This is a genomic window from Bradyrhizobium lablabi (assembly GCF_018129385.1).
Lineage (GTDB): Bacteria > Pseudomonadota > Alphaproteobacteria > Rhizobiales > Xanthobacteraceae > Bradyrhizobium > Bradyrhizobium lablabi_C.
This window is the reverse complement of record NZ_JAFCLN010000008.1, coordinates 1-57,118: the sequence shown is the minus strand read 5'-3', so window position 1 is coordinate 57,118 and position 57,118 is coordinate 1. Positions and strand designations below refer to the sequence as shown.

The 57,118-nt window shown below is 62.9% G+C and carries 51 protein-coding genes and 2 pseudogenes (1 of these 53 cut by a window edge); 28 read left to right on the top strand and 25 right to left on the bottom strand.

Annotated features, from left to right (window positions below; translation table 11 throughout):
- The 7 genes from urtB to JQ628_RS17175 form a co-directional block, all read left to right on the top strand.
- Window positions 1-873, top strand: the 3' portion of a protein-coding gene (urtB, locus tag JQ628_RS17205) for an urea ABC transporter permease subunit UrtB (protein ID WP_212223984.1). 54 nt of this gene lie to the left of the window's left edge; the window shows 873 of its 927 coding nt (coding positions 55-927); its start codon lies off the left edge, out of view; it ends in the stop codon at window positions 871-873.
- Window positions 874-890: 17 nt separating this feature from the next.
- Complete coding sequence (gene urtC, locus JQ628_RS17200) at window positions 891-2,036, top strand: urea ABC transporter permease subunit UrtC (protein WP_249128020.1); 1,146 nt, start codon at window positions 891-893, stop codon at window positions 2,034-2,036.
- An 11-nt stretch (window positions 2,037-2,047) separates the two neighbouring features.
- Window positions 2,048-2,803 (top strand): urea ABC transporter ATP-binding protein UrtD, encoded by a 756-nt coding sequence (gene urtD / locus JQ628_RS17195; RefSeq protein ID WP_212223982.1) that lies wholly within the window; start codon window positions 2,048-2,050, stop codon window positions 2,801-2,803.
- Between the two features lie 11 nt (window positions 2,804-2,814).
- The gene (urtE, locus tag JQ628_RS17190; protein WP_212223980.1) at window positions 2,815-3,504 is read left to right on the top strand and encodes an urea ABC transporter ATP-binding subunit UrtE; all 690 of its coding nucleotides are present in this window, start codon (window positions 2,815-2,817) and stop codon (window positions 3,502-3,504) included.
- Between the two features lie 50 nt (window positions 3,505-3,554).
- Window positions 3,555-4,784 carry a formamidase gene (gene fmdA, locus JQ628_RS17185; RefSeq protein WP_212223979.1) on the top strand — a complete coding sequence of 410 codons (1,230 nt, stop codon included), beginning with the start codon at window positions 3,555-3,557 and terminating at the stop codon, window positions 4,782-4,784.
- 81 nt (window positions 4,785-4,865) lie between these two features.
- The gene (locus JQ628_RS17180) at window positions 4,866-5,213 is read left to right on the top strand and encodes an FmdB family zinc ribbon protein (protein WP_212223978.1); all 348 of its coding nucleotides are present in this window, start codon (window positions 4,866-4,868) and stop codon (window positions 5,211-5,213) included.
- Window positions 5,214-5,241: 28 nt separating this feature from the next.
- Window positions 5,242-6,282: an aliphatic amidase gene (locus tag JQ628_RS17175; RefSeq protein WP_212223977.1), complete on the top strand. Its 1,041-nt coding sequence runs from the start codon at window positions 5,242-5,244 to the stop codon at window positions 6,280-6,282.
- A gap of 219 nt (window positions 6,283-6,501) precedes the next feature.
- Here the strand turns inward: JQ628_RS17175 and JQ628_RS17170 are convergent, their stop codons facing one another.
- From JQ628_RS17170 to JQ628_RS17160, 3 genes are all read right to left on the bottom strand, one after another.
- Window positions 6,502-7,686, bottom strand: coding sequence for a TAXI family TRAP transporter solute-binding subunit (locus tag JQ628_RS17170; protein ID WP_212223976.1), 1,185 nt, complete (start codon window positions 7,684-7,686; stop codon window positions 6,502-6,504).
- Window positions 7,687-7,766: 80 nt separating this feature from the next.
- Window positions 7,767-8,723: a sel1 repeat family protein gene (locus JQ628_RS17165; RefSeq protein WP_212223975.1), complete on the bottom strand. Its 957-nt coding sequence runs from the start codon at window positions 8,721-8,723 to the stop codon at window positions 7,767-7,769.
- A gap of 305 nt (window positions 8,724-9,028) precedes the next feature.
- A complete protein-coding gene (locus JQ628_RS17160; protein WP_212223974.1) occupies window positions 9,029-10,003 on the bottom strand; it encodes an NADPH:quinone oxidoreductase family protein in 975 nt (324 codons plus the stop codon).
- A 90-nt stretch (window positions 10,004-10,093) separates the two neighbouring features.
- Between JQ628_RS17160 and JQ628_RS17155 the strand changes: the two genes are divergently transcribed.
- From JQ628_RS17155 to JQ628_RS17125, 7 genes are all read left to right on the top strand, one after another.
- The gene (locus JQ628_RS17155; RefSeq protein WP_212223972.1) at window positions 10,094-10,933 is read left to right on the top strand and encodes an SDR family oxidoreductase; all 840 of its coding nucleotides are present in this window, start codon (window positions 10,094-10,096) and stop codon (window positions 10,931-10,933) included.
- Between the two features lie 156 nt (window positions 10,934-11,089).
- Entirely contained in the window at window positions 11,090-11,695 is a 606-nt protein-coding gene (locus JQ628_RS17150) for an invasion associated locus B family protein (RefSeq protein ID WP_212223970.1), read from the top strand.
- Between the two features lie 175 nt (window positions 11,696-11,870).
- Window positions 11,871-13,082 carry a 23S rRNA (adenine(2503)-C(2))-methyltransferase RlmN gene (rlmN, locus tag JQ628_RS17145; RefSeq protein WP_212224225.1) on the top strand — a complete coding sequence of 404 codons (1,212 nt, stop codon included), beginning with the start codon at window positions 11,871-11,873 and terminating at the stop codon, window positions 13,080-13,082.
- Between the two features lie 127 nt (window positions 13,083-13,209).
- A complete protein-coding gene (locus JQ628_RS17140) occupies window positions 13,210-13,701 on the top strand; it encodes a hypothetical protein (protein WP_212223968.1) in 492 nt (163 codons plus the stop codon).
- Window positions 13,702-13,811: 110 nt separating this feature from the next.
- Window positions 13,812-14,612 carry a phosphatase PAP2 family protein gene (locus JQ628_RS17135; protein WP_212223966.1) on the top strand — a complete coding sequence of 267 codons (801 nt, stop codon included), beginning with the start codon at window positions 13,812-13,814 and terminating at the stop codon, window positions 14,610-14,612.
- Window positions 14,613-14,728: 116 nt separating this feature from the next.
- The gene (gene argG / locus JQ628_RS17130) at window positions 14,729-16,066 is read left to right on the top strand and encodes an argininosuccinate synthase (protein WP_212223964.1); all 1,338 of its coding nucleotides are present in this window, start codon (window positions 14,729-14,731) and stop codon (window positions 16,064-16,066) included.
- 196 nt (window positions 16,067-16,262) lie between these two features.
- Window positions 16,263-18,020 carry an alkaline phosphatase gene (locus JQ628_RS17125; RefSeq protein WP_212223962.1) on the top strand — a complete coding sequence of 586 codons (1,758 nt, stop codon included), beginning with the start codon at window positions 16,263-16,265 and terminating at the stop codon, window positions 18,018-18,020.
- Between the two features lie 124 nt (window positions 18,021-18,144).
- On the opposite strand, the gene JQ628_RS17120 is transcribed toward JQ628_RS17125, so the two are convergent.
- A complete protein-coding gene (locus tag JQ628_RS17120) occupies window positions 18,145-18,546 on the bottom strand; it encodes a nuclear transport factor 2 family protein (RefSeq protein WP_249128018.1) in 402 nt (133 codons plus the stop codon).
- Between the two features lie 143 nt (window positions 18,547-18,689).
- Here JQ628_RS17120 and JQ628_RS17115 point away from each other — a divergent pair, with 143 nt between their 5' ends.
- Window positions 18,690-19,055 carry a nuclear transport factor 2 family protein gene (locus JQ628_RS17115; RefSeq protein ID WP_212223960.1) on the top strand — a complete coding sequence of 122 codons (366 nt, stop codon included), beginning with the start codon at window positions 18,690-18,692 and terminating at the stop codon, window positions 19,053-19,055.
- 271 nt (window positions 19,056-19,326) lie between these two features.
- Here the strand turns inward: JQ628_RS17115 and JQ628_RS17110 are convergent, their stop codons facing one another.
- From JQ628_RS17110 to JQ628_RS17100, 4 genes and pseudogenes are all read right to left on the bottom strand, one after another.
- Window positions 19,327-21,204, bottom strand: a complete 1,878-nt coding sequence (locus JQ628_RS17110) for an OmpA family protein (protein ID WP_212223959.1) — start codon at window positions 21,202-21,204, stop codon at window positions 19,327-19,329.
- A 247-nt stretch (window positions 21,205-21,451) separates the two neighbouring features.
- Window positions 21,452-21,670, bottom strand: a pseudogene (locus tag JQ628_RS34525) (hypothetical protein); the annotation flags it as partial.
- Window positions 21,671-21,724: 54 nt separating this feature from the next.
- Complete coding sequence (locus JQ628_RS17105) at window positions 21,725-22,111, bottom strand: VOC family protein (protein WP_212223958.1); 387 nt, start codon at window positions 22,109-22,111, stop codon at window positions 21,725-21,727.
- Between the two features lie 58 nt (window positions 22,112-22,169).
- The gene (locus JQ628_RS17100) at window positions 22,170-22,997 is read right to left on the bottom strand and encodes an FkbM family methyltransferase (RefSeq protein WP_212223957.1); all 828 of its coding nucleotides are present in this window, start codon (window positions 22,995-22,997) and stop codon (window positions 22,170-22,172) included.
- 391 nt (window positions 22,998-23,388) lie between these two features.
- Between JQ628_RS17100 and JQ628_RS17095 the strand changes: the two genes are divergently transcribed.
- From JQ628_RS17095 to JQ628_RS17080, 4 genes are read left to right on the top strand one after another with little or no spacing between them, the layout of a single operon-like run.
- Complete coding sequence (locus tag JQ628_RS17095) at window positions 23,389-25,680, top strand: TonB-dependent receptor (protein WP_249128016.1); 2,292 nt, start codon at window positions 23,389-23,391, stop codon at window positions 25,678-25,680.
- Between the two features lie 12 nt (window positions 25,681-25,692).
- The gene (locus JQ628_RS17090; protein ID WP_212223955.1) at window positions 25,693-25,995 is read left to right on the top strand and encodes a hypothetical protein; all 303 of its coding nucleotides are present in this window, start codon (window positions 25,693-25,695) and stop codon (window positions 25,993-25,995) included.
- Window positions 25,996-26,021: 26 nt separating this feature from the next.
- Entirely contained in the window at window positions 26,022-27,605 is a 1,584-nt protein-coding gene (locus tag JQ628_RS17085; protein WP_212223953.1) for a PepSY-associated TM helix domain-containing protein, read from the top strand.
- A complete protein-coding gene (locus tag JQ628_RS17080) occupies window positions 27,602-27,877 on the top strand; it encodes a hypothetical protein (protein WP_212223951.1) in 276 nt (91 codons plus the stop codon). Before JQ628_RS17085 ends, JQ628_RS17080 begins: the two co-directional genes overlap by 4 nt.
- Here JQ628_RS17080 and JQ628_RS17075 read toward each other — a convergent pair.
- Both JQ628_RS17075 and JQ628_RS17070 read right to left on the bottom strand, forming a co-directional pair.
- Entirely contained in the window at window positions 27,874-29,856 is a 1,983-nt protein-coding gene (locus JQ628_RS17075; protein WP_212223949.1) for an ABC transporter ATP-binding protein/permease, read from the bottom strand. The two genes, JQ628_RS17080 and JQ628_RS17075, sit on opposite strands and share 4 nt — an antisense overlap.
- Before the next feature lie 56 nt (window positions 29,857-29,912).
- The gene (locus tag JQ628_RS17070) at window positions 29,913-30,677 is read right to left on the bottom strand and encodes an IclR family transcriptional regulator (protein WP_212223947.1); all 765 of its coding nucleotides are present in this window, start codon (window positions 30,675-30,677) and stop codon (window positions 29,913-29,915) included.
- A gap of 289 nt (window positions 30,678-30,966) precedes the next feature.
- On the opposite strand from JQ628_RS17070, the gene JQ628_RS17065 reads away from it, so the two are divergent.
- From JQ628_RS17065 to JQ628_RS17050, 4 genes are all read left to right on the top strand, one after another.
- Window positions 30,967-31,941, top strand: coding sequence for a Bug family tripartite tricarboxylate transporter substrate binding protein (locus tag JQ628_RS17065; RefSeq protein ID WP_212223945.1), 975 nt, complete (start codon window positions 30,967-30,969; stop codon window positions 31,939-31,941).
- 24 nt (window positions 31,942-31,965) lie between these two features.
- A complete protein-coding gene (locus tag JQ628_RS17060) occupies window positions 31,966-32,883 on the top strand; it encodes a polysaccharide deacetylase family protein (RefSeq protein WP_212223943.1) in 918 nt (305 codons plus the stop codon).
- A gap of 73 nt (window positions 32,884-32,956) precedes the next feature.
- Window positions 32,957-34,180: an MFS transporter gene (locus JQ628_RS17055; RefSeq protein WP_212223942.1), complete on the top strand. Its 1,224-nt coding sequence runs from the start codon at window positions 32,957-32,959 to the stop codon at window positions 34,178-34,180.
- 48 nt (window positions 34,181-34,228) lie between these two features.
- Complete coding sequence (locus tag JQ628_RS17050; protein WP_212223941.1) at window positions 34,229-35,761, top strand: LVIVD repeat-containing protein; 1,533 nt, start codon at window positions 34,229-34,231, stop codon at window positions 35,759-35,761.
- Between the two features lie 304 nt (window positions 35,762-36,065).
- On the opposite strand, the gene JQ628_RS17045 is transcribed toward JQ628_RS17050, so the two are convergent.
- From JQ628_RS17045 to coxB, 7 genes and pseudogenes are all read right to left on the bottom strand, one after another.
- Window positions 36,066-36,974 (bottom strand): heme o synthase, encoded by a 909-nt coding sequence (locus JQ628_RS17045; RefSeq protein ID WP_212224223.1) that lies wholly within the window; start codon window positions 36,972-36,974, stop codon window positions 36,066-36,068.
- Between the two features lie 132 nt (window positions 36,975-37,106).
- A pseudogene (locus JQ628_RS17040) lies at window positions 37,107-37,528 on the bottom strand (c-type cytochrome).
- Between the two features lie 18 nt (window positions 37,529-37,546).
- The gene (locus JQ628_RS17035) at window positions 37,547-37,948 is read right to left on the bottom strand and encodes a cytochrome C oxidase subunit IV family protein (RefSeq protein WP_212223939.1); all 402 of its coding nucleotides are present in this window, start codon (window positions 37,946-37,948) and stop codon (window positions 37,547-37,549) included.
- Between the two features lie 9 nt (window positions 37,949-37,957).
- Window positions 37,958-38,680, bottom strand: coding sequence for a heme-copper oxidase subunit III family protein (locus JQ628_RS17030; RefSeq protein ID WP_212223938.1), 723 nt, complete (start codon window positions 38,678-38,680; stop codon window positions 37,958-37,960).
- Between the two features lie 16 nt (window positions 38,681-38,696).
- Entirely contained in the window at window positions 38,697-39,392 is a 696-nt protein-coding gene (locus JQ628_RS17025; protein ID WP_212223936.1) for a cytochrome c oxidase subunit 3, read from the bottom strand.
- Entirely contained in the window at window positions 39,389-41,164 is a 1,776-nt protein-coding gene (gene ctaD, locus JQ628_RS17020; RefSeq protein WP_212223934.1) for a cytochrome c oxidase subunit I, read from the bottom strand. The genes JQ628_RS17025 and ctaD overlap by 4 nt, the downstream gene beginning before the upstream one ends.
- 67 nt (window positions 41,165-41,231) lie before the next feature.
- Entirely contained in the window at window positions 41,232-42,062 is an 831-nt protein-coding gene (coxB, locus tag JQ628_RS17015) for a cytochrome c oxidase subunit II (RefSeq protein WP_212223933.1), read from the bottom strand.
- Window positions 42,063-42,521: 459 nt separating this feature from the next.
- Between coxB and JQ628_RS17010 the strand changes: the two genes are divergently transcribed.
- Complete coding sequence (locus JQ628_RS17010; protein WP_212223932.1) at window positions 42,522-43,421, top strand: DUF2189 domain-containing protein; 900 nt, start codon at window positions 42,522-42,524, stop codon at window positions 43,419-43,421.
- Window positions 43,422-43,593: 172 nt separating this feature from the next.
- Here JQ628_RS17010 and JQ628_RS17005 read toward each other — a convergent pair whose 3' ends face one another.
- The 7 genes from JQ628_RS17005 to sdhC form a co-directional block, all read right to left on the bottom strand.
- On the bottom strand, window positions 43,594-45,738 hold the full coding sequence (locus JQ628_RS17005; protein WP_212223931.1) for a hybrid sensor histidine kinase/response regulator: 2,145 nt from the start codon (window positions 45,736-45,738) through the stop codon (window positions 43,594-43,596).
- 97 nt (window positions 45,739-45,835) lie between these two features.
- Complete coding sequence (locus JQ628_RS17000; RefSeq protein ID WP_212223930.1) at window positions 45,836-46,396, bottom strand: cytochrome b/b6 domain-containing protein; 561 nt, start codon at window positions 46,394-46,396, stop codon at window positions 45,836-45,838.
- Between the two features lie 52 nt (window positions 46,397-46,448).
- Window positions 46,449-46,697 carry a PepSY domain-containing protein gene (locus tag JQ628_RS16995; protein WP_433996141.1) on the bottom strand — a complete coding sequence of 83 codons (249 nt, stop codon included), beginning with the start codon at window positions 46,695-46,697 and terminating at the stop codon, window positions 46,449-46,451.
- A 198-nt stretch (window positions 46,698-46,895) separates the two neighbouring features.
- Window positions 46,896-47,681, bottom strand: a complete 786-nt coding sequence (locus JQ628_RS16990; protein ID WP_212223928.1) for a succinate dehydrogenase iron-sulfur subunit — start codon at window positions 47,679-47,681, stop codon at window positions 46,896-46,898.
- 110 nt (window positions 47,682-47,791) lie between these two features.
- Window positions 47,792-49,633 carry a succinate dehydrogenase flavoprotein subunit gene (gene sdhA, locus JQ628_RS16985; RefSeq protein WP_212223926.1) on the bottom strand — a complete coding sequence of 614 codons (1,842 nt, stop codon included), beginning with the start codon at window positions 49,631-49,633 and terminating at the stop codon, window positions 47,792-47,794.
- Between the two features lie 3 nt (window positions 49,634-49,636).
- Window positions 49,637-50,011 carry a succinate dehydrogenase, hydrophobic membrane anchor protein gene (gene sdhD, locus JQ628_RS16980; protein ID WP_212224222.1) on the bottom strand — a complete coding sequence of 125 codons (375 nt, stop codon included), beginning with the start codon at window positions 50,009-50,011 and terminating at the stop codon, window positions 49,637-49,639.
- Window positions 50,012-50,025: 14 nt separating this feature from the next.
- Complete coding sequence (sdhC, locus tag JQ628_RS16975; protein WP_212223925.1) at window positions 50,026-50,424, bottom strand: succinate dehydrogenase, cytochrome b556 subunit; 399 nt, start codon at window positions 50,422-50,424, stop codon at window positions 50,026-50,028.
- A 250-nt stretch (window positions 50,425-50,674) separates the two neighbouring features.
- On the opposite strand from sdhC, the gene JQ628_RS16970 reads away from it, so the two are divergent.
- The 3 genes from JQ628_RS16970 (at window position 50,675) to JQ628_RS16960 (ending at window position 53,694) form a co-directional block, all read left to right on the top strand.
- Window positions 50,675-51,538, top strand: a complete 864-nt coding sequence (locus JQ628_RS16970) for a sulfite exporter TauE/SafE family protein (RefSeq protein ID WP_212223924.1) — start codon at window positions 50,675-50,677, stop codon at window positions 51,536-51,538.
- Between the two features lie 64 nt (window positions 51,539-51,602).
- Window positions 51,603-52,613, top strand: a complete 1,011-nt coding sequence (locus tag JQ628_RS16965) for an ABC transporter substrate-binding protein (RefSeq protein WP_212223923.1) — start codon at window positions 51,603-51,605, stop codon at window positions 52,611-52,613.
- Window positions 52,614-52,668: 55 nt separating this feature from the next.
- Window positions 52,669-53,694: an ABC transporter substrate-binding protein gene (locus tag JQ628_RS16960; protein ID WP_212223922.1), complete on the top strand. Its 1,026-nt coding sequence runs from the start codon at window positions 52,669-52,671 to the stop codon at window positions 53,692-53,694.
- An 862-nt stretch (window positions 53,695-54,556) separates the two neighbouring features.
- On the opposite strand, the gene JQ628_RS16955 is transcribed toward JQ628_RS16960, so the two are convergent.
- Window positions 54,557-56,083 carry a malonate--CoA ligase gene (locus JQ628_RS16955; protein WP_212223921.1) on the bottom strand — a complete coding sequence of 509 codons (1,527 nt, stop codon included), beginning with the start codon at window positions 56,081-56,083 and terminating at the stop codon, window positions 54,557-54,559.
- Between the two features lie 93 nt (window positions 56,084-56,176).
- Between JQ628_RS16955 and JQ628_RS16950 the strand changes: the two genes are divergently transcribed.
- Window positions 56,177-56,938: an SDR family oxidoreductase gene (locus tag JQ628_RS16950; protein WP_212223920.1), complete on the top strand. Its 762-nt coding sequence runs from the start codon at window positions 56,177-56,179 to the stop codon at window positions 56,936-56,938.
- The last annotated feature ends 180 nt before the right edge of the window (window positions 56,939-57,118 follow it).

The window sequence follows — 57,118 nt, the reverse complement described above, 5'->3', positions numbered from 1 at the left end:
TTTGCGGGCCTGATCCTGTTCTCCGTCTACGTGCTGATGGCGCTGGGACTTGCGATCATCTTCGGCCAGATGGGCGTCATCAACATGGCCCATGGCGAGTTCATGATCCTCGGCGCCTACGTCACCTGGCTGACGTCGAACGCGTTCCAGGAATATCTGCCGTCGTTGTTTCCCGGCTACTTCTTTCTGGCGATGGTGCTCGCCTTCCTCGCTTCCGGTGCGCTCGGCATGCTGGTCGAATGGGGGCTGATCCGCCACCTCTATAAACGCCCGCTCGATACGTTGCTTGCAACCTGGGGCCTCAGCCTTATCCTGCAACAGGCCTATCGCTCGATCTTCGGCGCGCGCGAAGTCGGCGTCGAGTTGCCGCAGTGGATGCTGGGTTCGCTCAAGGTCACCGACACTATCGAAGTTCCGATCAACGGCGTGTTCGTGATGTGCCTGACGGTGCTGATCACCGTCGTCGTTGCCTACGTCCTCTATCTGTCGCGCTGGGGCCGCCAGGTCCGCGCCGTCGTGCAGAACCGCATCATGGCCGGCGCCGTCGGCATCAATACCGAGAAGGTCGATCGCTACACCTTCGGTCTCGGCTGCGGCATCGCCGGTGTTGCCGGTAGCGCCTTCACCATGATCGGCTCGACCGGGCCGACCTCCGGCCAGCTCTACATCGTCGATACCTTCCTTGTGGTCGTGTTCGGCGGCGCCGCCAGCCTGCTCGGCACCATCGCCTCTGCCTTCTCGATCTCGCAGACCCAGTCGACGCTCGAGTTCTTCATGTCGGGCTCGATGGCCAAGGTGCTGACGCTGCTTGCGGTCGTCGGAATCCTGATGCTGCGTCCGCAGGGTCTGTTCGCCCTCAAGGTCCGCAAATAACAAGAACAGGCACAGTCATGATCATCAACTCGCGCTTCTTCAATCGATCCGAGCTCATTGGCTTCATCGCGCTGGCTGCGCTGCTGTTCGTGATCCTGCCGCTGTCGCTGGATGTGTTCCGCCTCAACCTCGTCGCAAAATATCTCACCTACGCCTTCGTCGCGATCGGCCTCGTGCTGTGTTGGGGCTATGGCGGCATTCTGAGCCTGGGGCAGGGCGTGTTCTTCGGCCTCGGCGGCTACTGCATGGCGATGTTCCTCAAGCTCGAGGCCTCCAGTGTCGAGAACACCAAGATCCAGTCGACGCCGGGCATCCCTGACTTCATGGACTGGAATCAGATCACGGCGCTGCCGTTCTTCTGGCAGCCGTTCCACAGTCTCACCTTGACCATCCTCCTCATCATCCTGGTGCCCGGCCTGTTCGCCCTCATCATCGGCACCGCGATGTTCAAGCGGCGCGTCGGCGGCACCTACTTTGCAATCATCACGCAAGCCGTCGCGGCCATTCTGACCATCCTGATCGTCGGGCAGCAGGGCTATACCGGCGGCATCAACGGCATGACCGACCTGCGCACGCTGAAGGGATGGGACATCCGTCCCGACCACGCCAAGGTCATTCTCTACTTCTTTGAAGTATTCCTGCTGTTCGGCTGCATCCTCCTGGCGCAGTTCATCCGCCTGACCAAACTCGGCCGCATCCTGGTGGCGATGCGCGAGCAGGAAGACCGCGTCCGCTTCTCCGGCTATAGCGTCGCCAACTTCAAGATCTTTGCCTTCTGCATGGCCGCGGTGTTCGCCGCGATCGGCGGCGCCATGTTCGCGCTCAATGTCGGTTTCATGTCGCCGTCCTTTGTCGGAATCGTGCCATCGATCGAGATGGTGATCTACACCGCGGTCGGCGGACGGATGTCGATCTTCGGCGCGGTGTGGGGGGCGATGCTGGTGAATTTTGCCAAGACCAGCCTGTCGGAATCCTTCCCGCAGCTCTGGCTGTTCGGCCTCGGCGCGCTGTTCATCGCTGTCGTGCTCGCCTTCCCGAACGGGCTGTCCGGACTGTGGGCTGACTATGTGCAGCCGCGCATCGACCGCCTGCTGGCATCGCGCAAATCGAAGATGAGCAATGGGGCGGATAGTTCCGTCGCCGCCGGCGCTCCCGCGGAGTAAGGAGACAGGTCATGTTAATCGGACACCAGCCCAAGGAATTCCTGCTCGCGGTCGAAGCGCTCACGGTGTCTTTTGACGGCTTCAAGGCAGTCAACAATCTCTCCTTCTACGTCGAGGAGAACGAGATCCGCGTCATTATCGGCCCGAACGGCGCCGGCAAGACCACCGTGCTCGACCTGATCTGCGGCAAGACGAAAGCGACATCAGGCTCGATCCAGTTCCGCGGCAAGGAGCTGACCAAGCTGAAGGAGAACGAGATCGTCCAGACCGGCGTCGGCCGCAAATTCCAGACGCCGTCGGTGTTCGAGGACCTCACCGTGTTCGAGAATCTCGAAATCTCCTTTCCGCGCGGTCGCACGGTGTTCGGTTCGCTCACGTTCCAGCGTGACGCCGCCGTGAAGGCGCGGGTGGAAGAAGTCGCAGAGATGATTTTCCTGAAAGATCGCCTTCACACCTATGCCGATCAGCTCAGCCACGGCCAGAAGCAATGGCTGGAGATCGGCATGCTGCTGATCCAGGACCCGGACCTGCTGATGCTCGACGAGCCGGTCGCGGGCATGAGCGTGAGCGAGCGCGCCAAGACCGCCGAACTGCTCAACCGCATCATCAAGGACCGCTCGGTGCTGGTGATCGAGCACGACATGAAATTCGTCGAGGACATCGCCCATAAGGTCACCGTGCTGCACCAGGGCCAGATCCTCTCCGAAGGGACGATGGAGAAGGTGAAAAACGATCCGAAGGTGATCGAAGTCTATCTGGGGCACTGAGGGGAGCCACCATGCTTGCTATTTCCGATCTTCATGTTGCCTACGGCCAGAGCGAAGTGCTGCACGGCCTCAACGTGTCCGTCGCACCCAACGAGATCGTGGCCATCATGGGCCGCAACGGCATGGGCAAGACCACGCTGATGAAATCGCTGATGGGCATTCTGCCCACCAAGAGCGGCTCGGTGAAAATGGACGGCGCCGAGCTCAGTGCGATGCAGAGCTTTCAGCGCGTCGCCAAAGGGCTCGCTTACGTGCCGCAGGGCCGCATGATCTTCTCCACCATGACGGTGAAGGAGAACATCGAGACCGGGCTGGTCGTGAACGGTGAATCCGAGGTACCCGGCAGCATCTATGAACTGTTCCCGGTGCTTCTTGAAATGAAGAATCGCCGCGGCGGCAATCTTTCCGGCGGCCAGCAACAGCAGCTCGCGATTGCACGCGCGCTCGCCACCAAGCCGAAGGTGCTGCTGCTGGATGAGCCGACCGAAGGCATCCAGCCATCCATCATCAAGGACATGGCGCGCACGCTCAAGCGCATCCGCGACGAGCGCGGCCTGTCCATCGTCGTTTCCGAACAGGTGCTGAGTTTTGCGCTCGACGTCGCCGACCGCGTGCTCGTGATCGAGAACGGCGAGATCGTTCGCGACGATCCACGCGACGGCGTCGATGCCGCACAGATATCGAAATACCTGTCGGTTTAGGAGTCCGGGGAAGTGAAACGTAACGTAGCTGGTAAAAAGGGGAGCTTCTGATGCCAGAGACACTGATCAAGGTCGATCTCAGCAAATCGGCCTATGATAACGACATGATCCATAACCGCTGGCATCCGGACGTTCCGATCGTGGCCTGGGTCAAGCCGGGCGATGACTTCATCATCGAGACCTATGACTGGACCGGCGGCTTCATCAAGAACAACGATTCCGCCGACGACGTGCGCGACATCGATCTGTCGATCGTGCATTTCCTGTCCGGCCCGATCGGCGTCAAGGGCGCCGAGCCCGGCGACTTGCTCGTGGTGGATCTGCTCGACGTCGGCCCGCTGAAGGAGAGCCTGTGGGGCTTCAACGGCTTCTTCTCCAAGAAGAACGGCGGCGGCTTCCTCACCGATCATTTCCCGCTGGCGCAAAAGTCGATCTGGGACATTCACGGCCTCTACACGTCCTCGCGCCATGTGCCCGGTGTCAGCTTTGCCGGCCTGATCCATCCCGGCCTGATCGGCTGTCTGCCCGATCCAAAGCTGCTGTCCAAATGGAATGAGCGCGAGACCGCGCTGATTGCGACCAACCCGACGCGCGTGCCGGGCCTTGCCAATCCGCCCTTCGCGCCGACCGCGCATGCCGGCCAGGCCAAGGGCGATATCAAGGCCAAGATCGGCGCTGAAGGTGCGCGCACCGTGCCGCCGCGCGAGCACGGCGGCAATTGCGACATCAAGGATCTGTCGCGCGGATCGAAAATCTACTTCCCGGTCTACGTGCCGGGCGGCGGGCTCTCGATGGGCGACCTGCATTTCAGCCAGGGCGACGGCGAGATCACCTTCTGCGGCGCCATCGAGATGGCGGGCTGGCTGCATCTCAAGGTCGACGTCATCAAGGACGGCGTTGCCAAATACGGCATCAAGAATCCCGTGTTCAAGCCGTCGCCGATCACGCCGAACTACAAGGACTATTTGATATTCGAGGGCATCTCGGTCGACGAGGAGGGCAAGCAGCACTATCTCGACGTCCACATTGCCTACCGCCAGGCCTGCCTGAACGCGATCGAATATCTCAAGAAGTTCGGCTATTCCGGCGCGCAGGCTTATTCGATCCTCGGCACTGCGCCGTGCCAGGGCCACATCTCCGGTGTCGTCGACGTGCCCAATGCCTGCGCCACGCTGTGGCTGCCGACGGAGATCTTTGACTTCGACATCATGCCGTCGGCGGCCGGACCCATCAAACATATCAAGGGCGACATCCAGATGCCGCTCTCGCCGGACAAGTGATCCCTGCGCGAAGGATGCGGGACGGTGCGTATCTGCCGCCCCGCATCCACCGCTGCTCACTATCACTCGCGTGAGGAAACGATGCCCGTCTACGAATATCTCTGCAACGATTGCGGTCCGTTCACCGACCTGCGGCCGATGGCGGAATGCGACCTGCCGCAAGACTGTCCGCAATGTGAAGAGTCCTCGCCGCGCGTCATCCTGACCGCGCCGAATTTCTTCTGCATGCCGTCGGACAAGCGCAAGGCCCACGCCACCAACGAGCAAAGCAGCCACGCGCCAAAAACGCTCGATCAGTACAAGGCCTCGCACGGCCCGGGCTGCGGCTGCTGCTCCGGCACAGCCAGGAAGCCGGCGCGCTTGATGACGAAGACAAAAGGCGGCGCGAAAGGTTTTCCGACCGCGCGCCCCTGGATGATCAGCCACTAAGGCAACCAAGACAACAGGAGACGACCCAATGCTTCACGGTGACATTTCCTCGAGCAACGACGCGGTCGGCGTGGCCGTCGTCAATTACAAGATGCCGCGCCTGCACACCAAGGCCGAGGTGCTTGCCAACGCGCGCAACATCGCGGAGATGATCATCGGGATGAAGGCCGGCTTGCCCGGCATGGATCTCGTGATCTTCCCGGAATATTCCACGCAAGGGATCATGTACGACTCCAAGGAGATGTACGAGACCGCCTCGGTCGTTCCGGGCGAAGAGACGGCGATCTTCGCGGAAGCCTGCCGCAAGGCAAAGGTCTGGGGCGTGTTCTCGCTGACCGGCGAACGCCACGAGGATCATCCGAACAAGGCGCCCTACAACACGCTGATCCTGATGAACGACAAGGGCGAGATCGTGCAGAAATATCGCAAGATCATGCCATGGGTGCCGATCGAAGGCTGGTATCCCGGCAATTGCACGTACGTTTCCGAGGGCCCGAAGGGCCTCAAGATCAGCCTGATTATCTGCGACGACGGCAACTATCCGGAAATCTGGCGCGACTGCGCCATGAAGGGCGCCGAGCTGATCGTGCGCTGCCAGGGCTACATGTATCCCGCCAAGGAACAGCAGGTCTTGATCTCCAAGGCGATGGCCTGGGCCAACAACGTCTATGTCGCGGTCGCCAATGCCGCCGGTTTCGACGGCGTCTATTCCTATTTCGGCCATTCCGCCATCATCGGGTTCGACGGCCGCACGCTGGGCGAGACCGGCGAGGAGGAGAACGGCATCCAGTACGCGGCGCTGTCAAAGCACATGATCCGCGACTTCCGTAAGCATGGCCAGTCGCAGAACCACCTCTACAAGCTGCTGCATCGCGGCTACACCGGCAAGATCAATTCCGGCGAGAGCCCGAAGGGCGTTGCGGCCTGTCCTTACGATTTCTATTCGAAGTGGATCGCCGATCCCGAAGGGACGCGCGAAATGGTTGAAGCCATGACCCGCTCAACGGCCGGCACCGACGAATGCCCGATCGACGGCATCCCGAACGAACTGACGTCGACGAATTATTAGGCCAGCGCTCGCGCCTCAAACACAGCCGTCGTCCCGGCCTTGAGCCGGGACCCATACGCCGCGGCCTTTGTTATTTTGCGATGGCGTCTGCGCCCTCGCTTCAACCGAGGGCACAACGCGGTATGGGTCCCTGCGTTCGCAGGGACGACGGATAAAGGCAGAAATGAAAATGTCCGCTTCGGTTGAAGCGGACATTTTTGCTTTGGCCGGCGATGTGGTTCAGCGCTGCGGCTTGGGCTGTGCCGGCGCCTGCGCCCGCGCGTTGCGATCCGCTTCCCAGGCCTGGAATTGCCTGAACAGGGCTTCGCGGTCGCCGTCGTTCTGCACCTTGGCAGCCGTGGTCGGGCTCTGCTTCAGGAATTCGTCGAACCGGGCGCGCGTCACGGCCTCGATGTTGTTGTTCTTCAGCCACTGCTCGGCGGCAGGCAGGCGGATCCAGTCCTGTAGCGGCGCCGACAGCGAAACTTCCTTCCACTTCGGATGGAACGGCGGATTCTGGAACGTCGGGAATTTCGTGAAGAACGCATCCACGAACTGCGACAGCTTGCGATAGCGGTCGGTGTTGGGCGCCCAGTTATAGGCCGCGAGCACCGCCGGCACCGCGATGGTGTCGACCTTCTCGCCTTCCGCAATCAGGTTCGGATAGTCCTTCGACGAAAGGGTTGCGGGCAAATAGTCCTTCTGGAGCGGCTTCTCGTAGGCAACGTTCACCAGATGGAACCGGTCGTCCTTGAAGTTGCTGACGGAGCGGTACGGCTTGCCGCCGGCGACGATGACGGCGTCGATCTGGCCGGCTTTCATCTTCTCCATGGCGATGCGCTGCTCGATGTAGACGACCTTCGGCTTCATGCCGAGCCGCTCGAACACGGTCAGCGCGGTGACGAAGGTGCCGCCATTGGGCAGGTCGACGCTGACGGTCTTGCCGTCGAGGTCGCGCAGGCTGCGGACCGACTTCGAAGCGATGACGTGCATCTCTTCGTTGTAGAGCTTGGTCACATAGGTGAACTGCTTCTTGATGTCCTTCGCAAAGCCCTTGCGCTCGAGATAGTCGAGCGTGTCGGCGCGGACGATGCCGAGGTCGACACCCTGGAGGAACAGGATGTCGGCCACGCTCTGGACGGAACCGCGCCCGACGATGGGCAGTACGCGCAACTTGTTGCCATCGTCGAGCACGGAAGCGAGGTCAGCGCCGAACTGAACATAGGTGCCGCCGATCGTCCCCGAGATCAGCGTCACCGTGTTCGCGTTCAGTGCCTGTTTTGTGGAAGTGGACCCAAACTGAAAAATGGCCTTGAGGCTGTCGCTCACCTTGGCCGGATCGAGTTCGGTTTCATCGGCGGCGCGGGCCGTCAGGCCGCAAGCCATCGCCATGGCAAGAACTGCCAATCCAATCAGACGTCGCATGTTGTCCCCTGCGCTGGTTCTTTGGTGATGTCTGGTCGTAACGTGTGATGCGTCGTTTGTGATGCGTTGTTGCGTGAGGTCTATTGAAGCTGGCTGAGACGTCGTTTGGCGTCGGCCGAACCGAGTTGCGCCGCCTTTTGGTACCAGGCGCGTGCCATCGCCGGGTCGGGCGTGATGCTGCGTTGGTCCTGAGTGCCGAGCACCTGCGGATCGTAGGTGCCTGCCAGCATCATCGCGGCTTCCACTTCCTGCGCATCGGCGGCACGCTCGAGCAGCAGGCGGGCGGAGGTGATGTCGCCGATCGCAAGCAGGCCCTTCGCCCGCTTCAGGAGCAGGGCAAGTTCATCCGCATCGATGCGGCGGGCCGCCGGAACGGCGGGGGCGGGCGGCGCGGCCGGAGCCTCGCGCACCGCCGGCTCGAGCGCCACGACCCGGTTCTTGACCGCGCTTTGATAGGCCGCGGTGATCTCCTCGCGGCTCGGGGAGGCCGATGTGCTCGCGCCGGGCTGCGAGCGGCGCGCTACCTGCACTTCGGGCGCGGGCGCCGCGGCTGCCGCCGCAGGCTCGGCGGGCGTCACCGGCGAGACCGCGGCCACGCGCGGCTGCTGCGCGGCTTCGGGCGGCGTCACCGCAATGGAAACGGGCGCGACGCCGGCCAGCGAAGCCTTGGTGTTGACGACGGCGTTATTGACTGAATCCATGGAGAACAATGCGGCGCCGCCGGCGGCAGCGGCCAGCGCAACCACGCCGGCGACGATGCGCGACATGCGCAAGCCGCTGCGCAGCGGCGGCTTTTGCTTGCCGAAGGCATAGTCGGGGCCTTCCTCGTAGCGCCGATCGTCATAGTCGGAGAGAAAGAGCGGCACCGGTTCCTGCTCGACCGTTGCCAGCTGATTGTGCTCGTTCCGTTCATAGGGAGCGAGGTTGGTCCGCAGATCGGCTCGCTCGTAAGTTTCATACAACCGTGGATCGTTGATGGCCTCGTTAAACCGATCGAACGGATCTCTCGATTGGACCTGCCTTGTGCTCTCCACCATGACGATGCTTCCCCATTACCCAACGCAACATGGGCTGCCCCGGCATCGTGTTTCTTGCTTTTTGCTGACGGCCAGGAACCCGTTTACTCGCCCTTAAATCGCATGGCGAATGGGATGAAAAAACGACGCGTTTCGGCGCGAATCAGGAGATATTTTGTTTTGATTGAGGCAAAGACGCTTGTTTAAAAGATTTGTGAAATGAGTCGGTTAGCCGGCAAGTGCCATGAAAGCACTGCAATAAATAGCCGGAACGCGCGTGCGCGTCACCCGACATCGCCGGAATGATGACGCGCCGCGCATTAACCTTAAGGATGTAATATCACCTTGCCCATCGCCTTTCGTCCGGCGAGCACCTTCAGTGCGTCGGCCGTTTGCGCAAGCGGGAAGGTACGATCGACATGCGATGAGATCTTGCCTTCGGCCGTCCACTTCACGAGCTTTTCGAGATTGGCCCTGTTCTTCTCCGGGTTGAGCCGCGTCCATGCGCCCCAGAACACGCCTCTGATGTCGCAGCCTTTCAGCAGCGCCAGATTGAGCGGCATCTTTGGAATGTCGCCGGCGGCAAATCCGATCACGAGGAAACGTCCTTCCCAGGCGATCGCGCGCAGCGCTGCTTCCGCATAGCTGCCGCCGACAGGATCGAAGATGATGTCGACGCCCTTGCCGCCGGTGAGCTTGCGAAGACCTTCCTTCAAATCCTCCTTCGCATAGTTCAGCGTCAATTCCGCGCCATGCGCCTTGGCGAATTCGAGCTTCTCGTCCGATGAGGCGCAGGCGATCACCTTCAGGCCCAGCAGCTTGCCGAGCTCGCAGGCAGCGAGGCCGGTGCCGCCGGCCGCGCCCAGCACCGCGAGCGTCTCGCCGGGCTTGGGGCTGGCGCGGTCTTCCAGCGCATGCAGCGCGGTGCCGTAGATGATGATGATGCCGGCGGCGCGGTCGAAATCCAGATTGTCGGGGATATTCACGATGGAAGCCGCCGGCAGCGCGATCTTCTCGCGCGCGCCGTTATGGCCGCAGGAGGCCACCACGCGGTCGCCGACCTTCACGTTGGTCACGCCTTCGCCGACACTCTCGATGATGCCGGCGACTTCCGCGGCCGGCGAGAACGGGAACGGTGGCTTGATCTGGTACTTGCCCTGGATCATCAGGATGTCGAAAAAATTCAGCGCCGCCGCCTTGATTGCGATCACGGCTTCGCCGGGACCCGCGACCGGATCGGGAATGTCGGCCAGCACGAGATCGTCGGGCTGGCAATATTGCGAGCAGAGAATGGCTTTCATGGACACACCTGATTTTCGGACGCAGAAAGAGGGTCGAACGCTTTTGCCGGATTTGGGCGTGGGCGACAATACGCCGGGAGGAATGGGACAATGTTCGAAAAAGGCCTGCTAGCGGGTAAACGCATCCTGGTCACCGGCGGCGGCTCCGGGCTTGGCGCGGCAATGGGCCGCCGCTTTGTCGAGCTCGGCGCCGAGCTGATCATCTGCGGCCGCCGGCTCGAACTGTTGGAAGTGACCGCGGAAAAAATGCGCAGCGATCTCGGCGGCAAGGTTGCGACCGTCAGATGCGACATCCGCGACGGCGCCGCGGTCGATGCCATGATGGACGCGATCTTTCGTAACGCGCCGATCGATGTGCTGGTCAACAATGCGGCCGCAACCTTCATCGCGCAGACCGAGCATCTGTCGTTCCGCGCCGCGGATGCGATCCTCAGCCCCACGCTGCACGGCACGATGTATTGCACGTTAGCTGCGGGCAAGCGCTGGATCGAGCGCAAGCACCGGGGCGTGGTGCTCAGCATCCTCTCGACCTCGACCATCACCGGCCGCGCCTTCACCGTGCCCTCGGCGATGGCGAAATCGGCGGTGCTGGCGATGACCAGGAGTCTGGCGGTGGAGTGGGGACCGAAGGGCATCCGCACCGTCGCGATCGCGCCCGGCGCGTTCCCGACTCCCGGCGCCACCGGCCAGCTCCGGCCCGCGGGGCGCGACGACAATTGGTCGTCCCGCAATCCGCTCGGCCGGGTAGGCGAGCACAGCGAGCTGGCCAATCTCGCGAGCTTCCTGATTTCGGATCAGGCCGGCTATATCAATGGCGAGATGGTGGTGCAGGACGGCGGTGCGCACCTGCGCAGTTCCGGCGCCGAGGACCTCCTGCAATGGACCGAGGCGCAGTGGGAGAAGCAGCGCGCCGCGCGCGCCAAAAGCTGAGACCCAAAGGCGGAGGCCGCGCTGTGACGTCAAGCCGCCGGCACCGCGGCAGGCATCCTAACTGCCTTTCCAAAAAAGCGTTTCCCGGTTATCCATCTGGCGTGACAGGGAACGGGGCCATCTTCCAGTCACAATGATGGGGGAACCAACCGGATCATGGTGCGGCAGATTCTTTCATCTCTGATTGCGGGAGCGTTTTTCTGCGGGACTCTGGGTCTCGCGCAGGCGCAGCAGCCTGCGGCCAAGAAAGATGCGAAAGACGCAAAGGGTGCGGCCAAGAATGCGCCTGCGGCTCCGGCCGCGGTGGGCGGCGCCGAGCCGACGCTGATCGGCCAGTACGGCACCTGGGGCGCCTACACGGCGACGCCGAACGGCAAGAAGGTGTGCTTTGCGCTGGCCAAGCCGTCCTCGTCGAAGACCAATCCGCCGAACCGGCCGCGCGATCCGGCCTATGCCTTCGTCTCGACCCGGCCGTCCGAAAAGGTCGTGAACGAAGTCTCGATCATGATCGGCTACACGCTCAAGCCGGGCTCGGAATCCAGCCTCGAGGTCGGCGGCGCATCCTATGCGATGTACACCCAGGGCGACGGGCTCTGGATCAAGAACGCCGCCGAGGAAGAACGGATGGTGGAAGCCATGCGCAAGGCGGCCGATGTCACGGTCAAGGGCATCTCCGCCAAGGGCACCGAGACGACCGATACGTTTTCACTGAAAGGCCTGTCGCAGGCGCTTGACCGGTTGGCGCAGGACTGCCGGCGCTAGAGCATGATCCGGACCCGAAGGGCCGCGTCAGCGCAAAGTGGACACCGGTTTTCCCTGCGACAAACGCGGAGCGTTTGCGCGGAGATCATGCTCAAATAAGAAATAGCCCCAAACTGACCCATTTCTTGCCTTTCCAGTGCAGGCTGGAAGGCCTATTTGATGCTCCATGACCGACATGACGACCACCCCGGCCGAGGCTCCCTCCGGCGCAGGCGCGCCATTGGAGAAAGTGCCGCTCGAGACCTACGTGCCGCCGGCCAAGCCGTCGCTGATCGGGCTGTCGCGCGCGGAGATTTCCGACCGCCTCGGCGAGATCGGTGTCGCGCCCGCGCAGCGCAAGATGCGCACGCAGCAGCTCTGGCACTGGATGTATTTTCGCGGTGCCAGGACCTTTGCCGAGATGACCAACGTCTCGAAGGAGATGCGCGCCGAGCTGGAGAATCATTTCACCGTCGACCGTCCCGAAGTGGTGGCCGAGCAGATCTCCAACGACGGCACGCGCAAATGGCTGTTGCGGCTGCCGAGCGGCGACCAGTTCCAGAAGGCGCATGAGGTCGAGTGCGTCTACATTCCCGAGACCGACCGCGGCACGCTCTGCGTCTCCTCGCAGGTCGGCTGCACGCTCAACTGTTCGTTCTGCCACACCGGCACCCAGCGTCTCGTGCGCAACCTCACCGCCGGCGAGATCGTCGGCCAGGTGATGGTGGCGCGCGATCGTCTGAATGATTGGGCCGATCGCGAGAACGGCAGCCGCCTCGTCACCAACATCGTGATGATGGGCATGGGCGAGCCGCTCTACAATTTCGACGCGGTGCGCGATGCGCTCCTGATCGTCGCCGACAATGAAGGCATCGGTATCTCCCGCCGCCGCATCACGCTGTCGACCTCGGGCGTGGTGCCGAACATCATGCGTACCGGCGAAGAGATCGGCGTCATGCTGGCGATCTCGCTGCATGCGGTGCGCGACGAGCTGCGCAACGAGCTGGTGCCGCTGAACCGGAAATACCCGATCGCCGAACTCTTGCAAGCCTGCCGCGACTATCCCGGCGCGTCGAACGCGCGCCGCATCACCTTCGAATACGTGATGCTCAAGGGCGTCAACGATTCGCTCGACGATGCAAAGCTGCTGATAAAGCTGCTCAAGGGCATTCCGGCAAAGATCAATCTCATTCCGTTCAATCCGTGGCCGGGCACGGCGTACGAATGCTCGGACTGGGACCAGATCGAAAAATTCTCCGAATACATCTTCAACGCCGGCTATTCCTCGCCGGTGCGCACCCCGCGCGGCCGCGACATCCTTGCCGCCTGCGGCCAGTTGAAATCGGAGACCGAAAAACTGTCGGCCCGCGAGCGGCAGGCGCTGCGCGCGATGGCGATGACGGATTGAGTGTTTATGAAGCGGTGCCTCACTCTCACCGTCATTGCGAGCGAAGCGAAGCAATCCATCCATCCCCGAGCGGTGAGGTGGATTGCTGCGCTCCGCTCGCAATGATGGCAAAAGCGAGCCCAGCACCATGGCCCTGATCGGCCGCCTCTTCGTCATCCTGTTCGCCTTCCTGTTCGCATGCATTGCCGCAGGCATGATCGTGGTCGGCGCGGTGCTGTTCCCGGAGTTCACCGATCTCGGCACCGGGCCTATTGATCCCAGTGCCCTGAACGTCGTGCTCGGCTTCGGCTTCATCTTCATCTCCGGCTTTGCGCTGCTGCCGGCGCTGATCGTGGTGTTGATCACCGAGGCATTTTACATCAGGGGCATCCTGGCCTATGCGGTCGGCGGCGGCCTCGTCGGGCTCGCCTGCTATCTCGGCCTGATCCCGTTCGATCCGCAGACCATGCATTTCGACGGCATCGTGCGGCGGCACCTCGAAATCATGACCGGGGCGGGCATCGTCGCCGGTTTGATTTATTGGTTAATTGCCGGCCGCAACGCCGGCGCATGGCGCACGCCGCCGCGCCCGCGCAAGCCGCCGCCCGTGCCGTCGAACCTGCGGCCGCCCTCGCTGTAGAGCATGACCCGGAAAAGTGGGCACCGGTTTTCCGAAAAGGTCATGCTCAAACAAAGGCGAGGCATTTCGCAGCCTTTCCATCCCCGCTTCCCTCGGCTAAACCGCGCGCCATGAATCGAACCGGACTTTTCATCGCACTCGGCCTGTCGCTTTTCGTCGGACTGCTGTTCGGAGTCTGGCCCGAACTCGATCTGAAGCTGGCGGCGTTGTTTTACGATGCCGCGAACAAGACCTTTCCGCTGAAGGTCAACGCGGTCGCGGGCTTTTTCCGCGATGCCGCGATGTGGATCGCGTGGGGATTTGTGCTGCCGTCGATCGTCGCCCTCGTGGTCAAGATGATCTGGCCGAACAAGCCGCTGCTGGTGAAGGGGCGCACGATCGTCTTCCTGCTGGTGACGATGATTCTGTCGGCGGGCGTGCTCACCAATCTCGGCTTCAAGAGCTATTGGGGCCGGCCGCGCCCGGTGGTGGTGACGGAGTTCAATGGACAGCAGGCATTTGTGCCGTGGTGGGATCCGCGCGGCACCTGCGGACGCAACTGCTCCTTCTTCTCCGGCGAGGGCGCCACCGCGTTCTGGACCTACGCTCCGGCCGCGCTGGCGCCGCCGCCATGGCGGCCGCTCGCCTATGCGGCGGCGACCGTGTTCGGGGTGCTGACGAGCGGGCTGAGAATGGCGTTCGGCGGTCACTTCTTCACGGACGTTGCAGCCGCCGGGCTGGTGACGTTCCTGGTGATCTGGATCGCCTACGGCTACATCTACCGCTGGCCGTCCACCCGGCTGTCCGACGAAGGCATCGACGCCGCGCTGACGAGGTTTGCCTGGCCGGGCTATCTGTGGCGGCGGCGCTTCGCAAGCTCGCGCAAGTCCACCTTCGTGGACCGGATCATCGGGCACCATCCGGACGACTGAAGGCGTTCGACGGCTTGCGCGAGCGACCCTTCCGCCTATAGTCCGCCCGTGCCCGCGGCTGCTATTTGCGCCCTCAAGCAACACGAAATCAGCCATTTCGACCGATTGGAAGTTTGATGAGTACGATCCTCAAGAGCCTGCCCAAGGGCGACAAAGTCGGTATCGCCTTCTCGGGCGGCCTCGACACCAGCGCAGCACTGCTGTGGATGAAGCAGAAGGGCGCGAAGGTTTTTGCCTACACCGCCAATCTCGGCCAGCCTGACGAGAGCGACTACGACGCGATCCCGCGCAAGGCGATGGAGTTCGGCGCCGAAAAGGCCCGGCTGGTGGATTGCCGCACCCAGTTGGTGCACGAGGGCATTGCCGCGATCCAGGCCGGCGCATTCCACGTCTCGACCGGCGGCCTCACCTATTTCAACACCACGCCGCTCGGCCGCGCGGTGACCGGCACGATGCTGGTCGCAGCCATGAAGGAGGACGGCGTCAACATCTGGGGCGACGGCTCCACCTACAAGGGCAACGATATCGAGCGGTTCTATCGCTACGGTCTGCTGACGAATCCGAACCTGCGGATCTACAAGCCGTGGCTCGACCAGCAGTTCATCGACGAGCTTGGCGGGCGCGCCGAAATGTCGGCCTTCATGACCGCCCATGGCTTTGCCTACAAGATGAGCGCCGAAAAGGCGTATTCGACCGACAGCAATCTGCTGGGCGCGACGCACGAGGCAAAGGATCTCGAGCAGTTGAGCAGCGGCATCAGGATCGTCAATCCCATCATGGGGGTGCCGTTCTGGCGCGACGACTGCAAGGTGAAGTTCGAAGAGGTCACCGTGCGTTTCGAGGAAGGCCAGCCCGTCGCGCTGAACGGCCAGGATTTTGACGATCCGGTCGCGCTGTTTCTCGAAGCCAACGCCATCGGCGGCCGCCACGGTCTCGGCATGAGCGATCAGATCGAGAACCGGATCATCGAGGCCAAGAGCCGCGGCATCTATGAAGCGCCCGGCATGGCGCTGCTGCACATCGCCTATGAGCGCCTCGTCACCGGCATTCACAACGAGGACACCATCGAGCAATACCGCATCAACGGCATGAAGCTTGGCCGGCTGCTCTATCAGGGGCGGTGGTTCGATTCGCAGGCGCTGATGCTGCGCGAGACCGCCCAGCGCTGGGTGGCGCGCGCCGTCACCGGCGAGGTGACGCTGGAATTGCGCCGCGGCAACGACTACTCGCTCCTCAATACCGAGAGCCCGAACCTGACCTATGCGCCCGAGCGGCTGAGCATGGAAAAGGTGGAGGACGCCGCGTTCACGCCGGCGGACCGCATCGGCCAGCTCACCATGCGCAACCTCGACATATCGGACACCCGCGCGAAATTGAGCCTCTATGCGGAGACCGGCTTGCTGTCGATGGGCGAGGGCTCCGACATCCTCAAGCTGGAAAACGACAAGGATTGACCCGAAGGCTCGTAGGGTGGGTTAGCGTAGCGTAACCCACCATTCCTCCGCGGCAACCATAACGGTGGGTTACGCTTTCGCTAACCCACCTACGGCTCCGGGCGCGTTACCGGGACGTCATCCGGGGCGGATAGGTTTGCTTTCTGCAAATTTTGCGACGACCATCGCCACGCCTGCCTGACGCGGAGCCCGATCAATGACTCGACTTGCCGCTGCACTGTCCATCGCAATTCTGTTCCCGGCTTCATCCGCTTTCGCCCAGACCGTCTACCCGATCGACCGCGCCGAAATCCTGTCGAGCGCAAAGTTCGACTTCAAGGTCGAATTTTCCGAGAAGGTCGACCCGGCGAACATGAAGGTGACGGTCAATGGCCAGGACTATGCGAGCGCATTCGGCCGGGCGGGAACGTTTGTCGAGCGCGAGGAGGGCAAGGATCAATCGGCCTTGACGCTGCGCGACGTCACGCTGAGCGCGCCGGGGGCGGTCGTGGTCGAGGCCAGTGACGGCACGCGCAGCCGCAAGGTGGCATGGAACGTCTACGACACCGGCCCGCGCAAGGCGAAGAACGTCATCCTGTTCATCGGCGACGGCATGTCGCTCTCCCATCGCGTAGCAGCGCGGCTGCTTTCCAAGGGCATCGCGGAGGGCAAGAGCCGCGGCAAGCTCGCGATGGATGACATGCCGCATATGGCGCTGGTGGCGACCGCGGGCTCGGATTCGATCATCACTGACTCCGCCAACTCGGCCAGCGCCTATGCCACCGGCCACAAGAGCGCCGTCAACGCGATGGGCGTCTATGCCGACCGCACCAAAGACCCGTTCGACGATCCCCGCGTCGAGACCATCACGAGCCTTGCAAAGCGCAAACTCAACATGGCGATTGGCGTCGTCAGCAACACCGAAATCGAGGACGCCACACCCGCCGCGATGGTGGCGCACACGCGCCGCCGCGCCGCCTATGACGAGATCGTCGAGCAGTATTTTGCGGCAAGGCCTGACGTGTTGCTGGGCGGCGGCAGCGCGAACTTCCTGCCGAAGGGCGCCCCGGGATCGAAGCGCAAGGATGAAACCGATTACATCGCCCGCTTCCGCGAGGCCGGCTATCCGGTCGCGACCACCGCGGGCGAACTCAATGCGCTTTCGGCAAAACCCGGCACGCGGCAGTTGCTCGGCCTGTTCGCCACCGGAAACATGGATGGCGTGCTCGACCGCAAGTTCCTCAAGGGCGGCGGCGTCAAGAAATTTCCCGATCAGCCTGACCTGACCGAACAGGTGCAGGCCGCCTTGAACGTGTTGTCGAGGAACGAAGCGGGCTTCTTCCTGATGGTGGAATCGGGATTGATCGACAAATACGCCCATGCCCTCGACATGGAGCGTGCGGTCTACGACACCATCATGCTCGACAACGCGGTGCGCCTTGCCCGCGACTGGGCGGCCAAGCGCGGCGACGATACGCTGATCCTCGTCGTGTCCGACCACAACCATCCCAACGGCCTGGTCGGCACCGTCAACGACGACATGAGCACGACGCCGAACGTGCCCATGCGCGAGCGTGTCGGCGTCTACGAGAAGGCCGGCTTCCCCAACTACCCCGCGCCCGATGCCGAGGGCTATCCCTCGCGCGTCGACGTCAGCCGCCGTATCGCGATTTTCTCGGCCAGCCTGCCCGACCACTACGAGACCTTCCGCCCGAAACTCGACAATCCGAATGAACCGACCGTGAAGGCGGACGATTCCGGAACGTTCAAGCCGAACGAGAAATTCAAGGACGTCCCCGGCGCCGTGCTGCGGCCCGGCAATCTGCCGGCGATGATGGGCGCCAGTGTGCATTCCGGTGAAGACGTCATCCTCACCGCGACCGGCCCCGGCAGCGAACGCGTCAAGGGCTCGATGGACAATACCGAAGTGTTTCGCGTGATGGCGGACGCGCTCGGGCTGGTGGCGGGACAGTAAGCGGTGGTCGTCCCTGCGAAAGCAGGGACCCATACGCCGCGGCCCATCTTTTGGCACGCGGCTGGCCATCTTTGCTATTCATCGGCTTCGGTGGTTATGGGTCCCTGCTTTCGCAGGGACGACGTTAAATCGGATTCTCATCGAACAACCGCTGTACCATCGCGGAATCCAGATACGCGCGCACCTCGACGATCTTGCCGCCATCAAACCGAACCACCCAGCAATAGCGGTTGTCGAAGCGCAGGCCGTTCTTCCCAGTCGCCATCGATTGCAGTTCGACCACCGCCCAGTCGCCGCTGGTGAGCACGTTCGTGACGCGGAGCTGCGCGCCGCCAGGCAAGACCTTGTGCAGCTTCGCAAACGTATGTCCGATGAATTCCGTCTTGCTGCGGTAGTGCCCGGCCAGCGGATGCGTGCCTTCCACGATCCAGTCGACGTCGTCGGCGACATGGGCGAAGAACGCCTCGCCATCGCCGCGCTCGAGCCCCCGGAACAGGCTGCGCACTTCGTCGGACGAAATGGCCATCGGCTTTTCCTCGGATTGCGACGGCAATCTGCAATCTCTTAGCTTCATTTCACGCTTAATGCATCAAGCAGATGACGGACGGCGTGGCGGTGACTTTCCGAAGATCGGTCGGTAAACATCGATATCGAGTAAAGGAGATTGCGATGCCCTCTCTTGCGACATTGCAGGCGTTCGCCGCGGCGATCGAATCCAACGATCATGTCGGCGCGATCGAAAAGTTCTATGCGCCGGACGCGCAGACCCGGGAAAACAACAATCCGCCGCTCGCAGGCCGTGACGCGCTGGCGGAAAAGGAACGCCGCGTGCTGGCGTCGATGGCGGGCGTCGAGACCACGCGGCTGGCGCCATTGTTTCTCGACGGCGACCATTCGGCGATCTGCTGGCGGTTCGAATTCACCCGCAAGGACGGCAGCAAATGGGCGATGGAGGAGATGGCGCTACAGACCTGGCGCGGCGAAGAGGTGGTCGAGGAACGCTTCTTCTACGATCCGAAGCAAATGGGGCGGTGACTATTGATTTTCGTCATGCCCGGGCTTGTCCCGGGCATCCACGTCTTGACCGTATTGCCGCAAGGAAGACGTGGATGGCCGGGCCGAGCCCACGCCATGACGGCAAACACAACCCTTCTCCGGCACAGCGGTCAAGGTACTAAATTACCTTTGCCTTTACTGTGCATGGGGTTGTTTTCGCAATTTTGGTTTCGGACTCGATGGGACCGTTACCGAACCCAACAAAAATGGCCGGGATCGCTCCCGGCCATTTTCATTTTCGTCGTTCCGCTCAGCGCGGCGGCGCGGTGCCGGGCGGTGGGGGCGGCAGCGAGGCCTGGCCGCCGTTGAGCAGCGGGGTGATGTTGCGGATGGTGACGCGCCGGTTGATCTCGCTCGGTCCGTCCGTCTGCTCCTTCAGATACTGTTCGCCATAGCCCTGCGAGGTCAGGTTCTCCGGCGGCACGTTGAACTGCTGGGTCAGCAGGGTCGCGGCCGACTCGGCCCGGCGATCCGACAGCGACAGATTGTCGACGTCGTTGCCGGTCGCGTCGGTGTGGCCTTCGATCAGGAATACCGCGCGCGGATTGGCCTGGATCGCCTGGTTGAGTCCGTCGGCGATCGCCTGGAGCTTGGCCGCCTGATCGGGCGGAATCTCCCACGAACCCGTTTCGAAGTTGATGGTGTCGAGATCGATGCTGGGCATGCGCTGACGCACACTCGCGCTGTAGCGGATCTCGTCCAGCGAATAGCGCCGCTCGATCCGCTCCACCGGCGGCGCCATCATGGTTTCGTAGATCAGCGCCGGCGCAGCGGTCGCCGCCGCGACGATGTAGCGGTCGCGCGGAATCCGCAGGACCGGCGGCGGCAGGTCGACATAGAAGCCGCCGATCGAACGGCGATCGCGGAAGCTGTTGTCGATGATGATGACTTCGCGGCCGCGGTCGTCGCGCCTGATTCGGCGCAGCAATCCGCCGTCGCGGCCGGTGACCGTGATGATCTGCGTGCCGTCGGGACGGACCACGATGGTGCGGTTCTCGCCGCCCACCGTTTGCGTGCGAATATCACGCGCGCCGTAGCGGAAGCGGTCCACCTCGTTGTGGCGGACGAAGGACTGCCCGCTGGGATCGCGGATGATGACGCGGCCCGGCTCGGTGATGACGGTGCGGCCGCCCTGCTGCTCCTCGCGGCGCTGGCCGCGGAAGGCATCGATCCTGGTCGGCTGCTGCGAAGCCGCGCCCGGCGCGATCGGCCTGAGGTCGGCGGCCGCCGGTGGCGGAGCGGCGGGTAGCGGGGCAGTGACCTGCGGCGGCGGACGGCGCACGAGCTGCGGCGCGGCGCCGGGCGGTGCCGTCTGGGCACCCTGGCCCGGAGTTGGCGTCGCGGCCGGAGCCGCAGGCGCAACACCGGGTGCCGGTGTCGCCGCGCCCGGCGTGGCAGCGCCTGGTGCCGGTGGTGGTGCGCCCGGCGTACGGCCCGGTGGCGGGGTGGTTGCGCCGCCTGCCGCCGGAGGCGGCGGTGTGGTCGGCGTGGCTTGCGGTGCCGGCGTGGGTGTTGCGGGGGCAGCGCCCGGCGTCGGCCTACCGGCACCGGGAGGCGGAGCCTTTTGACCTGCCGGCGGTGCTGCCGCCGGCGGCGCGGCAGGTGTCTGCGTCGCCGCCGGAGGCGGCGGAAGCGGCGTGCGGCCGGGGGCTGGCGCTTGCGGAGCGGCTGCCGGAGGCGGCGTGGTTGCCGGTGCCGTTCGCGGCGCGGGCGACGGAGCGGGCGTGGTCGGGCGTGCAGGCGCAGCCGCCGGGGGCGGTGGTGGCGGAGCCTTTGGCGCAGCCGCGGGTGGCGGCGGAGGCGCGGTGGGTCTTGCCGGAGGAGGCGGCGCTGCTGCGGGCGGCGGCGCTTGCGGACGCGCCGGAGGAGGTGCTGCGGCAGGCGGCGGCGCCTGCGGGCGTGGAGCTGCTGCCGGTGGCGGCGCGGCTGCGGGCGGCGGTCCTGGACGTGCGGGCGCGGCAGCGGGCGGAGCGCCCTTGGCCGGCGGCTGCTTCGACTTGTCTTGCTCCGGCGCTGTCTGTGCTTGCGCCAGCACGATCGGCGCGGTCTGTGCGCGCGACGGCACGCTTGTGAATTGCATGGCCGTGAGGGCGGTCGTGGCAAGCAGCACGAGACGAAGGTTTGTCATGATGAATCCCGGGAAGGTTCGCGAGGAAGGTTCTTGTCTGCCGAACGTCTCGGCCGGACGATGAACAGTCAGCCGTTAGGCCGGATTGTGGCGTCTGGAAAACGCAGGTGGCTTTTTATTTTAGCAGCACAACGGGTTACATGAGCCCCCCGTTCATGGCGCATTCAGGCGGCAGTTTCAAATCGAAGTTCCCTTCGGTTCCATCTTGTCCCCTGCGGCGTGCCGTTGCGGGCGACGCGCGCTCATGCGCATTCGTTGCGGGATTGGGCGCAGGCGGCCGGCCCGGACCGCGCCCCGGAATCTCGTCGGGAAATTTGCCGGGCAGTTCATCCGGCCGCGGCGGCGCGCCGGGCTCGCGCACCGGTGGAGCAATTTCTGGATTCGGATTGCCGGGCGGGATCCCCGGCGGCGGCTCGGTCGGCTGACCGGGCGTGGCGGGTGGAACTTCCGGCGGCTCGATAGGCATCCCGCTTAACGAAACCGCCCCGACAAAGTTCCCTGCCGGAGAACGGCAAACGGATTATCCGGGCGCGTGACAGACCGCTTCGACATTGTGCCCGTCCGGGTCGAACACGAAGGCGCCGTAATAGTTCGGGTGATAATGCGCGCGGATGCCGGGCGCGCCATTGTCGCGGCCGCCCGCGGCGATCGCCGCCGCATAGAACGCATCGACGGCCGCGCGATCGCTGGCCGCGATCGCGACATGCAGCGGCTTGTTCAATCCGCCTTCGCCGCCGATCCAGAAATCCGGCTTGCCGCCGGCGCCAAAGCCGCAGGCGAGCGCGTTGTCGTTCTCTTCCTGCTTCACTTCCATGATCAGGCTGTAGCCGAGCGGCGCCAGCGCCTTCAGGTAAAACGACTTGGCGCGCTCGTAATCGGAAACCGGGAAACCGATGTGGTCGATCATCAAAATCTCCTGCGCTTCGGGATGGCCGCCCATCCCTAACCCGCCAACATGAAGATTTTTAGCCGCGCACCAGCAAGGTGTTGCTGCGGGTCCGCCCCGCCTGCGCATAGCCCCGCGCCAGCATGTCGGCGATGCAGTCGGCGAGCCATTCATCCTTCGACAGATGCTCGATCACGACCGCGCGGGGCCACAGTGTTTGCGGCGCCTCCTTGAAGAAGGGAATCAGTGCGCGGTCCTCATAGCCCTCGATGTCGATCTTCAGCGCATCGACATGCGTCACGCCGGCCTGTTCGAGGATGCGCTGGAGGCGCAGCGAGGGCACCCTGATCGCCTTGCCGGAAGCTTCGCCGGTCACGATGTGGCTGGCGCCGAGATTGTCGCCGTCGGTCTCGATCATCAGTTCGCCGTCGGACTCGCCGACCGCCGCCGCCACCAGCTTCGCTTGCGAAAAGCGCGAGGCGGTGTTGTTGAACGCCAGCCGCGCATGGGTGACCGGATGCGGCTCGATCGCGATCACGGTGCCGCGTTCGCCGACATGGCGCGCCAGCGGCATGGCATAGGTGCCGACATTGGCGCCGACATCGACGAACACGCCGCCGCCGGGCGTGTGCTTACGCAAGAAATCCAGCTCCTCGATGTTGTAGTCGGGATTGAGCAGCGCGCCGCGCTCGGTGGCGCTGGCCTGATGATAGAAGCGGAACGAGGCGCCCTGATACTGCACGTCGAGTGGGCCTGATCGCAGCAGGTCGATCAGCCGCGACATCCATGGACGGAACGCGCCGCGCTTCAAGCCCGTGCGCCGGGCCAGCGAAATGATCGCGGCCTGCGCGGCGTTGGGAGCGAACGCGCCGAATGCCGGCGGCGAAGGATCGTTGTCAGGCTTCAAGCAAGGTTCCCCTGGAAAGCGGCACAGGCATAGCCCGTTTTGCCGAGGACACCAACGACTCTCTTTTTAATCTTTCTAATTCTAAGACTGCATCTCGTTGATTGCAGATTGCTCGCGACAGTTGATCGCTCGTTGAGTCCGAGTGCTTGTCGAACGTTGGTCGTACGTCTCTGCGACGCACGATTGATTTCATTTAGTAGCAGAGGCGCAACACATGATTCGAGAGTCGTTCGTTTCGAGTGGTTCTAATTGCTGAAGAGATGATCGCGATCATCGCCATGATAAGCCCCGACTGGCTGAAATAAGTAGGGCTGATGAAATGGCGTTTATGTTTTCGGGCAGGAGTTTTCTGCGTACGGTATCGTTGGGAGCGGTGAGCTATCTTGCACTCATGCTGGATCCTCAGGGCCGTGTTGACCAGGTACTCGCGCAAAGCGCCTTGCCGCCTGTCAATGTCGACGCGCCCAAGCCCACCGCGCCGAGAGCGCGGCCCGCAACTCAACGAGCCCAGCGCGCTACCGCGCAACGCCGCGTCGCTTCGCCGGCGCTTCGTCAGGTCGAGCCGGTCCCTTATGTGGCGCCGTCGACCGGTGCGCTCGGCGCGCCGCCGGTACCTTATGCGGGAGGGCAGGTTGCGACGGGCGCCCAGCTCGGATTTCTCGGCAATCGCGGCGTCATGAACACGCCGTTCAACCAGGTCAGCTACACCGCGAAGCTGATGCAGGACCAGCAGGCGCGCACGGTCGCGGATGTCCTGGCCAACGATCCCTCGGTTCGCAGCAAGACGCCCTCCGGCAACGGCGTCGACGGCCTTTACATCAGAGGCTTCTATTACGACAGCGGCGACTACGCCATGAACGGCCTCTACGGCATGGCGCCGGCCTATTCGACGCAGGCGAACTATCTCGAACGTGTCGAGCTTCTGAAGGGGCCGGGCGTCATGCTCGGCGGCATGCCACCCGCCGGTGCCATCGGAGGCAGCATCAATCTGGTGACGAAGCGGGCGCCCGACTACGACATCACGCAGTTGACCGGTGTCTACATATCCAAGTCCCAGTTCGGAGCGTTTGTCGACGTGGCGCGCCGCTACGGCGAGCACAAGGAATTCGGCATCCGCTTCAACGGCGGAGGACGCGGCGGGCAAACCCCGATTGACCGGCAGACCGATGAGTTCGGCGATGCCGTGCTGAACATGGACTATCGCGGCGAGCGCGCACGCGTCTCCGTGGACATGGGCTATCAGGCCGAAAACCTCAACCCGCCGCAGCGGTTCCTGACGTTCACGACCAGCCCGCCCTTTCCCCCTGCGCAGGCCATCCAGGTGCCACCTGTGCCGCGCCCCGGCACCAATTACATGCCGGACTGGGCCTATTGGAAGCCAAGGGACTCATTCGTGATGGCCCGCGCCGAAGTCGACATGACCGACTGGCTCACGATGTACGCCTCGGGCGGCTATCACAGGAGCGAGGTCAGTTACCAGTATGTGTCGCCCCGCATCACCAATGCTGGCGGGGTCGTCGGAAACTGGTCAAATCCGGCTTTGAAGGGATACGACAACTACGAGAACTATGCGAGCGATATCGGCTTTCGCGTCTCCGGACACACCGGTCCCGTCCATCATCTCTTCACCGTGAACTACTCGACCTTCGATCGCGATTACATCTCGTTCGGAAGGTCAGGCGGGACCGTGAGTTCCAACCTGTACAACCCGCTGCCGATTCCGCTGCCGAACTTCACCCAGATCGTCCAGAACCTGAACACCCAGACGAATATGAGCAGCGTCGGCATCGCCGATGCGATGTCGATGTTCGGCGACAGGCTCCAACTGATCGTCGGCGCCAGGCGGCAGTCCGTGGGGGCGGATAGCCAGAACTTCGCGACCGTTCCGAATAGCCTCACGCACATCGACCGATCAGTCTGGAGCCCAGGCTATGCGGTCATCGTCAAGCCCGTGGAAAATGTCTCGCTTTACGCGAACTACATCGAGGGCCTCAAGTTGCCCGAGATCGTTGCCGGAACGACGACCTATTCCAACGTTGGCGAGATCCTTCCGCCTGCTCAGACCAAGCAAATGGAAGCCGGCGCCAAGATCGATATGGGCCGCATCACCTTTACGGGCAGTTATTTCGATATCACCGCCCCGAACGCGACGGCAGTTCCGGTGCTGGGGCAGGCCTTGCCCGCCCGAAGGCTTACCGGCGAGCAGCGCAATCGCGGCATTGAACTGTACACGTTCGGTGAACTGGCGCCCTGGTTCCGCGTGCTCGGCGGTGTGACCTTCATCAATGGCGAGGTGGTTTCGCAAGCGTACACCTACCCCGGGTTCGGCGTCATCAACTACAACGGCAAAACGCCGGTCGGCGTGTCGACGGTCAACGCCAATATCGGTGCCGAATGGGATACGCCATTCGTGGACGGTCTTACGCTGACGGGCAGAGTTATCTATACCAGCGAGAGCTACGCCGACGACGCAAATCTGCTGGAGTTGCCGGCGTGGACGCGCGTCGATCTCGGCGCCCGCTATACCTTCCCGTCGCCGTGGAACGGCAAGCCGATCGTGATCCGCGCCGCCGTCGAGAACGTCTTCAACGAGGCGTACTACAACTCCTATCGCACGGTCAGCAGCGCGGTATCGCTCGGCGCGCCACGCACCTATCTCGTGTCGACGACGTTCAACTTCTGACGGGCGGGCGACGTGGCGGCTGTCAACTCCAGCGCTACAAAACCCGGCCGTCTTCGCCCGTGGCTGCGGGCGCTGCTGGCCGGGCCGTGCGCGCTCGCGCTCACCGCGCTCATCATGGCCGTCATGCCGTTCTGGGTGCCGAAGGGCACCGGCGGAGTTGACCACATCGCATTTCCGTTGTTCTTCATGCCGGCGATCTGGGGCATCATCTTCTTCTATGCCCTGCTGGACCGGAGCCTTGCTCGCGTCGCGATCGTCATGACGGTCCTCGCCGTCATTCACGCGATCGCATTGAGAGGTATTTTGGCCGGCTGAGACGATCTTCGAGCCGCGGAGTTGCCGTGATCAACCTGAAAGCGCGCGAAACCAAGACGCTGGTTGCGGTCCATGGCTGGGCCGGCGCCGTGCTCGGGCTTTTGCTTTATGCGGTGATCGTCACCGGCACGGCAGCCGTGTTCTCGAACGAGATCAAGGCCTGGTCGGGCGGTTTGCTCGGCATGAACGATCCGCTGAGCCAGCCGCTCGGCGCCGTGCTGGCGCGGCTCGAGGCGGAAACGCCAAAGGAGTTCCGCGACGATCTTGCCTTGCGGGCGACGCCTGCCGGCAATGTGCTGGCGTTCTTCCATGCGGATGAGATGGTCAACGGCGCCCGCCGCGAGCGGGGCATCCTTTACACGATCGGGCCGAACGGCCGCCTCGTCTCGCGCCAGGAAGGCTTTGGCAACGAGCTCTCGGCCAGCGATCCCTATACTGCGCTCGGGCGCTTTTACGTCGACCTGCATGTGCGGCTGCATGTGCCCAATCCCTGGGGATTGATCCTCACCGGCATCCTTGGTCTGGCGATGCTGGTGGCCGCGGTCTCGGGCATCCTGATGCACCGGCATTTATTCCGGGACATTTTCCTGCTGCGCGGACGCGATCGGGTGGTCGGCCTGCGCGATCTGCATTCCGTTGCCGGAACGTGGACCCTGCCGCACGCCTTCGTGCTCGCGTTCACCGGCGCCTATCTCAGCTTCGCCATCGCCGTGGCGCTCCCGATGCTGGCGAAGATCGCCTTCAAGGGCGATGTGCGCGCGATGGTCACGACGCTCAATGGGCTGAACACGGTCGATGCGCGACCGGCGGCTATCGCCGATATCGACGCCATGCTGTCCGATGCGCGCAAGCGCGCCGGTGCGCCGCTCCTGAGTGCCGCGTGGGAAAACCGCGGCCGCACCGATTCGCGCATCACCGTATTTCCGGCGCCGCGAAGCGGCGAACTGACCGCAATGCGCCTGATCTACAACGGCTCGACCGGCGAATTGATCCGCGAGCGGCCGATTGTCGGATTGAAGCCCTCCATGGGCGCGTCGCTGCTCGCGCTGATCGGTCCGGTCCACTTCGGCAATTTCGCCGGCTGGTGGTCGCGCGCGGTGTGGTTCGCGCTCGGCGCTGCGAGCGCTTATGTCGCCTGGAGCGGATTGAATCTCTGGATCCGTCGGCGGTTCGACCAGCGCGGCTGGCGCGCGCTCGGCCGCATGACGGCCTGGGTCGGCGGCGGACTTCCATTCGCGATGGCGGCGGCGGCCGTCGCCTATTTCGTCAGCCTGCCGTCGCTGACGACCGTGTTCTGGACTCCGGCAGCGTTTCTCATCGCCGCAGCCCTCGCGCTGGTCCCGGCACTGTTGATGCGGTCGGTCGAGCGGCTGCCCTCGCTGCTGTTCGGCGCGACCGGAATCTTGCTGATCGCGCTGCCGTTGCTGCGCGCCGCGGTCGGAGGCCCCACCTGGCGCGCGGCGCTCTCGGCCGGGCAGAACGCGGTGCCGACGATGGACGTGCTGGTCGCACTCTGCGGCATCGCCTGCCTGGTGTCCGCCGCCATGGCATTGCGCCATCGCGAGCCGGCCACCTTCGCCGCCGGCCCCGTCATGCAGTCCGCCGAATGATAATGCTCGGCTGGCTCGGTTTATGCGGCGCGCTTGTCAGCGCCGGCTGCATCGCGTTGCTTGCAGCGGCCGATCCGAAACGGCGCGGCGTCGCTCCCGCGCGGCCTGGCCTGCGCTGGTTGCTTGTATCAGCGATGTTTCTGCCGGGTCTCTCCCTCGGCATCGCCGGCCGCTGGAGCGATTTTCTGATCTGGATCGGCGCCGCCGCGATCTTCGGATGGGCGATCGCGGCGCTGGCCAATAGGCATCAAAAGCCTCGTTCGCAGAACTAGGCCGCCTTCTTCTCCGCCCTGCGCCCGCGCAGAAATCGCCCGAGCAATCGCCGCCTGCCCTTGCGCGGGATGAGGTCGACGTCGCTGACCAGCTTTGCACCGCCCTTGCGCCGCTCCAGCACGATCTTGCGGCTGTGAAAGGCCTCCAGCTCCGCACGATGCGCGACGCTGACGATGGTGGCGTTGGGCAGCTCCTTCGTCACCATGTCCATCATCTTGTCCTGGCTCTTCTCGTCGAGCGCCGAGGTCGCTTCGTCCAGCACGACGATGTCGGGGTTGTGCAGCAGAAGGCGCGCAAAGGCCAGCCGCTGCTTCTCGCCGCCGGACAGCGTCTGGTCCCACGGCGCGTCTTCCTCGAGCTTCTCCTTGAGATGATCGAGGCCCACCTTGTGCAGAGCCTCGCCCATGCTTTCGATGGTCCAATCCTCGGCGGCGCCGGGATAGGCGACGGCGCGGCGCAGCGTGCCGGAGGGCACGTAGGGCTTTTGCGGCAGCATGAACAGGCGGCGGTCGGGGTGGAAGTTGACGTCGCCGCCGCCCCACGGCCAGAGGCCGGCGAGGGCGCGCACCAGCGTGCTCTTGCCGGTGCCGGATTCGCCGGCCACCAGCAGCCGCTCGCCAGGTTCGATTACAACTTCGGTCTCGCCGACCACGGCGGTGCCGTCGTCGAGCGTCACCGAAAGATCCTTCAGCTCCAGCATGGCTTCGCCCTCGGTCTCGCCGCGCTGGATGCGGCCGATGCCGTCGCCTTTTTCTGCGCGCTCGAGCCCGTCGAGCGACATCATCAGCGAGGCGATGCGGCGCGCGCAGGCGTTCCAGTCGGCAAGGCGCGGATAATTGTCGACGAGCCAGCCGAACGCGGTCTGCACGATGGTAAAGGCGGAGGCCGCCTGCATCACCTGGCCCAGCGTCATTTCGCCAGCGAGGAATTTCGGCGCGCACAGCAGGAGCGGCACCACCGGCGCGATCAGGTTTGATCCCTGCGACACCAGCGTGGTGCGCATGTGCTGGCCGGCCAGCCGCGCCCATTGCCGCAGCACGTTGGAGAAATTCCTGTCGATGCCGTCGCGCTCTTCCTGTTCGCCGCCGAGCAGCGCGATGCTCTCGCCGTTCTCGCGCACGCGTGTCAGCGTGTAGCGGAATTCGGCCTCGGCCTGGTTCTTCTCCTCCGATATCTGCACGAACCGCCGTCCGATCACCGTGATCGCGCCGGAGGCGATCGCGGCATAAAGGATGGCGGCGATAACGAGGAAGCCCGGAATGGTGACGGTCGATCCGCCCAGCGTCACCGTCAGCGCGCCGCCGATGGTCCAGAGCACCACGATGAAGGTGGCGGCCGAGAGCAGCGCCGAGGTGACGCCGGCGACAAAGTCCACCGGCGAGTCCGTAGAGATGCGCAGATCCTCGGCGATGCGATATTCCGGATTCTTGTGGTCGCCGCCGACGAGGTTGAGCTGGTAGTAGCGGCCGTTGGCGAGCCAGCGCGTCAGCACTGCGCTGGTCAGCCAGGCGCGCCAGCGGCGCTGGATGCCCATCCGCGCGAACACCTGCGCGACGCCGATCACCACGCTGCCGATCGCCAGCGGAAAGAACACGGCGCTGAGATAGAACACCGTTGCCGAGTCGCGCTTCTCGATGGCATCGAAAATCGCGCGATTCCAGACATTGATGCCGTATTGAAAACCGACATGGACGACGATCAGCAGCAACAGTCCGATCGTGAAAGGCCACGCCAGGCGATCGCCGCTTCTGCTCCAGTAGCCGCGGGCACTGGTCCAGAACCGGGAGAGCAGATAGCTCCGGCGCGCTTCTTCCGCTTCTTCCGGCGTCATCTCCTGTTTCGGCTCGACCAGTTCGGGCGGTGGCGGCTCGATCGGATCGCCGCCTTCCGCGTCGATCTCGACAATGGGCGGGCTTTTGCCGGACGAAGCTTTCGCGTCCTTTGCTGATCGCTTCGGCTTTGCTGCGGAACTGGCCATGCCGCCACAACGGCAGGGAAATCAAAAGGTTCCCGCGCGGTTCCCGATTTGAGCCGTCAAACCATGTGGCGTTCGATGGCCGTCGCGCATGTTTCCAAATGGCGTGCCAGCTTGGACCGTCGCGTCTGGTGCATCCTCGAAGAAAGCGTCGCGATGAAGACAGCAGCGAAGGGAATATTGCCGGGAAGGCAGATGACCTTTCCCATCGCGGTGATGCCGTCCGCGGCCATGTTCTCATCCAGCGAATAGCCGCGCCTTCTACAGCGCGCGACATCGTTCAGGAGCGACTGCCGGGAGAATTGATTATAGTTGCTTAGCTGATGCCGTGTGGCCTCGAACACCAGTTCGATCTCGGAATCGCCGAGCGCGGCCAGGATCGCCTGGCCTCCGGCACCGATACCTAGCGGATGCCGATCGCCGACTCCCGAGGTCATCGTCTGCACGTGAAAGTGGCCGGCGATGGCATCGAGGCAAACTGTTTCATATCCGCTGCGCGCCACCAGAAAGGTCATGTCGCCGGTCATCTCGGCGACGGTGCACAGGTGCGGATGCGCGATCTCCTTGATGCTCTTGCCGGGCAGGGCGGCCAGCCCGAATTCGTAGAGCAGCGGCCCAAGCCGGTAGCCGCGGCTGTTCCGGTTGCGCGTCAGCATGCGTTCCTCCAGCAGGCATTGCAGGAGACGATGGGCCGTCGATTTGTTCAATCCGCTTCCTTCCGCCAGATCGATCAGCCGCAAATCGCGCGTATTGCTCGATGCGATCAATCGCAGAAGGCTGATCGCGCGCTGCACCGTCTGTGCTGATGTTGCTGCATTGCTCATTGCCCGGCGCTCCCGCAAACCACTGGCGCGATGTTGGCACAAATTTCACATATTGGGAAAGCTGGTGCCGGAACTGGCGATACACATCCAGCCGGCCTGGATTGCCCTGCCTGTCGTGACCCACTTTTCAGCGGTCTGTAGAAAAATCAGGCCTGCTCCGCGCGCAAGAGCGCGCCGATGCAATCAATGCACGTATTTCACATATTGAAAAATCTAAAACCGGATTGTTTTGACTTCCCACCGGACCGCATCGAAACTTGTGATCAGCCAAGGGCGATGAGGAGCAACGATGCTGCATCGTGGAATGAGATTTCTTTGCCTCGCGCTCTTCGTGTTGGCGGGGGCGCCCGGTAGCAGCGCGTTCGCACAAGCCCAGCACAAGGGGCCCATCAAGGTCATTATCCCGTTTCCCGCCGGCGATCTCGTGGACATCATCGCGCGGCTACTCGCCGATGACATGGCCAAGGATCTCGGGCAGCCCATCGTCATCGACAACCGCCCCGGCGCTTCCGGCCTGATCGGCTTGCAGGCAGTGGCGAGCGCCGAGCCGGACGGTCATACGCTCGCGATGGGCCAGCTCGGCAACATGGCGATCACGCCGGTCATGAACAAGTGGCCGCTCGACGTCAGGACGACCCTGGAGCCGGTGGCGCTCACCTACACCAATTACGTGATGATCCTCGCGGCGCCGAACTTCAAGGTGAATTCGCTGCAAGAGCTTATCGCCTATTCGAAAGCTAATCCCGGAGCCATACGGGTGGCTACGGTCGGCACCGGCAGCTTCCCGCATCTCATGTTCGAAATGTTGCGCAAGCAGGCCGGGTTCGACTACACGCACATCCCCTACCGTGGCGGCGTCCAGATCGCGCCCGACCTGGTGACCGGACGCATTGAAGCGGGCTCGCTCAGCTTTTCGAACGGACTGTCCTACATCAGCGATGGGCGCCTGCGCGGCCTTGCGATGAGCGGACGCGCGCGCAATCCGGCGGCCCCGGACTTGCCGACCATCTCGGAAACCGTGCCTGGTCTTGAGATGCTCGGCTGGTTTGGCTTCTTTGCTCCGAAAGGCACGCCGCCTGCGATGATCAATCGGATCAACGCGGCGGTGAACCGCGCGATGGCCAATCCCGAAACGGAAAAGCAGGCCAAGAACCTCTACATCGATGCGGCTCCGGGTACGCCGGCCGACTTCGCGCGGCTCTGGAAAGACGACTACGACCGGTTGTCCAGCCTGATCCGCGAGCTCGGCATCGCGCAACAATAAGAAACGATAATGGAGATCGACGCGATGCAAAACGTCGGCAACAGCGTCCTCAATCGCATCCCCTATAGCCTCATCGATTCTCGTCCGCCGCTCACGCTTCCAGGGAAGGCGCGTGTCGCCGTCTGGACGATCGTGAATGTCGAAAGCTGGAGCCCGCTCAAGGCAATGCCGCGCGCGGTCCTGCCGCCGCCGATGGGGCAGCCGTTGTTGCCCGACATTCCGAACTGGGCGTGGCACGAATACGGGATGCGCGTCGGCTTCTCGCGTTTTCTCGACGTTCTCGGCGCCCGCAATTTGAAGGCGACCTTTGCCGTCAACGGCACAGCGTGTACGCAGTATGAGGAAGCGTGCCTGGCGGCGCATCGCAGCGGATGGGAATTCATGGGGCACGGCTACGTGCAGCAGCCGATGCACGTTACCAGCGACCAGGCCGCGGCGATATCGGGTACGATCCAGGCGATCAAGAAAATCACCGGCGCGCCGCCGCGCGGATGGGAAAGCCCGGGGCTGACCGAGACCGACGAAACACTCGATCTGCTCGCCGAGGCCGGCATCGAATACGTGGCGGACTGGGTGCTGGACGAGCAGCCGCTGTCGCTGAAGACGCGGAACGGAAGCATCGTCTCCGTTCCGTATACGGTCGAGATCAACGACGTCGTCATCAGCGCCGTTCAGCAGCAGGCGTCCGACGAAATCTATCGGCGGGGCCGCGACCATTTCGACCGCCTGTACCTCGATGGCGCCAGGGCGCCGCGGATCATGGCGATCGCCATTCACCCCTATCTCACGGGTGTGCCGCATCGCATCAAGTATCTGGAGATGCTCTACGACCACATCCTGTCGCACCAGGAGGTGGTGATGTGGACGGGTGCGGAAATTCTCGACTGGTATTTGGACCAGACGCGCGCCACGCAGCAGCGGACCACCGCCAACGCCAAATGAATGTTCGCGCCCGCTGACGATCGCAAGACCTGAAAGCCAACCAAACAACCAAAACCAATAAACGGAGGCGATCTTGCAGAAACACCACGCCGCGATGGCGATGTTCTTCGTCCTGCTTGTGTCCTACGTGTTGAACTCGATCGATCGTCAGCTCTTTGCGGTGCTGGTGATCGAGGTGCGCGAAGCCATGAGCCTGTCGTTGCCGCAGGTCGGCCTCGCCTCGACGGTCTTTACGCTCGGCATGGGGCTCGCCGGCATTCCGACCGGCTATCTGCTCAGCTTCATGTCGCGCAAGGCGGTTGTGCTGCTGGGCTTGTTCATTTTCTCGGTGGCCACCTTGTTGACGGCTTACGCGAAGGGGCTGCCGGATCTTCTGGCCTATCGCTTCGTGTCGGGTCTTGGCGAAGCCATGCAGGTGACGGCAATCATCGCAATCGGCGCCAGCTATTTTCACGAGCGCCGCGCGTTGATGACGGGCGCGGTGTCGTTCGCCTATGGCGTCGGGGCGTTCGTCGGTCCCGGCATGACGGCCGCGCTGTTGAAGGCGTTTGACTGGAAAATGCCGTTCATCGTGTTCGGTCTCGTCGGCTTCGTTCTGATGGCTGTCGTCGCGATATGCGTCAAATCATGGTTCAGCGAGAGCAGGGCCAACGAACAGCAGGCAAGTAATGATCGCGGCAATCTCGCAGGGTCAGATGCGAACGAGACGATCTGGAATGCGACCACGATCGCGCTGGGGCTGGCATCGGTCTGTTCCGGCCTCGCCGTGTTTGGGTTCGGCGGTCTTTATCCGACCTATCTGCGCAGCGCCCTCGGATTTACGCCGCAGCAGGCCGCGCTGGTGATGGGCGCGATGGGTGCCGGCGGCTTCCTGGCGCCGCTCGGCGGATGGCTCGGCGATCGCATCGGCTACCACAAGATACTGATGGTGGCGCTTCCGCTCACGGCGCTGTCGGGAGGGCTCGCCTTCACCGAACTGGAGCGGTCGCTGATCCTGCACGCGATGGTCGCCGGCACTTTCGGCATCGCCGTGCTCAGCCTGCTCTACTCGAATCTATCAGCGATCATCATCAGCTCGATGGGGCCCGCCAAGACGGCGCAAACGTCCGGGCTGTTCATCGCGAGTTATTACATCCCGGCCGCCTTTGCAGGCTTTCTGCTGGCGCAGTTGAAGGAAGCCTTGAACTGGACGACGGCCGGCATTCTCCAGACATCGGGCTTCGCCCTCATCGCCATGATCCTGATCGCCGTCGCGGGCGCGACGCGCCGATCGGCCATGACGCCGGTCAGGACCTAATCGCATCGGCAAGAAAAGTGAACAACTGGCACCTAAGGAGATCAGCAAATGGCAAATGACGGTCAAATAACCAACTTCCAACCCGCCGCTGCTGCCGACAGAAATTACAGCGTGATGGCCGGCGGCGGCGTGGTGCCATTCCGGATGCCCGCCGGCGCCCTGAACTATCTCGACCGCAACCAGTACATCTCCAACATGGAGGTCGTCGCCTATTACCCGTCGATCAAGATCACGATCTTCGGCGACGAGCATTCCTGCATGTGGGCAAAGGGAAACCGCCGGCTCATCGCTTACAAGGACGGCTGGATCGATATCACGGAGCCCACCAAGGCGACGGTGATCGGCGAGCCCAATCTCGGTGTGTTTCAAAGCACCGTGTACAACAAGGATCTGAAAAAGTGGATCCGCGTCATCTCGCATTCGATGCCGCTGACGCCAGGCATTCCGGAATATCCGCGCGGCAAATATCACCCGGAATATGCCAAGAAGTCGATCGACGATCCCGGCTTTCGCGGCATCAGAACCTATGATGTGACAAATCCGGAAAAGACCGTACTGCTGAACGAATTCGAGACCGGCAAGACCGGTTTTGGCGTGCACCTGCCGTTCTATGACGGCGGCAAATACGCTTATCTGGCGGCGGGCTGGGACGACCAGTTGCGCATGGAGAGCACAGAGCGCGTCTACAGCAACGGCCTGATGATCGTCGACATGACCGATCCGTCCAAGGTGAAGGAAGTGTCGCGCTGGTGGGTTCCGGGCCAACGGCTCGACGAGGAAGAACTCTATCGCACGACCTATCCGTTCGCCGGCGACCAGTGTTCATGGACCGGCAACCGCACGCCCTGCATCGTGCCGGTCAGGGTCGAGGACGGCGGCAAGGTCGGCTATGGCGGCTGGGGCCATTTCGGCATGTATGTCCACGACCTCACCGACATCCGCAATCCCAAAGTCTTCGGCAAGGTCACGCATCCGCTCGAGGCCATCGGCGCCATTCCGTATCACCACGTGGTGCCGGTGCAGGCTGATCCGGCGCGCTTTCCCAAGCTGCAAAACATCGTCATCGCGGTACCGGAGTCGCTCGAGGCCGACTGCCGCGAGCCGTTCCACACCAGCTACGTGGTCGACGTCAAGGATCCGGCGAACCCGCGCATCATCGGTCTGTTCCCGCGTCCGATGCCGCATCCGGATGCGCCCTACAAGGACTTTGCGATGGCGCGCGGGCGCTTCAGCTCGCGCGTCATGCAGCACTGGATTGCGCCCGGCAAGGCGCGTCCGGATGTTGTCGCGCTGTCCTATCTCAATGCCGGCCTGCGCCTGTTCGACATTGCCGACCCGACCGAGCCGAAGGAAGTTGCGTACTTCGTTCCGCCGCGCGACGGCGAGATGGAAAACTATCTGAGCTGGCGCCGCGGTACGACCGAAGCGGTCTTCATCGAGTGGGATCGCAACCTGATCTGGATATCGACGCATGCGGGCCTGTATTGTTTGTCGGCGCCGTTCCTCGGATCACCCGTGCTCAAGCCGATGGCCGTCTCCCAATGGTCGGTCCCGCATGTGAACGCTGGTTGGGACGGATGAAGCAGGAACAGGTCGGGGGCGCTTCCGTCATTGCGAGAAGCCAACGGGTCGCGCGAATGCGCGCCCGATGACAGGCTCCGCGACGAAGCAATCCTAGCCAGGATGACCCGTCACGCTTGCTAATTGCTATTGAGGCTTGCGCTAGAGCATGATCCGGAAAAGTGGGTACCGGTTTTCCGAAAAGATCATGCTCAAACAAAAGATAGAGCGGGATGACGATTCGAAGAAAGTCATCCCGCTCTAGGCCAAGCCGATTTGCCTTCCGCGATTTCACCGTTAGAATCGGCCCTTCAAATGTGTCTAGTTAGTGGGACTGAGCGTAGGGTGCAGCATCCATCAGCAGCACACCAAAAAGAAGGACCAGATAGAGCATCGAAAACGCGAACAGGCGACGAGCGTGCCGCCTTTCCTTGTCATTGCTCCGACGTACTTGCCAGGAGAGAAAAATCATGATCGCTCCAAGCATCGCCGCAGTCGCGCCATAGATAGCCCCCGCGAACCCCAGTGCCCAGGGTATCAGTGAGGTCGGAACCAGAAGAACGCTATAGAGAAGAATCTGGCGCTTTGTTTCGGCCGTGCCGGCTACGACCGGCAACATCGGCACACCGGCGCGGGCATATTCTCCGGCAAGATTGAGCGACAGCGCCCAGAAGTGGGGTGGCGTCCAAAGGAAGATGATCAGGAACAGGATGAGCGGTTCGAGCCCAACATGTCCGGCGGCCGCAACCCAGCCGATCACCGGAGGGAGTGCGCCAGCCGCACCGCCAATGACGATATTTTGCGGTGTTCGGCGTTTGAGCCACATCGTGTAGACGACGACATAGAAGAAAATTGTGAAAGCAAGCAGTGCAGCCGCGGCCATGTTCAGCATGCCGAGGGCCACAATGGCGCACATGCCAAGCATCAGTCCGAAAACTAACGCTTCCGAGCGGGATACACGGCCGCCAGGAATTGGACGCGTGGCGGTACGCGCCATCACCGCATCGATGTCGGCGTCGTACCACATATTGAGCGCACCTGCGGCGCCAGCTCCGGCAGCTATGCAAAGAAGCGCAGCGACACCGGCAAAGGGATCGATGCCGCCCGGTGCGACCATGAAACCGACTAGTGCGGTAAAGACGACCAGCGACATAACGCGCGGTTTCGTCAGCGCGACATAGTCCCCGATGCTGGCATAGCGCCCGCGAAGGAGAATTGAACGATTGATTTGCATGAGATTAATGCCTCGTCTTGCAAGCGACATGGCGACGTCTTTCAGTCGATACTCAAAAAAGCCATCGGTTGTAGAACACTCCTGTCAGGCAGTCTCCGAAAGGCGGCAGACCCAGTTTCGTCGACTGCGCCGCTACTGAATCTTCGCGAGCTTTCTTCCGGCAGGGACAATCCCGCCTTCTTTCCCGCAGAATCGAACTGTTTGAGAAAGGCGACGATATCGTCAATTTGCTTCGGATCTTTCAAGCCCGGAAAAACCATTTTGGTGCCGGGTATCTTGGCCTTCGGATCCTTGATGTATTCGCGGAAAGTGGCTTCATCCCAGGTGATTCCGGAATTCTTGTTCGCGGGGGAATAGCTGTAGCCCTCAATCGTCCCGGACTTTCGCCCGAACAGCCCGTTGAGCACCGGACCAACGGCATTCTTTGCGTTCTCGCCAATCTGGTGACACGCCTTGCATTGGACGAAAATCTTCTCGCCCGAAGCCACGTCCTGCGCATATCCAGGGGCAATCGCGAAGATTCCGAATCCCAGCACGAGAGCGAGACGGCGCATCCGACTGTCTCCTGGTTCCTACGTCGCTGCCGCGAAAAACACGACCCGGAGGAGATGCGTGTAGTCGGACTCGAACACCATGATGGCCACGAACACCAACACCAGCACCGGCGGCAGCAGGATGGCATAGGCCAAGGCCAGCCGCTCCCAGGCCATGTGCATGAAGACGGCGACGATCAAGCCGGCCTTCAACACCATGAACAGCAGGATCAGCGACCATCTGAGATAGCCTTGCAAGCCGAAGTAGTCGACGAGATAGGAGCCGGTGCTGAGAACGAACAGCCATCCCCAGACCACGAGATAAAGTCTGATCGGGTGCTGCTGCCCCTTTGCGTGCGTGGCGCCAGAAACGACTGCGTCTGGCGCATGAATGTGTAATGCAGGTTGTCGTGCTTCGATCTGTACCGCTACGTTTGTCATGCGCCGACCTCACCAAAGATAGAAAAAGGCAAAGATGAACACCCACACCAGATCGACGAAGTGCCAGTACAGGCCCATGATCTCGACGATCTCGTAATTGCCCTTCCTGCTCGTGAAAAAGCCCCGCCGTTCGACATCGAAGTCTCCGCGCCAGACCTTTCGCGCGATGGCGATCAGGAAGATCACGCCGAACGTCACGTGAGTGCCGTGGAAGCCGGTGATCATGAAGAAGCTTGATCCAAACTGCGCCGCGCCCCACGGGTTTTCCCAGGGCCGGACGCCCTCCATGATCAGCTTGGTCCATTCGAAGGCCTGCATTCCGACGAACGTTGCGCCAAGTGCCGCGGTGACCAGCATCAACGCTGCGGTTCTGACGCGATCGCGGCGGTAGCCAAAATTGACGGCCATCGCCATCGTCCCGCTGCTGCTGATCAGGACGAACGTCATGATGGCGATCAGGATGAGCGGGATGTGGTGTCCTGCGATGTTGAGGGCGAAGACCTCGCTGGGGTTGGGCCAAGGCACGGTCGTCGACATCCGCGCCGTCATGTACGACAGCAGGAAACAGCTGAAGATAAAGGTGTCGCTCAGGAGGAAGATCCACATCATGGCCTTCCCCCAGGAGACATTCTTGAAAGCGCGCTGATCCGACGACCAGTCATCAGCGATGCCACGCCAACCTGCGATCAGCGGACGTGATTGTTCAGGAGTTGCGAGCGTAGTCTCTGCCATCGGGTCCTGGCCCTTCCTAGGTGAGCAACCGGCGACAAATATCGACGAAGTCGTCTGTCCAGCCTGTCAGCAGGCCAAGCAAGACCAGCCAGACCAACAGCAGGAAATGCCAATAGATAGCGCAGAGTTCTACGCTCAGGCGCAGCCGGATCATCTCGACGCCGCGCCACACTTTGGCGGTGGTTCTGCCGAGGGCCACAAGACCACCGATCAGATGCAGCCCGTGCGCAGCGGTGATCAGGTAGAAGAAGGCATTGGCCGGATTGGACGCCAGGAAATACCCCGTGACGTTCAACTGTTGCCATATCAGGAGCTGCCCAATCAGGAATGTAACGGCGGATGCTCCCCCTGCGAGCAAGCCGACGATCACGTCCTCGAGGTCGTTCCGGCGCGCTGCCATGTACGCCCATTGCAGCGCGACACTGCTCACCACCAGGACGCCCGTGTTGAACCACAGCAACCTCGGCACCGGCAGCGTCCGCCAGTCCGCCATGTTGATGCGCATGGAGTAGGCGCTGATGAGGAGCGCGAACAACGAGCCGGCGACCGCGAGAAATACGCCCAGTCCAACTTTGGCCGACGGCAGGGCCTCGCCGCGAGAATCGGCAATGACGCCTTCCTCCAGCCAGGGTTTGGCTGCCAGTCGCTGCTGCGAGAGCCACCATCCCGCAATGGCCGCTAGTCCAGCCATGTACAGTATGATGGCGCTCACGGATGGACTCCCTGCGCCATCAATCCGGCTGGCGGTTCATTTTGCGGCACGAAGTCCCTGGTGGCGCCGGGCACGCTGTAGTCGTAGGCCCAGCGATAGACGACGGGGAGCTCTTTGCCCCAGTTGCCGTGCCCCGGCGGGGTCTCAGGTGTTTGCCATTCCAGCGAGGTGGCCCCCCAGGGATTGCCGCCAGCCTCTTTTCCTTTCATCAGGCTCCAGATCATATTGAACACGAACACAAGCTGCGCGAAGCCGACAATCAAGGCCGCCACGCTCATGAACGCATTGAGGTCGTGGGCGGATGCCGGGATGAAGGCCGTTTCCCCGATGTCGTGATAGCGGCGGGGCACGCCCAGCAGACCCAGATAATGCATGGGGAAGAAAATCGCATAGGCGCCGAGGAACGTAACCCAGAAGTGGAATTTTCCGAGCGCCTCATTGAGCATTCGTCCGGTGACTTTCGGATACCAATGATAGATCCCGCCAAACACGGCCATGATAGGCGCAATGCCCATCACCATGTGGAAGTGGGCCACGACGAACATCGTGTCGGACAACGGAACATCCACGACCACGTTGCCGAGAAACAGGCCGGTCAAGCCGCCGTTTACGAACGTGATGATGAACGCGAGGGCATACAGCATCGGCACGGTGAGGTGAATGTCGCCGCGCCAAAGGGTGAGCACCCAGTTGTAGACCTTGATGGCGGTCGGGATCGCGATGATGAGTGTCGTCGTGGCGAAGAAGAACCCGAAATACGGGTGCATGCCGCTTACATACATATGGTGCGCCCATACGACGAAGCTCAGCGCGCCGATTGCCACGATGGCCCAAACCATCATGCGATAGCCGAAGATATTCTTGCGCGCGTGAACGCTGATGAGATCGGAAATAATGCCGAAGGCCGGCAAGGCGACGATGTAGACTTCAGGATGTCCGAAGAACCAGAACAGGTGCTGGAACAGGATCGGGCTGCCACCGCCATACTTCAGTTGCTGGCCCATCTCGACCAGCGTGGGCATGAAGAAGCTGGTTCCCAGGAGGCGGTCGAGCAGCAACATCACCGAGGCGACGAACAGCGCCGGGAAGGCCAGCAGCGCCATGACGGTGGCGGTGAAAATACCCCATACCGTCAGGGGCAAACGCATCAACGTCATGCCGCGTGTGCGCGCCTGCAGCACCGTCACCACATAATTCAGGCCACCCATGGTGAAGCCGATAATGAACAGGATCAGGGAGGCCAGCATGAGAACGATGCCCCAATCCTGCCCGGGGGTGCCGGAGAGGATCGCTTGGGGCGGGTACAGCGTCCAGCCGGCGCCAGTGGGCCCGCCGGGCACGAAGAAGGTCGCGGCCAGCACAATGACTGCGAGCAGGTAGACCCAGTAGCTCAGCATGTTCACGTAGGGGAAAACCATGTCGCGCGCGCCCACCATCAGCGGAATGAGGTAGTTTCCAAAACCTCCCAGAAACAGCGCGGTGAGGAGATAGATCACCATGATCATGCCGTGCATGGTGATGAACTGAAGGTACTGGCTCGGATCGATGAACGAGAACGTGCCGGGGAATCCGAGTTGCAGCCGCATCAGCCATGACAGCACCAGCGCAACCATGCCGATGGCCATTGCCGTGATCGAATACTGGACGGCAATGACCTTGGCGTCTTGCGAAAATACGTATCGCGTCCACCAGCTTCTTGGATGATAAAGCTCGACGTCAGCTACTTCTGCCGGCGGGATGCCTGTGACTTCCTGATACGGGATATCGACCATCGAACTGTCCTCCCTGGTCTCCCCCTGCTGCGAGTCGCCTCTCGCTACGCGGCGCTCCTCGCTATCTTCATTCGCTGTCTGCCTTGTAAGCTGCCTTCGCGACGCCGCGCTGCTCGGACAGTTCGGCGAACGTCCGCTGCTTCTCCAGCCACGCGTGATATTCTCTCTCTTCCTGAACGATGACCTTGCTCCGCATCTGCGCATGCGCAACGCCGCACAGTTCTGCACAGAGAACCTCAAAGGTTCCGGTACGGGTTGGTGTGAACCAGAAATATGTGACCGCGCCCGGTATCATATCCATCTTCGCCCGGAACTCGGGCACGTAGAAATCATGCAAGACATCAATTGAGCGCAGCAAAACCTTCACCGGTTTCCCGACCGGGAGGTGCAAGTCGTCTTGAATGACAACGTCGTCCTTTCCGTAGGGATCGTCGAGATTTAGCCCCATGGGATTTTCGGAACTGACATGACGGGCGTCGGAGGTTCCGAGCCGGCCGTCCTTTCCGGGCAGCCGGTAGCTCCATTGCCACTGCTGTCCCATGACCTCGACCTCGGTCGCATCGGCCGGAACTGTGACGAACTGGTGCCAGACGATCAGCCCAGGGGCCAACATGGCTGCGACCCCGATTCCCGTCCCTATGCTGAGCCACCATTCGAGCTTCTTGTTTTCCGGATTGTAGGCTGCTCGTCTTCCTTCCTTGTGATGGAATCGGAAGACGCAATACGCCATGAACGCGATGACTGCGAAGAAAACCGCCCCGGTGATCCAGAATGTTATGTTGATCGTGTCGTCAATGTAGCGCCAGTTGGAAGCGATCGGCGTCCACCACCACGGGCTGTAGATGTGAAACAGCACCGAGGCGACCGCTACCAGGAGCAATATGATTGCTACAGCCATCCCTCTTGCATCCTTGCCGTTGAAGGCTGCGGATACGATCAGGGCGGAGCATAGGTCTGCTGCGGTGACGGTTCAGATTCGCCACCGTGGTGGCTTTGCTTCGCCCGTTCAACGGTCGCTAGACCGCAACCTCATCGGAAGTGGGCGTGTGGGACTCAGCATGATCTTGATATGGCCCGACGTCAATATGGCGTGCTCAAGATCGTGCTTAGCGTGCCATCGGCTGCGCTATGTCATGAATCGTGCAGATCGTCGCAAATGCACAGTTCACCCAACCGTGAGCGCTGTCATTCGTCTGCCGAGCTAAAGTTCACTCGACCGGTCGCGACACGTTCCGTCCGGCAACGTCCATTCAGCGATTGGTTTGCCGGGCTCGATCGCGATTTTCGCGCATGAGGCGGTACGCGCGTCTCCAGGGAGCGTGGTTGTCCATGCGATCACGAGCAAGGAGGCGGGACCATGGCCATAACGATTTTCGCAAGACCGAAACTGCAATTGTTCGGCGTCACCACCGAATATGTCGTTCGGAAAATCGGCCTTTCCGACTTGACCGACGCGTTGCGGCTGGGCTGGGAAGACTTCAAAGCCATACCAACTCACGCAGTCGTGCTTTGCCTGATCTATCCCGTTCTCGGTCTCGTTATCTTCAGAATGGTCCTCGGCGCTTCGTTGCTGCCGCTGCTCTTTCCGCTGGCTGCCGGCTTTACGCTGATAGGTCCCTTTGCCGGGCTCGGTCTCTACGAACTCAGCCGCCGCCGCGAGCGCGGCGAGGAACCTTCTGCGATGGACGCAATGCACGTGCTGCGGGCACCGTCTTTCGGCGCCATCCTCGGACTCGGCGCGATACTCCTTGTCCTGTTCGGGGTCTGGATCGCCGTCGCGGACGCCATCTATGTTGCAACCTTTGGCTATGCTGCGGCTGCGAGCATCCCTGATTTCGCAACGCGCGTGTTGACGACGCCGGAAGGCTGGACGCTCATCATCGTCGGCTGCGGCGTTGGCTTCTTTTTCGCCGTGGCTGCCCTGTGCATCAGCGTCGTGTCGTTTCCACTGATGCTCGACCGGCATGCGACTGCGATAGACGCAATCCGGACGTCGCTGCAGGCGGTGCGGATGAATCCAATTCCCATGGCCGCGTGGGGGGTGATCGTTGCGGCGCTGCTCGCGATCGGTTCACTGCCGGCCTTCGTCGGCCTCTGCGTCGTTCTGCCTGTGCTCGGCCATGCCAGTTGGCATCTTTATCGGAAGGTCGTGGAGCCAGATCCGAATCCTCCGCCAGAAGAGTCCCGACTGCCGATAGGACACCGGTATGCGGCGGACTTCCCTGCCTCGCTCTTCCCGTGGAGCCGTGAGCGCTAATTTAGACGGCAGAGAAGTATCGCCGCTTCGGCTGCGGCGAGGGCATGCCACCGGACTGGAAGCCGTCGGCATCCATAGCTCGGCAAAGCGACAGATGGATTGCTTCGCGGAGCCTGTCATCCGGCGGCGCTTTGCGCCGACCGGGTGGCTCGCAATGACGGGGAATACGGGCTCAGGATGCCGCCGGCGCCGCATCGCGCGCGGTGCGCCGCCGCGCCACCTTGTGCAGGGCGCGCGAAAGCTGCTCGACCGAATAGGGCTTTTGCAGCAGCTCGAAGCCGAGCGTGCCCTGTTCGGACAGCACATGGCTGTAGCCGCTGGTCAACACGATCGGCACGTCATAGCCGCGCCGACGGATTTCCTGCGCCAGCTCGATGCCGGTCATGCCCGGCATCACTACGTCGGAGAACACCACGTCGAAGCGGCTGGAATCGTTGAACAGCTCTTCCAGCGCGTGGACGGCGCTGCCGACCATGGTGGTGTCGTAGCCGAGCTCAGTGAGCGCATCGCTCGCGAATCGTCCGACCTCGGCATTGTCCTCGACCACGAGCACCGAGATGCCGTGGCCGTCGGCTGCCGACGATTCCGCCGGCGTGGCCTGTAGCGGACGCTCTGCCCCGATGACGCGCGGCAGATACAGCGTGAAGGCGCTGCCCTTGCCGAGCTCGCTGTCGACGGTCACCTCGCCGCCCGATTGCTTGGCAAAGCCGAACACCTGCGACAGCCCGAGCCCGGTGCCGTGGCCGACTTCCTTGGTAGTGAAGAACGGCTCAAAAATCCGTCCGAGCTGATCCGGCGGAATGCCGCTGCCGGTATCCTCGACGGTGACGGCCACATAGCCCTCGGCGCGTGTTGCATGCGGCGCGGGGCCGGGGAGTTCGGCCACGGTGCGAACCGCGATGGTCAGCCGGCCTTCGCCGCCCATGGCGTCGCGCGCGTTGACCGCCATGTTGATCATCGCCGTCTCGAACTGGCCGGCATCGGCATTGATCAGGCAGGGCCCGCCCGGGACGCGGGTGACGATCTCGATGCGCGCGCCGGTCAGGGTGCGGATGATCTCGCTCAGCATCTGCACGCTTTCGCCGACGTCGAACAGTTCCGGCTTGAGCGTTTGCCGCCGCGCAAACGCCAGCAGTTGCGCGGTCAGCTTCGCGGCGCGGTTGACGGTGTCGGAAATCGCCTCGACATAACGCTGCCGCCGCTCGTCGGAAAGATGCGGCCGCCGCAACATGTCGGCCGAAGCGCGGATCACGGTCAGCAGATTGTTGAAGTCGTGCGCGACGCCGCCGGTGAGCTGGCCCAGCGCCTCCAGGCGCTGGCCGTGCTTCAATGCTTCCTCCGCCTCCTGCCGCTTGGCGGTTTCGGCATAGAAATTCTGCGTCCGCCGCAGCGCCAACGCGAGGAATACGAACAGCAGCGCGGTGGCCGGCAGGCCGAACACCAGATGCTGGCTCACGGTGGAAAGCCAGCGCGCGCGGATCGCCGAAGTCTCGAGACCCGCGCTAACATAGATCGGATAGCCGGCGAGCCGCCTGTACCCGATCCGGCGCTCGATCTGGTCGGTCGGCGACGTCACCGTGATCAGGCCGCCTTCGGGATTGGCGGCCATCTTCCTGCCGACGGGCCCGTCACGGTCGAGCTGGACGCCGCGATCGAGCGTCGGAAAGCGGGCCAGCACCATGCCGTCGGTTCGGCCCAATGCGAAAAAGCTGCCGGGCTCGCGCCCGATCCGCGCGTAGAAATTCTCGAAATATTCCGGATAGACGGAGGCCTGGATCACGCCGGTAAAGCTGCCGCTCTCGCTCGGCCGGCGGCGGCTGACGCCGAAGAACGGCGCGCCCTGATAGGGCGGACGCGGGGTCAGCGCGGCGCCGATGAAGGTGCCGATATCGGCGGCGACATGCGCCTTGAAATAGTCGCGGTCGGAAAAGTCGATCTCGGGCGGCGGCGACACCAGGCTGTTGACCAGCGCATGGCCGCTGGCGTCGAAAATCCAGGTCGACTTCACCTGCGGCAGCGAAGCGACCATTTCCTTCAGCCGCTGATGCAGCGCTTCCTCGCGCGAGCGGATGCCCTCGTCCGGAATGCCGCGGATAACTTCCGCGATTTCCGAATTGGCGCGGTCGATGGTCTCGAACACTTTCAGCGCGTGCTCATGCGCGACATCGAGCGTGCGGCCGATTTCCCGGTCGGCGGCCTCCTTGATCGAAATCCAGGAAACCGTGGAGGCAAAAATGAACAGCGCCAGCGGGAGGGCCAGCGAGGCCGCCATCATCCATTGCAGCAATTTTAACGAATTGCGTTGTGCGGGGTGCACGGGCGCTCCGAATTCGGCCGCTGCAACCTTACGTCAAACTGTCGTGAGAACAAAGCAGGGCGGTGCGATGGAACCGCATGGCTCCCCGGAGGGCCGTTCAGTCCCGCTTGTGCGGAAAGGCGTGACGCCGCTTCCAGCCTGACAACATCGACCGCACCAGGTTTTCTCTCTGCAACGCACACATCGCGAGGACGCCGAGCACGTGCAGCACGGCCAGGATCATGACGGCGTCGGAGACGTAGCTGTGGGTGTCCTCCACCCAGGGCACCCCGAAGAACGTCACCGTGGTCGACATCCACCCGGTGATGGTCGAGATCGCAAGCAGCAGTAGCATCGCCACCAGCATCGCCGCGCCCGCCGGGTTGAGCCCGAGATAACGCCCGGTCTTGCCGCGCCGCAGGTTCCAGAGGAATTGCGGCGTGGCGCGCAGCCGGCGCCGCAGCGTACGGAATTGCGAATAGCGCGTGCCGAAAACCCCCCAGGCGAGCCGGAACACCAGCAGGCCGAGCACGGTGTAGCCGGCGAACCGGTGCAAGCGGTCGTAGGTGCTGGGCGTGAACCAGGCGACCAGCACGAAGATGGCCAGCGCCCAGTGCGTGGCGCGCAGCGGAAGATCCCACACCCGCACCATGTCCGGCGCGCGCGGGCGCGCCGGCATTGGTGAGGCCGCGTCGACTGACGCTTGGACGGGCTGCTGCAAGCGGGCCGGCTTACTTGGCGATGGTGTGCTTCAGGCTGAGGTCTTCGGGGCTGTAGAACAGCTCGAACAGTTTTCCGCCCTTCACGCCATAGACCTCGTAACAGGAGCCTTCGACCTTGGAGCGCCGAACCTCGTAGCCGGCTTCCTTGGCCTTGGCTTCCGCCTCGCTCGCCGGCTTCCAGGAAGCCTTGTCGATCTTGGTGCAGTCCTTGTAGCCGTCGGCCAATGCCGGCGCTGCGGCGAATACGCCGAACGCCATGGCAACCGCACAACCCCTGATGAGCGCCTTCATGAAATTCTCCTGACAAAACACGTGCGACACCGCGTCGCGCCGCGATGCCATAGCATCAGTGATCGTCGGGAAAACTTGGAATAGCTCTTAGAGCGATTCCAAGCAGGAGAATTTGTCGTGCGATTCCTGTGGCCGTGCGCCGACGCCCGACGTCTTCCGCTGGACCTAGATCTGCCGCTCGACCATCTTCAGCTTGAGCTCGGCGATCGCTTGCGAGGGGTTAAGACCCTTCGGGCACGCCTTGGCGCAGTTCATGATGGTGTGGCAGCGATAGAGCCGGAACGGGTCCTCGAGGTTGTCGAGCCGCTCGCCGGTGGCCTCGTCGCGCGAGTCGGTGACCCACCGCGTCGCCTGTAGCAGGGCGGCGGGCCCGAGGAAGCGGTCGCTGTTCCACCAATAGCTCGGGCAGGAGGTCGAGCAGCAGGCGCACAAAATGCACTCGTAGAGGCCATCGAGCTTTTCGCGGTCCTCGTGGCTCTGCTTCCATTCCTTCTGCGGCGTCGGGGTCGTGGTCTTCAGCCACGGCTCGATCGACGCATACTGCGCGTAGAAGTTGGTCAGGTCGGGAACGAGGTCCTTCACGACCGGCTGGTGCGGCAGCGGGTTGACCTTCACCGCGCCGCCCGCGCCGACGTCATGCATCGACTTGGTGCAGGCCAGCGTGTTCTGCCCGTCGATGTTCATGGCGCAGGAGCCGCAGACGCCCTCGCGGCAGGAGCGGCGGAAGGTCAGGGTCGGATCGATGTGGTTCTTGATCCAGATCAGCCCGTCCAGCACCATCGGGCCGCAATCGTTGATGTCGACATGATAGGTGTCGACGCTCGGATTCTTGCCGTCGTCCGGATTCCAGCGATAGACCCGGAACTCGCGCGTCTCGGTCGCGCCCGCCGGCTTCGGCCACGTCTTGCCGCCGGTGATCCTGGAATTCTTCGGAAGCACGAAATCAGCCATTTGCCTTGCCTTTCGTCATTCCGGGGCGATGCGAAGCATCGAACCCGGAATCTCGAGATTCCGGGTCTGGTGCTGGCGCACCATCCCGGAATGACGGGTCGTTGTTATGCTCAGTACACCCGCGCCTTCGGCGGGATGTACTGCACGTCGTTGGTCATCGTGTAGTCGTGCACCGGGCGGTAGTCGATCGCGGTCTTGCCGCCATGGTCGATCCACGCCAGCGTGTGCTTCATCCAGTTCTTGTCGTCGCGGTCCGGAAAATCCTCGCGGGCATGGGCGCCGCGGCTTTCGGTGCGGTTGGCGGCCGAATCCATCGTCACCACCGCCTGCACGATCAGATTGTCGAATTCCAGCGTCTCGACCAGATCGGAATTCCACACCAGCGAGCGGTCCGACGTCGCGATATCGCCGATGCCGCCATGCACCTTGTGGATCAGGTTCTTGCCTTCCTGAAGCAGATCGCCGGTGCGGAACACCGCGCAATTGTTCTGCATCACATGCTGCATGGAATCGCGCAGCTTTGCGGTCGGCGTGCCGCCGGCGGCGTAGCGGTAATGATCGAGCCGGCCGAGCGCGAGCTCGGCGGAATCCGCCGGCAGCTCCGGCTGCTTGCCGTTGGCGGTGAGTTTTTCGGCGCAGCGCAGCGCGGCGGCGCGGCCGAACACCACGAGGTCGATCAGCGAGTTGGAGCCGAGGCGATTGGCGCCGTGCACCGAGACGCACGCGGCTTCGCCGATCGCCATCAGGCCCGGCACCACCGCATTGTCGTCGCCGTTCTTCTTGGTCAGCACTTCGGCGTGATAATTCGTGGCGATGCCGCCCATGTTGTAGTGCACGGTCGGCAGGATCGGGATCGGCTCGCGGGTGACGTCGACATTGGCAAAGATCTTGGCCGATTCGGAAATGCCCGGCAGCCGCTCCTGCAACACCTTTGGATCGAGATGATCGAGGTGCAGGTAGATGTGATCCTTCTTCTTGCCGACGCCGCGGCCTTCGCGGATCTCGATCGTCATCGCGCGCGAGACCACGTCGCGCGAGGCGAGATCCTTCGCCGACGGCGCATAGCGCTCCATGAAACGCTCGCCTTCGGAATTGACGAGATAGCCGCCTTCGCCGCGCGCGCCTTCGGTGACGAGACAGCCGGAACCGTAGATGCCGGTCGGGTGGAACTGGACGAATTCCATGTCCTGCATCGGCAGTCCGGCGCGCAGCACCATGCCGCCGCCGTCGCCGGTGCAGGTGTGCGCCGAGGTGCAGGAGGCATAGGCGCGGCCATAGCCGCCGGTCGCGAGGATCGTCGTCTGCGCCCGGAAGCGGTGCAGCGTGCCGTCATCCAGCTTGAGCGCGATCACGCCGCGGCAGACGCCCTGGTCGTCCATGATCAGGTCGATGGCGAAGAACTCGATGTAGAATTCGGCGGAATGCCGCAGTGCCTGGCCGTACATCGTGTGCAGCATGGCGTGGCCGGTGCGGTCGGCGGCGGCGCAGGTGCGCTGCGCCTGGCCCTTGCCGTAGTCGATGGTCATGCCGCCGAACGGCCGCTGATAGATCTTGCCGTCCTCGGTACGTGAGAACGGCACGCCCCAATGTTCGAGCTCGTAGACGGCTTCCGGCGCGTGACGCACCATGTATTCGATCGCGTCCTGATCGCCCAGCCAGTCCGACCCCTTGACGGTGTCGTACATGTGCCAGCGCCAGTCGTCCTGGTGCATGTTGCCCAGCGAAGCGGAAATGCCGCCCTGCGCCGCCACGGTGTGCGAGCGAGTGGGGAACACCTTTGTGATGCAGGCGGTGCGCAGGCCCGCTTCGCTACAGCCGACAACCGCGCGAAGGCCCGCGCCGCCGGCGCCTACCACGACGACATCGTAGGTGTGATCCTCGATCGGATAGGCTTTTCCGTTGGTGGCAGGTCCCGCGCCGTTCGCGGCCTTGCCGTTAGCTTCAGAAGCCATAGTTCAGACTCCCGATGACAATTTAAGGATGGCGTAGATCGACGCCAATGCCACCGCAATACAGAAGAAGTTGTTAGCCATGACGCTGGCGAGTTTCAGCTTCTCGTTATGGACATAGTCCTCGATCACCACCTGCATGCCGATCTTCATGTGCCAGGTACTGGCGACGATGAAGAGCAGCAGGATGATCGCGATCGGCAGCGAGCCGAGGATCTGCGACGCGCCAGCCTGGTTGCGTCCGACCAGCATCAGCATGATGACGATCACGGGAACGATCAGCAGCGTCATCGCCACCGCGGTCAGGCGCTGGCGCCAGAAATCCTTGGTGCCGGAATGCGAAGAGCCGAGATTGCGGACGCGGCCGAGCGGCGTGCGCATGGAGGAGCGGTCGCTCATCGGGCGCCTCCAATGGCATAGGCGATGATCCAGACCAGTATCGTCAGCGCGATGCCGGCGATCAGCGCGCCCCAGGTCAACGCCTCGCGCTCATTGGCTTTGAAGCCGTAGCCGAGATCCCAGACGAAATGGCGAAGGCCCGACACCAGATGATGCAGCAGCGCCCATGTGTAGCCGAACAGGACCAGCTTGCCGAACCAGCTCGAGGTGAACGCCTGCACATTGCCATAGGCGCCCGGGCCGGAGGCGGTCGCGATCAACCACCAAGCCAGCAGCAGCGTGCCGAAATACAGCGCAAGGCCGGTTCCGCGATGGACAATGGAAAGCGCCATCGTCAGCGTCCAGCGATAGGTCTGCAAATGGGGCGAAAGCGGTCGATCGATCCTGGCGGTCATGTCGGCTTTTAAGAGTTTTCAGGGGCCGAATGCCGGCCCCGATGGATCGTGTAGAGGAATTCTATTTATTGAGTCGAAACAGCCAGCGCAATGACGAAAACCATCCCTTGCGAATGATGGTTCATACCTACGCATGAGCCCTGCATTTGCAGGCGTTGACATCATCCGGCGCACCGCCGATTGCTGGTATACCTGAAGCACGATTCATGAACGTTTGCGATGGCAGCGTTCGCCATGAGGAAACCGTCAGATGACAGTCGCTGGCCTCAGCGTCACCGAGGTCGTCGAACTCGCGTTGATGCTGGTTGTGGTCGGCGCGCTGTCCGGCTTCTTCGCCGGCATTTTCGGCATCGGCGGCGGCGCGATCCTGGTGCCGGTTTTCTACGAATGCTTTCGGCTGGCGGGCGTTCCGCTGGAAGTGCGGATGCCGCTTTGCATCGGCACCTCGCTCGCGATCATCATCCCGACCTCGATCAGTTCGTTCCGCGCCCACTATAAGCGCGGCGCGGTCGATATGGAGATATTGAAGTCCTGGTGGCTGCCGGTGGTGATCGGTGTCGTCGCCGGCAGCGTCACGGCGCGCTACGCGCCGGAGCGGCTGTTCAAGATCGTGTTCGTTGGCGTGGCGTGGTCGGCCGCGGCGCGGCTGATCCTGGCGCGCGACAACTGGAAGCTTGGCGACGTCATGCCGACCGGTTTGCTGATGCGCGTCTACGGCTTCTTCATCGGCCTGCTCTCGACCCTGATGGGCGTCGGCGGCGGCCTGTTCGCCAATCTGCTGATGACGTTCTACGGCCGCCCGATCCATCAGGCGGTCGCGACCTCATCGGCGCTGGCCGTGCTGATCTCGATCCCCGGCGCGCTCGGCTATGTCTATGCCGGCTGGCCCGCCGCGTCGAAGTTCCCCGAAGTCGCCGCGCTCCAGCTTCCGTTCGCTCTCGGCTATGTCTCACTGATCGGCGCGCTGCTGGTGATGCCGACCGCCCTCCTGGTCGCCCCGCTTGGCGTGCGGGTCGCGCATGCGATGTCCAAGCGCACGCTGGAACTCGCCTTCGGTTGCTATCTCTTCATCGTCGGCGGCCGGTTCGTGATAAGCTTGTTGAGCGGGTCATAATTGCCAACTAGAAATTGAAAGCGGGACCGGGCATCAAACCCGGCGCGGGTCTGGGGACACGTTCATGAAACGGCGCGCGTTCATCACGCTGCTCGGCGGCGCAGCGGCATCTCCGCTTGTGCTGCCGATGGCGGCGCTCCCGGCGAGGGCCCAGCAGGGCGGAAAGCCGCGCACCGTCGGCGTGCTGATGACGGTCGCCGAAAGCGATGCCGACAGCCAGAAGCGTATCGGCGCGTTCCGCCAGGGCTTTGCCGACCTCGGCTGGAAGGATGGACAGAACGTCCGCATCGAATATCGCTGGGCGGCGGGCAAGATCGATCTGATCCGGAAATACGCGGAAGAGCTGGTGGCGCTGGCGCCGGATGTGATCCTTGCCAACAGCACGCCGGTCGTCGCTGCCTTGCAGAAGCTCACGACGTCGATTCCTATCGTCTTTGCCCTGACGAACGATCCGGTCGGTCTTGGATTTGTAAAGTCGCTGTCGCGGCCGGGCGGCAACATCACGGGCTTTACCTACATCAATCCCGCCCTGGTCGGAAAATGGATGGGGCTGCTCAGTGAGTTGCAGTCCGGCGTGAGCCGCACGGCGCTGTTGTTCAATCCCGCCACCGCGCCCTTCTACCGGAATTTCATGCCCGAGATCGAAGCAGCGCGCCAGCCCGGCGCGCCCTCGCTGGTGCCGATGCCGATTGCCTCGGCCGCCGAACTCGCGCCGGCGATCAATGACTTTGCGAAAACCGCCGGCGGCGGCCTTTTGATCGGTCCCGATCCCTTCACCATTGTCCATATCAAGGAGATCACCCGGCTGGTGCAGCAGGCCCGCTTGCCGGCGATATCGGTCTATCGCCCGTTCCCCGCGGAAGGCGGCCTGATGGCCTACGGGCCTGATACCGCCGACATCTTCAGGCGCTCGGCTGCGTACATCGATCGGGTTCTCAAGGGCGCCAATCCGGCCGAACTTCCGGTGCAGGAGCCGGACAAGTTCGAATTCATCGTCAACCTGAAAGCGGCCAGAGCGCTCGGGATCGATCTGCCGCGGATGCTGCTCGCCACCGCGGACGAGGTGATGGAGTGACGGGCCGGGGCGATACCGCGAACCGCCGCGTTGTGGTAAGCCGGCCGTGCAGTCGATGGGGCTGCCTACAGAAAAGCGGGCCTGGGAAGATTCCGGCATGCGGCGGCGCGAATTCATCACGCTGTTGGGAGCGGCTGCGGCCGTGCCGTCAGCGGCGCGCGCGCAGAAGGGCGTGCCCGTAATCGCCATCCTCGGCAGCGGCACGCCGGAGGCGGCCTCCAGCAAGCTACAAATGATGCAACTCGAAGCGGGCATGCGCGAGGCCGGTCTCGTCGAGGGCCGCGACTATGCGTTCGAGTTCCGCTGGGCCGACAGCGACGTGGCGCAGTTTCCCTCGCTCGCGGCGGAGTTGCTTGCGAAGCATCCGCGCGCCGTCGTGGTCTCGACCAACACCGCGGCCTTTGCCGTTCAGAAATTGTCGCGCACCGTGCCGATCGTCGGCACCGGGCTGAACACGCCGGTGGCTGTCGGCCTTGTCGCGAGCCTGTCCCGTCCCGGCGGCAACGTCACCGGCGTCTCGACCATGGCGGAGGATACGCAGCTCAAGCTGCTGGAGATGCTGCGCGAGACGCTGCCGGAAGCGCGGCGGGTGCTGGCGATCGTCAACCTCGCCAATCCCGCGCACCCCGCGATGCTCGCGGCGTTGACGGCGCAGGCCGATAAAGGCGGGCTCGTCATCGATTCCGTGAACGTCACCGCGCCGGCCGATCTGGAGACCGTGTTCGCCGAGTTGTCGCAGCAGCCGGCCAAGGCGGTGTTCGTGCTCTCCGACAACAGCCTGTTCGGATTGTCGGAGCCGATCATCGCCCGCGCCCTGGCGGCGCGCGTACCCGCCTTCAGCAATTTCACCGAACCGTTCGCGCAAGCCGGCGGTCTGTTCGCCTATTCGCGCGATTCGAAGGAAGCCTATCAGGGCGTCGCGCGGCTCTTGAAACGCGTGCTCGAAGGCGCCGCGCCCGCCGAGCTGCCGTTCGAGCAGCCGACCAAGTTCAACCTGTTCATCAATCTCAAGACGGCGAAGACGCTCGGCATCGAGGTGCCGGAGCGATACATCGTGATTGCCGACCGGGTGATCGAATAGGAGCCACAGCTCGTAGGATGGGTAGAGCGAAGCGAAACCCATCATCTTCCGGGAGCGTTGCAACAGCGGTTGATGGGTTTCGCTGCGCTCTACCCATCCTACGACGGCCGCTAATATGTGACCTATTCAACACGACGGGCAAATCAGCAAAAACCTGTCCAGACCGCTGCGCAAAAATATTTCGCTTGCCGATTCTGAAAATCAGAATTATAAGCTTCGCCGTCTCATCCCCGAGGAGGGGCGTTGGCCATCGTCACCAAGCGTTGGGATGAGATGCGGTGGACGCTTTGGCGTGGTGAATCTTCACCAGACGAAAACGCCCAGAGCGTACGGCGAAGTCGTGTGGTCCTGGCGCCGCTATGCAGGCGTTAAGTCTTGCGGAGCAATCCACGAGCCGACGGTGACAACAAAGCGCTCTCACCGGGGAGATCACGTTATAAGCCGTAAAGCCATTGCGCAGGGGATGTCGGCGTGTTCACCGCTTCACCTGTATGCTCGTGTGCACCTTTTTGTTGCGCAAGCAGCGCACACGAGACCGCGGGTGCAGCGCGCACCCGGCATTCCCTGCGCCCTCTGGTTTGAAGAGGCGCGACGAATTTTGAAAAGCTCGGGCGAAACCATGCCGCGAGATCGCGAGCGCACGCTCTCTCCCCACGTCGTCCCGGACAAACGAGCCAACGGGTCGGCGCGAAGCGCCGCCCGATGACAGGCTCCGCGAGCGCTGATCCGGGACCCATACGCCGCGGCGGAAATTATTTGGAAACGGTGGTCGACGGCTTTGCTTCTACAACGATCGCCTGTGGTTATGGATCCCGGCTTTCGCCGGGACGACACCGAAATTGCCGCGGTAGCGTCGCCCACCTCACTTCGCGTAGATCTTCCCGTAAGTATCGCGCAAGATATTCTTTTGCACCTTGCCCATCGCGTTGCGCGGCAGTTCATCGACGATGAACACCCGCTTGGGCATCTTGAACTTGGCCAGCCGCCCGTCGAGCGCATTCAGCACGGAAGCCTCGCTGACATCGGCGCCCTTGTTGCAGACTACGACCGCGGTGACGCCCTCGCCGAAATCGGCATGCGGCACGCCGATCACGGCGGACTCCACCACGCCCGGCATGGCGTCGATCTCGCTCTCGATTTCCTTCGGATAGACGTTGAAGCCGCCGGAGATGACGAGATCCTTGCCGCGGCCGACGATGTGGGCATAGCCCTTGTCGTCGACCTTGCCGAGATCGCCGGTGATGAAGAAACCGTCGTCGCGGAATTCGGCCTTGGTCTTCTCCGGCATCCGCCAATAGCCCTTGAATACGTTCGGGCCCTTGACCTCGATCATGCCGATCTCGTTGCGCGCGAGCTCCTTGCCGGTCTCGGGATCGGTGACGCGCAGCGAGACGCCGGGCAGCGGAAAGCCGACCGCGCCGGGCACGCGCTCGCCGTCATAGGGGTTCGACGTGTTCATGTTGGTCTCGGTCATGCCGTAGCGCTCGAGCACGGCGTGTCCGGTGCGCGCAGACCATTCGCGATGGGTGTCGGCGAGCAGCGGCGCCGAACCGGACACGAACAGGCGCATGTGTTTTGTCGATTCCTTCGACAGGGCCGGGTTCTGCAACAGGCGGGTGTAAAAAGTCGGCACGCCCATCAGCACGGTGGCGCGCGCCATCAGCTTGATGATCAGGTCGGTGTCGAGTTTCGGCAAAAAGATCATCGCGGCGCGCGCGAACAGCGTGACGTTGCTCGCCACGAACAGGCCGTGGGTGTGGTAGATCGGCAGCGCGTGGATCAGCACGTCGTCTTTGCTGAAGCGCCAATAGTCGACCAGCGACAGCGAGTTGGACGCGAGATTATCCTGCGTCAGCATCGCGCCCTTGGAGCGGCCGGTGGTGCCGGAGGTGTAGAGGATCGCCGCGAGATCGTCGTTCTTGCGCGGAACGGTGGTGAATTCCGCAGGCGCCTTGGCCGCCGCATCCGTCAGCGAGCCCTTGCCGTTGGCGTCCAGCGTCTCGACCTTCGCGCCGACCTTGGCCGCGATGGCGTGGATGCCCTCGGCCTTGGAGGGATCGCACACCACCAGCGACGGCTCGGCATCGCCGATGAAATAGTCGAGCTCGTTGAGCGTGTAGGCGGTGTTGAGCGGCAGATACACCGCGCCGGCGCGCACGGTCGCGAGATAAAGCACCAGCGCCGGCACCGATTTTTCCGTCTGCGCCGCGACGCGGTCGCCCGGCTTGACGCCGCGCGCGACCAGCACGTTCGCGGTCTTTCCGGCCAGCGCGATCAGGTCGGCATAGGAGATACGCGTGCCGTCGAGCTGTTCGATCGCAAGCCGCGAGGGATCATCGAGGTTGTCGAACAGGCGAGAAAACAGATTGGCATTAGCGGTCGTGTTCATGCAACATTCCCTGAAGGGGCGGGCGCTGGCTGGGGAAATTCCGCTGGCTGGATTAGCAAAAACGCCCTTCAAAAAGCAACGGAGACAGTTTGCATGTCAAATGATGGGAAACGCGTGGCCTGGGTGACGGGCGGCGGCACCGGGATCGGCGAGTCCGCGGCGGAGCACCTGGCGGCCGACGGCTGGACCGTGGTGGTTTCGGGCCGCCGCAAGCAGGAGCTCGACCGGGTGGTGGCGAATATCGCCAAAAACGGCGGCAAGGCCGAGGCGATCCAGCTCGACGTCAGCGACAAGGATAGCGTCAACAAGGCGGCCGAAGCGATCGTCGCCAAACATGGCCGGATCGATTGCCTCGTCAACAGCGCCGGCATTAACGTGCCGAAGCGAAGCTGGGCCGACATGGAGCTGGAAGGCTGGGACAAGCTGGTCGAGATCAACCTTAACGGCGTGCTCTATTGCATGCGCGCGGTGCTGCCGACCATGCGGAAACAAAAGGACGGCACCATCATCAACGTCGCCTCCTGGGCCGGACGCCACGTCTCGAAGATGCCGGGCCCGGCCTACACCACGACGAAACATGCAGTGCTGGCGCTGACCCATTCCTTCAACATGGACGAATGCGTCAACGGCCTGCGCGCCTGCTGCTTCTCGCCCGGCGAAGTGGCGACGCCAATCCTGAAACTGCGCCCCGTCGTGCCGTCAGCGGAAGAGCAGGCCAAAATGCTCCAGCCGGAAGATTGCGGCCGCACCATCGCCTTCGTCGCCGGCATGCCGTCGCGCGTCTGCATCAACGAAATCCTGATCAGCCCCACCCACAACCGCGGCTTTATTCAAACGCCGGCGAGCAGGGATTAACTCTCTCGTCGCCCCTGCGAACGCAGGGGCCCATAACCACCGATGTCTGTTGTTTGAGGGACTGGAGCTCCAGCGAGAACCAAACCAAGAACTGTGGTTATGGGTCCCTGCGAACGTGTTCGGTCCCGTGGGATTGGCAAGAGCCTGGATGGGAGCTTGGTAGCCGAGGCATTTGAGGCG

Bases quoted from the DNA above. Each gene is read 5' to 3' on its own strand.
- JQ628_RS16970 (WP_212223924.1), top strand. From the start codon at position 50,675: ATGACAGTCGCTGGCCTCAGCGTCACCGAGGTCGTCGAACTCGCGTTG.
- JQ628_RS17060 (WP_212223943.1), top strand. From the start codon at position 31,966: ATGCAAAACGTCGGCAACAGCGTCCTCAATCGCATCCCCTATAGCCTC.
- JQ628_RS16955 (WP_212223921.1), bottom strand. From the start codon at position 56,083: ATGAACACGACCGCTAATGCCAATCTGTTTTCTCGCCTGTTCGACAAC.
- coxB (WP_212223933.1), bottom strand. From the start codon at position 42,062: ATGGCTGTAGCAATCATATTGCTCCTGGTAGCGGTCGCCTCGGTGCTG.
- JQ628_RS17065 (WP_212223945.1), top strand. From the start codon at position 30,967: ATGCTGCATCGTGGAATGAGATTTCTTTGCCTCGCGCTCTTCGTGTTG.
- JQ628_RS17125 (WP_212223962.1), top strand. From the start codon at position 16,263: ATGACTCGACTTGCCGCTGCACTGTCCATCGCAATTCTGTTCCCGGCT.
- JQ628_RS17035 (WP_212223939.1), bottom strand. From the start codon at position 37,948: ATGACAAACGTAGCGGTACAGATCGAAGCACGACAACCTGCATTACAC.
- JQ628_RS16960 (WP_212223922.1), top strand. From the start codon at position 52,669: ATGGGGCTGCCTACAGAAAAGCGGGCCTGGGAAGATTCCGGCATGCGG.
- JQ628_RS17000 (WP_212223930.1), bottom strand. From the start codon at position 46,396: ATGCCGGCGCGCCCGCGCGCGCCGGACATGGTGCGGGTGTGGGATCTT.
- JQ628_RS17120 (WP_249128018.1), bottom strand. From the start codon at position 18,546: ATGGCCATTTCGTCCGACGAAGTGCGCAGCCTGTTCCGGGGGCTCGAG.
- JQ628_RS17030 (WP_212223938.1), bottom strand. From the start codon at position 38,680: ATGGCAGAGACTACGCTCGCAACTCCTGAACAATCACGTCCGCTGATC.
- JQ628_RS17010 (WP_212223932.1), top strand. From the start codon at position 42,522: ATGGCCATAACGATTTTCGCAAGACCGAAACTGCAATTGTTCGGCGTC.
- JQ628_RS17070 (WP_212223947.1), bottom strand. From the start codon at position 30,677: ATGAGCAATGCAGCAACATCAGCACAGACGGTGCAGCGCGCGATCAGC.
- JQ628_RS17180 (WP_212223978.1), top strand. From the start codon at position 4,866: ATGCCCGTCTACGAATATCTCTGCAACGATTGCGGTCCGTTCACCGAC.
- fmdA (WP_212223979.1), top strand. From the start codon at position 3,555: ATGCCAGAGACACTGATCAAGGTCGATCTCAGCAAATCGGCCTATGAT.
- rlmN (WP_212224225.1), top strand. From the start codon at position 11,871: ATGACGACCACCCCGGCCGAGGCTCCCTCCGGCGCAGGCGCGCCATTG.
- JQ628_RS17110 (WP_212223959.1), bottom strand. From the start codon at position 21,204: ATGACAAACCTTCGTCTCGTGCTGCTTGCCACGACCGCCCTCACGGCC.
- sdhA (WP_212223926.1), bottom strand. From the start codon at position 49,633: ATGGCTTCTGAAGCTAACGGCAAGGCCGCGAACGGCGCGGGACCTGCC.
- urtD (WP_212223982.1), top strand. From the start codon at position 2,048: ATGTTAATCGGACACCAGCCCAAGGAATTCCTGCTCGCGGTCGAAGCG.
- JQ628_RS17045 (WP_212224223.1), bottom strand. From the start codon at position 36,974: ATGCAAATCAATCGTTCAATTCTCCTTCGCGGGCGCTATGCCAGCATC.
- urtC (WP_249128020.1), top strand. From the start codon at position 891: ATGATCATCAACTCGCGCTTCTTCAATCGATCCGAGCTCATTGGCTTC.
- JQ628_RS17140 (WP_212223968.1), top strand. From the start codon at position 13,210: ATGGCCCTGATCGGCCGCCTCTTCGTCATCCTGTTCGCCTTCCTGTTC.
- ctaD (WP_212223934.1), bottom strand. From the start codon at position 41,164: ATGGTCGATATCCCGTATCAGGAAGTCACAGGCATCCCGCCGGCAGAA.
- JQ628_RS16965 (WP_212223923.1), top strand. From the start codon at position 51,603: ATGAAACGGCGCGCGTTCATCACGCTGCTCGGCGGCGCAGCGGCATCT.
- JQ628_RS17050 (WP_212223941.1), top strand. From the start codon at position 34,229: ATGGCAAATGACGGTCAAATAACCAACTTCCAACCCGCCGCTGCTGCC.
- argG (WP_212223964.1), top strand. From the start codon at position 14,729: ATGAGTACGATCCTCAAGAGCCTGCCCAAGGGCGACAAAGTCGGTATC.
- JQ628_RS16990 (WP_212223928.1), bottom strand. From the start codon at position 47,681: ATGGCTGATTTCGTGCTTCCGAAGAATTCCAGGATCACCGGCGGCAAG.
- JQ628_RS17080 (WP_212223951.1), top strand. From the start codon at position 27,602: ATGATAATGCTCGGCTGGCTCGGTTTATGCGGCGCGCTTGTCAGCGCC.
- JQ628_RS17150 (WP_212223970.1), top strand. From the start codon at position 11,090: ATGGTGCGGCAGATTCTTTCATCTCTGATTGCGGGAGCGTTTTTCTGC.
- JQ628_RS16950 (WP_212223920.1), top strand. From the start codon at position 56,177: ATGTCAAATGATGGGAAACGCGTGGCCTGGGTGACGGGCGGCGGCACC.
- JQ628_RS17160 (WP_212223974.1), bottom strand. From the start codon at position 10,003: ATGAAAGCCATTCTCTGCTCGCAATATTGCCAGCCCGACGATCTCGTG.
- JQ628_RS17165 (WP_212223975.1), bottom strand. From the start codon at position 8,723: ATGGTGGAGAGCACAAGGCAGGTCCAATCGAGAGATCCGTTCGATCGG.
- JQ628_RS17135 (WP_212223966.1), top strand. From the start codon at position 13,812: ATGAATCGAACCGGACTTTTCATCGCACTCGGCCTGTCGCTTTTCGTC.
- JQ628_RS17095 (WP_249128016.1), top strand. From the start codon at position 23,389: ATGCTGGATCCTCAGGGCCGTGTTGACCAGGTACTCGCGCAAAGCGCC.
- JQ628_RS17155 (WP_212223972.1), top strand. From the start codon at position 10,094: ATGTTCGAAAAAGGCCTGCTAGCGGGTAAACGCATCCTGGTCACCGGC.
- JQ628_RS17175 (WP_212223977.1), top strand. From the start codon at position 5,242: ATGCTTCACGGTGACATTTCCTCGAGCAACGACGCGGTCGGCGTGGCC.
- JQ628_RS17105 (WP_212223958.1), bottom strand. From the start codon at position 22,111: ATGATCGACCACATCGGTTTCCCGGTTTCCGATTACGAGCGCGCCAAG.
- JQ628_RS17170 (WP_212223976.1), bottom strand. From the start codon at position 7,686: ATGCGACGTCTGATTGGATTGGCAGTTCTTGCCATGGCGATGGCTTGC.
- urtE (WP_212223980.1), top strand. From the start codon at position 2,815: ATGCTTGCTATTTCCGATCTTCATGTTGCCTACGGCCAGAGCGAAGTG.
- JQ628_RS17075 (WP_212223949.1), bottom strand. From the start codon at position 29,856: ATGGCCAGTTCCGCAGCAAAGCCGAAGCGATCAGCAAAGGACGCGAAA.
- JQ628_RS17115 (WP_212223960.1), top strand. From the start codon at position 18,690: ATGCCCTCTCTTGCGACATTGCAGGCGTTCGCCGCGGCGATCGAATCC.
- sdhC (WP_212223925.1), bottom strand. From the start codon at position 50,424: ATGACCGCCAGGATCGATCGACCGCTTTCGCCCCATTTGCAGACCTAT.
- sdhD (WP_212224222.1), bottom strand. From the start codon at position 50,011: ATGCGCACGCCGCTCGGCCGCGTCCGCAATCTCGGCTCTTCGCATTCC.
- JQ628_RS16995 (WP_433996141.1), bottom strand. From the start codon at position 46,697: ATGGCGTTCGGCGTATTCGCCGCAGCGCCGGCATTGGCCGACGGCTAC.